Genomic DNA, 55,131 nt, shown 5'->3' with positions numbered 1-55,131 from the left:
GTCAGCGCCACGGTGGTGCTGGTGGCGGTATTGCTGGCGACGTTGCTGGCGGTGCCGGTGGGCTTGCTCGCGGCCTGGAAGCAAAACAGCGCGATGGACCTCGGCCTGGTGGCGACGGCGACGCTGTTGCTGTCGGTGCCGAGCTTCTGGTTGGGCCTGTTGCTGCTGTATGTGTTCGGCATTCAACTGGGCTGGTTGCCGGTGATTGGTTATGTCGGTTTCGGCACTGATCCGATGAAGGCGCTGACCTATGTGGTGCTGCCCATCGTCACCCTGACCCTGGTGGAGTTCGGCGCGATTGCCCGCATGGCCCGGGCCAGCACCATTGAAGTGCTGCGCCTGGAATACATCGCCCATGCCCGGGCCAAGGGACTGTCGGAGAGCGCGGTGCTGTGGAAACACGCCTTGCGCAACGCCTTCGCGCCGACCTGGACCCTGATCGGCCTGATCCTCGGCAACCTGCTCGGCGGCATTGCGGTGCTGGAAACCGTGTTCACCTTGCCCGGCATCGGCCGGCTGATGGTCGACGCGATCTTCTCCCGCGACTACCCGGTGTTGCAGGGTTGCCTGCTGCTGATCACCTGCATCTATGTGTTGGTCAACCTGTTGGTAGACCTGCTGTATCCGCTGTTCGATCCAAGGGTGAAGCTATGAACCTGAAGACGCCTGCCTTGCCCGGCGTAACGGCCATCGCGCCGCGCCGACGTCGGCGCTACCCACCGCTGAACGCCCTGATTGGCGGCGGCTTACTCGCAGCCTTGGTGTTGCTGGCGTTGCTGGGTGTGGTGTGGACACCTTACGACCCGCTCAAGCTCGACCTGCTGTCCCGTCTGCATGCGCCGAATGCCGTGCACTGGCTGGGCACCGATGAATTTGGCCGGGATGTGTTCAGCCGCTTGATCATCGGTGCACGCACCAGCCTGTGGATCAGCCTGCTGTCGGTGAGCGTGGCAGTGGTCTGCGGCACGTTGATCGGGATGCTCGCCGGTTACCTGCGCGGCTGGACCGACCGCATCCTGATGATGCTCAACGACGCATTGCTCGCGTTCCCCGGCATCCTTATGGCCCTGGGCATCATGGCGATTGTCGGGGCCAGCCAATACGGCATCGTGCTCGCCCTCGGTATTGCCTACACGCCGTCGGTGGTGCGGGTGGTGCGCGGCAGCGTGCTGTCGTTGCGTGAGCTGGAGTTTATCGAGGCGTCGCGGGTGATCGGCAACTCCGAGCTGTACACCATGTTCCGCCACATCACGCCCAACTGCCTGGCACCGTTGTGTGTGCTGGCCACCAGCATGTTCGGCTGGGCGCTGCTGTCGGAGAGCGCGTTGAGCTTCCTCGGCCTCGGCGTACCACCACCGGCCGCGACCTGGGGCAGCATGCTCTCGGCGAGCCGCACCTATATCTCCAACGCGCCGTGGCTGGGGATCTTCCCGGGCATCTTTATCAGCCTGACGTTGCTGGCGATCAATCTGTTCGGCGATGCCTTGCGCGATCGTCTCGACCCGCGCATGAGGAAATGAGCATGAGCGTTCCAGTGCCTTTACTGACTGTTGAAAACCTCCAGATTCGTGTCGGTGTGGACGGCCCGCTGGCTGTCGATGATTTCAGCTTTACCCTGGCCCCTGGTGAAATCGTCGCCCTGGTGGGCGAGTCCGGCAGCGGCAAGACCATGGCCGCCCGCGCCGCCATTGGCTTGCTGCCCGCGCCGATGCAAGTGTGCGGCGGGCGCATCACCTTCCAGGGCGAACCGCTGGACAGCAACAACGCCAAAGCCATGCGGGAAGTGCGTGGCGCGCGGATCGGCATGGTGTTCCAGGAGCCGATGGTCTCCCTCAACCCGGCGCTGACCATTGGCCGGCAGATGAGCGAGGCGCTCAAGCTGCATACCGCGCTGGATGCGGCGACGATCCGCGAGCGCTGCATCGCCATGCTGCAACGCATCGGCATCAAGGACGCGGAAAAGTGCCTGGCGTCCTACCCGCACCAGTTCTCCGGTGGCATGCGCCAACGCATCATGCTCGCCTCGGTGATGCTGCTGCGCCCGGCGCTGCTGATCGCCGATGAACCCACCACGGCGCTGGACTGCCTGGCCCAACTGGACGTGATCGAGCTGATGCTGGAGCTGACCCGCGAGCAAGGCACGGCGATTCTGTTTATCAGCCATGACCTGTCACTGGTGGCGCGCTATGCGCACAAAGTGGTGGTGATGCGCGCGGGCAAGGCGGTGGAGCAGGGGCGTATCGAAGATATCCTCTTCGCGCCCAAGGCCGAGTACACCCGCCAGTTGCTCGAAGCACTGCCCCGGCGTGGTGAGTTGGTGCCTTTGCCAACGGCGGACGCGGCGTTGTTGCAGGTGCGTGATGTGTGTATCGAACATCCAGGCCCCCGCAGTTTCTGGGGGCGCAGCGTGCCCAAGCGCGTGGTGCATTCGGTGAACCTGAGCATTGCGCCGGGTGAAACCCTGGCCTTGGTCGGTGGCAGCGGTTCGGGCAAGACCACCCTCGGGCGCGCCGTGGTCGGTTTGGTCAACCCGTGCGCCGGGGCGATCCTGTTCCAGGGCGTGGACATCCTCAAGGCCGCCAACCGCGTGCATCGCCTGCAATGCCAGATGATTTTCCAGGACCCGTATTCGTCCCTCGACCCGCGCATGACCGTCGGCCAGATCCTCGCCGAACCGCTGCGCCATGAGCCGGCATTGAACGCTGCACAAAAACGTCAGCGCGTCACCGACACCCTGGTGGACGTGGGCTTGCCCGAGCAGTTCCGCGAGCGCTTCGCCCACCAACTCTCGGGCGGTCAACGCCAACGCGTGGCGATTGGCCGGGCGCTAGTGCGGCGGCCCAAGCTGGTGATCGCCGACGAGCCGATTTCCGCGTTGGACATGACCATCCAGAAGCAGATCCTCGAACTGTTCGAGCGCCTGCAACGCCAATACGGCTTCGCCTGCCTGTTTATCTCCCACGACCTCTCGGCGGTGGAGCGCATCGCCCATCGGGTGGCGGTGATGAACCAGGGCGAGGTGGTCGAGATGGGCCCGCGCGACACCATCTTCGACAGCCCGCAACACCCGTACACCCGCCGCTTGCTGGCGGCGGCTAGCCCCTTGGAGAAACGTGCGGATGGCAGTTATCGCCTGCGCGCCAGTGTGATTTAGGTACTGCTGCACCCCAGGCCATGCGTTGTACCCCATACCTCGTCGGTCGCTGATTGACGAGGCGGGCGAAGCCATGGCCGAAGAAAACAAAAACAACCCCACTCAACCTGTCTGCCAGGAACCTGCACATGAATAACCGCATCACTAAAGTCGTCACCGGGGCCAGCGTCATGGGCGCCGGTTTCATGCCCTTGCTGGCCCACGCCGACTTCGTCGCCGACAGCAAGGCCGCGCTGGAATTGAAGAACTATTACTTCAACCGCGATTACCGCGAAGACAGCGGGCAGAACAAGCGTGCCGAATGGGCGCAGGGTTTTATCCTCAACGTCGAATCGGGGTTTACCGAAGGCACGGTGGGGTTTGGCCTGGACGCGGTCGGCATGCTCGGCGTGAAGCTCGATTCCAGCCCGGACAACTCCGGCACCGGCCTGCTTGCACGCTCCAGCGTGGCCGAACCGGGCTCGCCGAGCTATGCCCGCCGCGCCCACGACAACTACTCGAAACTGGGGATCACCGGCAAGGCGCGCCTGGCCAAAAGCGAGCTGCGCGTGGGCTACATGGTGCCCGACCTGCCGACCCTGCAACCCAACCTCAGCCGCCTGTTCCCGCAGAGCTTCAGCGGCACGGCCGTCACGTCCAAGGACATCGACAACCTGACCCTGAGCGCCGGCCAGCTGGACCAGGTCAAGCAGCGCGACTCCACGCACTACGAAGACATGGGCCTCACCAGCCAATACGGCGCCTACAAAAGCAGCGCGAAAAGCGATGAGTTCCGCTACGCCGGCGGCGAGTACAAGCTCACCCCGAATACCGCGCTGACCTATCACTACGCGCAACTGGAAAGCCTCTACCAGCAGCACTACCTGGGGGTGAAAAACAGCTTCAAGTGGGGCCCCGGCACCTTCAAGACCGACATTCGCTACTTCAACGCCAGCGAAGACGCCGCCGCCCTGGCCGGCAAGGTGGACAACCGTGCGTTGAGTACGCGCATCGGCTACAGCCTGTTCGGCCACAACCTCAGCGGCGGTTACCAGGCGCAGTACGGTTCGACACCGTTCACCTACGTGGACGGCACCAACACCTACCTGTTCACCGAGTACCAACTGGCCAACTTCTCCCAGACCGGCGAGCGCGTGTGGCATGCCCGCTACGACTATGACTTCGCCTCGCTGGGCCTGCCGGGCCTGTTGTTCTCCACGCGGTATGCCAAGGGCGACAACGCCAAGGTCATCGGCTTCAACGGCGAAGGGCGTGAGTGGGAGCGCGACTTGAGCCTGGGCTACGTGGTGCAGAGCGGCACGTTCAAGGATGTGTCGCTGCGTTGGCAGAACGCCAGCGCCACCAGCAACTTCGCCCGTGACACCAACGAAAACCGGCTGATCCTGGGTTACACCGTGGCGCTCTGGTAGCCGTCATGGCGTGCAACAGGGCCAGCCTGTTGCACGCCCAAGCAGTGCACATTAAGGGATAGATCAAATGACAAGTTTGCCGTTGCGCCGGGCACTGCCCAGCCAACAACGTGTATCGGCCCGTGGCGTCAGTGATTTCATCGCAGCGGTGAACGCTGCGGGACTGGAATTGCACAGTTTTATGCTCTACCGCGACGGTGCGGTGGTGGCCGAGGCGTTTTGGGCGCCGTATCGCGCCGAGCGCCTGCACGTCCAGCATTCGGCGACCAAAAGCTGGGTGGCCATGGCCGTCGGGTTGCTGGTGGATGACGGCGCGCTGTCGCTGGACGCCAAGGTGGTGGACTTTTTCCCTGGCGATTGCCCGGCCGTCATCAGCGCCAACCTGGCGGCCATGACCGTGCGTGATCTGCTGACCATGCGCACCGGGCACCGCCAGGGCATCTCCGGTGGCGCGTGGCGCGGGCGCAGTGACAGTTGGGTCAGGTTGTTCCTCAATGAACCGGTGGAAGACGCGCCGGGGCAGAGGTTTATCTACAGCAGCGCGTCGAGCTTCATGCTCTCGGCCATCGTCAGCGTGGTCAGTGGCCAGACGGCATTTGCGCTGTGCAATGCACGTATTTTCCAGCCTATGGGCATGGGGCCCATCGAATGGGACCTGGCCCCTGGCGGCTTCAACACCGGTGGCAACGGTTTGAGTTGCAGCACCGAAGACTTGCTCAAGTTCGGCGTGCTGCATTTGCAGCAAGGTCAATGGCAAGGGCAGCAGTTGTTGTCCGCAGAGTGGGTGGCCGAAGCCACCCGTGGGCACGTCGATGATGTGTGGATGGGCGCCTTCGATGGCAAGCGCTACCTGGGCCGCGATGAATCCAGCGACGCCGCGATCACGCGCCGCGAGGGCTACGGCTACCAGTGGTGGATGACCTTGCACGGCGGTTATTACGCCTCCGGTGTGTTCGGCCAGCAGTGCATCGTCTTGCCCCGGCACAACGCGGTGATCGCCTTTACTGCGGGCTTGCCCCTGGGCGAGCGGCGCTTGCACAGCCTGCTTTGGGAACACTTGTTGCCCGCGCTGGGCGTGCCCAGCGATGGCGCGGCGGACGCCGAATTGGCGCGACTGCTGGCCAACCAGCGGCGGCCGTCCCTGCCGGGAGCGTCGCGCTCGCCACGTCAGGCCGAGTTCAACGGCACGTTCGTGATGCAGGCCAATGAAGACCAGGTCAGCCAAGTGCGCCTGGCGTTCGGCCCTGACTATTGCGACTTCTTCCTCACCGACCCCCGTGGCACCCATTGCATCCGTGCCGGGCTGGTCGATGCCATCGAAAGCCAGACAGGCATGACCGGCCACTATCTGCATCACCAATACCAGCCGGAACTCACCCCCGTCGTGGCGCAGGCGCGCTGGAGTGAAGACGGCGTGCTGAACATGACCTGGCAGTTTGTCGAGACGGCGTTTTGTGACCAGGTCACTTGTCGGATCGAGGGCGGCACCTTGTCGGTGGACCGCCGCGTCAACGTTAACGCCGGCCCGTTGCAGCGCCCGACGCTCATCGGCCATCAGACCACCGTTTTGCAGGAGCACCTATGACCACTAATGCCAATCCCGCCTTTTGGGCGCCGTTCACCCCGATGCGTCAGTTCCAGCAGCAACCGATGATGTTCGCCAGTGCCGACGGCATGCACTACACCACCACCGATGGGCGCCGCGTGCTGGATGCGATGGCCGGGCTGTGGTGCGTGAATGCCGGGCATGGCCAGCCGAAGATCGTCGAAGCGATTCGCGAAGCGGCGGGGCGCCTGGACTTTGTCTCGTCCTTCAAGATGAGCCACCCGCAAGCGCTGGAGATGGCAGAGCGGTTGATCGAGATCAGCCCGGCCGGGATGGCGCAGGTGTTCTTCACCAACTCGGGTTCCGAGGCGGTGGACACCGCATTGAAGATCGCCCGGGCGTATCACCAGGCGCGCGGCGATTGCCGCCGGACCAAGCTGATCGGCCGGGCCAAGGGTTATCACGGCATGGGCTTCGGTGGGCTGTCGGTGTCCGGCATCGGCCGGCAGAAACGTGACTTTGGCCCGTTGCTGGGGGAGGTGTCGCACCTGCCGCTGCCATACGACGCGAGCATGCGTTTCAGCGCCGGCCAGCCTGAGCAGGGCGCGAGTTATGCCGATGCGCTGACGCAGTTGCTCGACATCCAGGACCCCAGCACTGTAGCCGCCGTGATCGTCGAGCCGGTGACCGGTTCCGGTGGCGTTTACCCGCCGCCCCAGGGCTACTTGCAGCGCTTGCGGGAGGTCTGCACGCGCCACGGTGTACTGTTGATTTTCGACGAAGTGATCACCGGCTTTGGCCGCGTCGGCGACAGCTTTGCCGCGCAAGCCTTTGGCGTCACCCCGGACTTGATCACCACCGCCAAAGGCCTGACCAACGGCGCCGTGCCCATGGGCGGCGTGCTGGTCAGCGCGGCGGTGTACGAAGCCTTCATGGCGGGCCCCGTCAATGTGATCGAACTGATGCACGGCTACACCTATTCGGCGCACCCGCTGGCCTGTGCGGCCGGCTTGGCGACCATCGAGGTGCATCGCGAGCTGGGCATCAATCAACACGTCAACGCCGTCAGCGGGATTTGGCAGGCGGCGGCGCTGGCGTTGCGCGGGGTGGGCCCGGTGCTGGACGTGCGCACCCTCGGCCTGCTCTGCGCCGTCGAACTGGAACCGCGCCCCGGTGCGGCTGGCGCACGTGGCAGCGAGGTCGCCCAATGGTGCTTCGATAACGGCGTGCTGGTGCGCGGCTCGGGCGACACCATCGTGATTTCGCCGCCGCTGGTGATCAGCCCGCAGGAGATCGCCCAGGTGTTCGACACCTTGGCGGGCGCCTTGAATCACGTGGCATGAAGGGAGTGCGTGGCATGTCGGATCTGTTTGAGTGCTACATCGACGGCGCCTGGGTCAAACCCCACGGCAGCAGCGTCGAAGCAGTGGTGAACCCGTCCACCGAGCAGGTGATCGGCCGCGTGATGCTCGGCGACGGCGAGGATGTGGACCGTGCCGTCAGTGCCGCCAGGCGGGCCTTTGCGGGGTTCGCCGCGACGTCGTTGCAGACGCGCATCGACCTGCTGCAAGGCATCATCGACGGGTACAAGCGCCACAGCGAGGCCTTGATCGAAGCGGTGCACCTGGAGATGGGCGCGCCGCTGTCCCTGGCACGCAGTGCCCATGTGCCGGCCGGCCTTGGTCATCTGGTGCAGGCGCTGGATGTGTTGCGCGACTACCGCTTCGAGCGGCGCCTGGGCAACACGCTGGTGGTACGTGAGCCGATCGGCGTGTGCGCGCTGATCACGCCGTGGAACTGGCCGCTCAACCAACTGACCTGCAAGCTGGCGCCTGCGCTGGCGGTGGGTTGCACGGTGGTGCTCAAGCCCAGTGAGCGGGCGCCGCTGTCTGCGCAGATCATCGCGCAAGTGCTGCACGAGGCCGGGGTGCCGAAGGGGGTGTTCAACCTGGTCCATGGCGACGGCCCCGGCGTGGGCGCGGCGCTGGCCAGTCATGCTGACGTGGACATGGTGTCCTTCACCGGCTCGACCCGCGCAGGCGTCGCGGTGGCCAAGGCGGCGGCGGACACGGTGAAGCGCGTGTCCCAGGAATTGGGCGGCAAGTCGGCGAATATCCTCCTTGACGATGCGTACCTGCCGAGTGCGGTACGCCACGCGGTGTTGGGGTGTATGCGCAACAGCGGCCAGTCGTGCAATGCACCGACGCGCCTGCTGGTGCCGCGTCAGCAGCAAGCGGCGGTGATCGAGATTGCCCAGGAAGTGCTGGCCCAGGTGTGTCATGACGACAGCAACCCGCTCACGGCCATTGGCCCGGTGGCAAACGTCATGCAGTTTGAACGGGTCCAGGCGATGATCGCCGCAGCCATCGCCGAGGGGGCACTGTTGGTCGCAGGAGGGGCGGGACGGCCCGAGGGCGTTGCACGCGGTTACTACGTAAAACCGACGGTATTTGCCGAGGTCACGCCGGACATGCCCGTGGCGCGAGAAGAAGTGTTCGGCCCGGTACTGGCGATCATGCCGTACGACAGCGAAGCCGAAGCGATTGCCATCGCCAATGACAGCCCCTATGGCTTGTCGGGCTACGTCACCTCCTTGAGTCTCGAACGCGCTCGCCAGGTGGCGCGGCAATTGCGCACGGGCATGGTCCATCTCAATGGTGCACGGGCCGATCAGGCGGCACCGTTTGGCGGTTACAAACAGTCTGGCAATGGCCGTGAATGGGGGGAGTTCGGGTTTGACGAGTACCTGGAGAGCAAGTCGCTGTTTGGGTATTAGCGGCAACCAGGGGGCGTATTCAACCGGCTAACTCCGCTCGTCGCGTTCCATCCAATCAGGCAGGCGACCGGATTGGATGGACTCATGTGCAGGCCGTGCAGATGACCTCTCCTCTCGATTCAAATTCAAGGGTAAGGATTGTTCAGCAGGGACGTTCTGTCGTACTGATCGTAGAGATCTGCATACATCTTTCCGAATACTTCGTTTTTGTAGTCCTGACGATCAAAGCCCAACTGACGAATTTCCTTCGCCCGATCTTTCAGTTGAGGGACTGGCGGTGTTTGATGCAAAGGCCCCATTAAATGCGCTTGAAACCAGTCCTCCAGGCCATCGCTATAGGTTTTCCTGCCGACGAACTTTGCACCGTCAGGGGAGAGCAGCGCATATCGTTCGCGCAATTGAAACAACGTCAGTGTGTTTGTTGATTTCTGGCAAGCGCCATTGAAGTCTATCCGTACGGACAGTTGATCTTTCACGTTCTCGAAATCCGTAATGATGTCGACGATGCTACTGCCTGGTTTCTCGCACCGGAAATGCAGCGATTCGCTGTCCAGGAACGGATGAAGGTGGGGGTTGATGTGCATGTCTGCTGACCCTTTAAGGCGCGAGTTGCAGATTAAGCAACTAGGAACAAGATTGTTAAGTGCCAGGGCCAGGTACGGATAAAGATGCTGTGGGTACCAATGATCCAGGTCCGGCCTTATCCCGCCTTTCTTCTCCTCCGTGACGAGCATGAGAGAGTAGTGGCAGTAGGGGCAGACCCTGTAGTTGCTGCTACGGCACAGCTTATAGGCTGACCAGTCGCGAAGCTTTCTCCTTCTAAATGCCTTGTAGTCGAAAAGTTCTACAAGAAAGTCATTGACTTTGATTCGCTCGTGTCGTGATATTTTTCGTTGCAGTTTCTGGTGATAGCTTATCGCGCTGTTTAAGCCATAAATGTTTTTGGCGGTCAGGTGGATTTTCAGGAATTCCAGAAAAAGTTTGATTCGTTGGTCGAGCGCAGACGGGCCAAGCGACGCCAGGCCGTCATCAATCAGGCCCTCGAGGTAAAGATTATGGCTCGCCCTTGCTGAGGCCCAGACATCTGAAATGTTAATCAGCATGTTGGCCTGCCTTATTCAGCAGATAGTCAATCTCACGCGTGATAACAGGGTCTTCAATGATGCCTTTTATGTAGCGGTCGCGCTCCGTGACGAGTCCCCGTGAGGCATGATCAAGTGTTTTGTTGATTTCCCTTATTGCAAACTCGCCCATGGAGCGAGCACCGAAGGAACGGTTAAGAATCAACTGCATGGGCGCGCCGAAAGAGGGCGGTGGTATGTCACTGTCAAACGTCTCTACGAACTCGCGTGGTATGTCTGTTGCCAGAAAAGGCGAGTGCGTCGCCAGGATGAGTTGCAGGCATTCGATGCCAAGCTCCCTTTTGCACTGACTCAAGAACGTGTTGATCTGGAAAACGTACTGGCGCTGCCATTCCAAATGAAGAAACGCATCGCCCTCATCGAGCAGTACCAGCAATTTGCGCTTGCCACGTTCAGCGAGTGTTTTTAAAGATTCGTAGATGGCAATGGTCTGCTGCATGATCGCCCACTGACCAGAGCTGATACTTGGGTAGTCCAGTCGGCAGATCTTAGCGAGTGGAAGCAGTTCGAGGTTTTCACGATCCTCAGGGGACGACAATATTCGGCTGTAGAGTTGAACGTGGTTGCTGCCGCCTGGTGTTTTTTCAAACCCCAGTTGGTAGATGTGATGGTAGGTGAACTCTGCGAGTTGCCGCATTTCTGCTTCTTTGGCATCCATGTGCAGCGAGGGCAGAAATCTAAGTTCTAAAAACCTTGCGATCATCCCGATGACCAGGCTGATGTTGATTTTACGCTTTTCCACATATTGAGTGACAACGGCTATGCAGGCAAACACCCTGACGTCTTCTGCGCTTTCGAGGATCTTATGTTGTATCAGTTCAGTCAGTGCTTGAAGCGCATCGGTGTAATGACCTTCGGCTTTGTCGTATTCAGACTGGCTGGCCTCAAATTCGGAGAGGCCCTCAAACGCTCGTTTGCGCGTATCCAGATTGTCGAAGTCGAATGCATTGACGGCATCTGCGGTTCTGAATTTCCGATTTTTGGCTAATGCTTCTGCGAGCAACCGAGCCGTCTTTCTATATTCGGCCCTCAACGTTGCGGTCAACTCTATACTCAGGCCGAACGCTTCCAGGATATTTGAGTAGCGATCCAGGTTGTTGTAATTTTCCACTGGCCGCTTTGAGGCATTGATGCAATTCGGCGTGCTACGCAGGTCGGGTCTGAGCTGAGCAGGCGTATAATACACAACACCCCATTCAGACAGTTGCTCCGGGGTTGCAAGGCGATCGCTATCCAGAATCAACTTGCAAGGCTCATCGAGGGAAAGCTGACGACGACCGGGACTAAAGACGCGCGCAATCTCTTGCAGTGTTTTAGTCTTGCCGGTGCCGTTTCGGCCAATGAGCAAAGAGATTGAATCAATATCGAATAGGTTTGTTGAGTTGTTACGCAGTGTCAATGTTTTGCGTGAGGATATAATGGTGTTGATCATGTGTTTGCCAAGTCCATTTGTCGCACTTAAAGACGAGAGTTGGTTTTTTCAACGTTTGATGTTGATCGTTTCGATTGCAAACAGGTACAGGGTGAACATCCGAATAAATTCGACATTGCCGAGCATTTTCAGGTTGAACGGGTCGGGAAACGTCGACACATACCAGAACGCCACGCACAGGCAGAACGCCAATACCACGCCCCCAAGGTAAGGTCCCCAACTGAAGTGATCGTGGTCGGCAAGACGGCTGTTCAGGTAGTTTACACAGAGCACCCAGGAGAGCACCAACACACTGGCAATCATCAAAAAGACCGGCAACAGCAGGCGGCAACGGAAAACGGATCTTTCAGTGGCCCGCCGCCTTCCATGAATGTCGAAAAGGCCAACGCCAGAAATACGTTCAGCAACGGGCGGGATTTGACCTTGCCGAGGGCATCCATAAGCTCCTTGAACACTGTGCTCTATCCTTTATCGTGCGAATTGCGGCCGGGCATGCTCACCGATCCGCGGTCAATCATCAACGCTTTCGAGAATGATTCTTGTGCTTTCGACGAAGCGCCGCAGCATGCTGCGATTTGCGTGTTGCCATCTGCTTGTTGAACGGTTCCAGGACGTTGTCCAGGTCGCGATACAGGTTCGATTGTGATCTGACGACCTCAGTGAAGAAGTAACGTATGAACGCAGAACTCTCGAAACGCCCCTGTTTCCACGCCGCCAGCATGAAGTTGCTGGTTAAAAAGAAGCTGAAGCCGGCGAACAAAATGGTCAACTGCAGGAACAACGCTTGATCCGTAGCCAATTCACCCGAAGCGTTTTTCACCAGCAACCCATACGCGGTCGCAGTCCCTCCCAGCACCACACAGAACATGAGCAATGGCGCTCGCTTGCGGATAGGCTTCCCGGCGAAACGGACTTGCGTGCTCTGGATCAGGGTGTACAGAGCGTTGATCAGGAAGGGAAAACCAACGAACGCAATGTCGATTGCCGAAAAAACATAGCTCGCTGAGTCCTGCCAGTAAATGCTGGCCAGCGCCACGGCGGTCAGCCCTGCGACGATCAGATCCTTTTGCAACGACTTGGAGAAATCAAGGTGCTGCCGACCATTTTTCCCAGCGCGTGAATGCATATAGTCAACCAGTTGTATATATGCCAATGGCCAGAAAGATGCTGTAAACCCGACGATGTACAGCGCCTTGAGTAATGCAAAAAACTCAAAGTTGTAGATCAGTGGGAGTGGGTTGACCCGCAATGCGAAGAAACCCCACAAGAAAGCCAGCAATAAAAGCGGGTAAAAGATGAGGCGATGCAAATAGAGCATGTGTGTACCCAGTGGTTGGATTGACCTTGAGCCTAATCAGCGGGCTGCCTTACCTTACGACTCAATCCCGGTGTCTTGCCCGTAATGCGCTTGAATGCACGACTGAAGGCGGCCTGCGACGTGTAGCCCAAACGCTGCGCTACCTCTTCGATCGGCAGCCTTTCGAGGGTCAGCCACTGGCTCGCCAGCCGCATGCGCAGTTCGGTGACATAGCGCAGCGGGGCCACGCCAATCGTCGCCTGGAAGCGGTCGGCAAAGACCGAGCGTGAGGTATTGCAGTGCGCTGCCAGCTGCGCGACGGTCCAGTCGCGGCCCGGTTGCTGATGGAGCGCAAGCAGTGCACCGGCCAGGCGTTGATCGCGCAAGGCGGCGACCAGGCCTGAGGCATTGCCGCAGGCGCACTCCACCCAGCCGCGAACCACCATGGCCGCCACCACGTCGGCCAAACGCGCGAGGATACCGGCGAAGCCGATACGTGCGGCGCTGACCTCGCGTTCCATGGTGGTCAGGATCGGTACCAGGCCGGGGTAACGCTGGCCGCCGGCATCAATCAGCATCAGGCCCGGCATCAGCCTGCCAAGGCCATGGATGCTGCCCAGTTCAAACTCCATGCAACCACTGAACACAATAGTGCTCGGCGAGGGGCTGGCATCGGCGCCGGTTGCCACGGCGCTGACGGTGTCGCCGAGTGGGGCGCCGTCCAGGCGGTTGATGTCCATCAAAGGCGCGTCTGGATGTGAAAGCAGCTGGTGCGCCGCGCCATGGGAGATGAACACGGCGTTGCCGGCAGACAGTGCGTAGGGGGTGCCATCGTCCATGCGCAGCACCGCATTGCCCACGGCGATGAAGTGGAACCAGGCGTGCCCGGGTTTCTCCGTGAAGCCCAGACCGAAGGTAGGGCCGGCCTGGATACGCCGGTATTCGACACCCCGCAGGCGCATGCCGCGCAATAGCTCGTTGATGAGGTCCGAGGAGAGAGCAAACTGATCAGCAGGCATCGTTCAGGTGTTTTGGTCAAAAAGTAGAGATTTTCGATCATAGATCATCCGGATCCCGGCGCCTAGACTTCGGTTCGTCATGAAGAGTGGGAGATCCGTACGATGACCGATTGTGTCTGTAATGCCATACCCGACCGCCATCCTGGCGTCGGCTTGGATGTAGAGCCTGCGACCCCTGCATGGATGGCCGTCTTTTCGTTGGCAATGGGGGTGTTCGGCTTACTGACCGCCGAGTACCTGCCGGCCAGTTTGTTGACGCTGATGGCGACTGACCTGGGCGTGTCCGAAGCGCTGGCTGGCCAGGCGGTCACGGTGACAGCCGTCGTCGCACTGTTCGCCGGCTTGTTGGTGCCAGGCCTGACCCGTGGCATCGACCGGCGCCTGGTGTTGCTGGGGTTTTCCACGTTGATGGTCGCTTCCAATCTGTTGGTCGCCGTTTCTTCCAGCTTCGCAGTGCTGTTGTTGATGCGCATCTTGCTGGGGATTGCCCTTGGCGGGTTCTGGAGCATGGCGGCGGCGGTCGCGATGCGGTTGGTGCCGAGTGCGTTATTGCCCCGGGCGCTGTCGATCATTTTCAGCGGCATTGCCATCGGCACCGTCGTTGCCGTGCCGCTGGGCAGCTATCTGGGCGGGCTGTATGGCTGGCGCAGCGCGTTTTTTGCCGCGGCGGCGGTCGGCATGGTGACCCTGGCTTTCCAGTCGTTCACGTTGCCGCGCCTTGCGCCGCGTCGGCCGGCGAGGCTGCGCACTGTTTTAGAGGTGTTGCAGCGGCCAGGCATCGCCATGGGCATGTTCGGGTGTGTGCTGGTGCACAGCGGGCACTTCGCGATGTTCACCTATGTCCGGCCATTCCTTGAAGGCACTACCGGTATCGGCTCGCAAGGGCTGTCACTGATGTTGCTGGGGTTCGGTGTAGCCAACTTCGTCGGCACGCTGTTGGCCGGGCGGTTGCTGGAGCGTCACCCACTGGCCACCCTGGTGGTGATGCCTGCTCTGGTCGGCGTTGCCGCCCTGGCGTTGGTGCTGTTGCCGGCGTCGTTGCCTGGGCAGGCGATACTCCTGGCGATCTGGGGCCTGGCCTTTGGCGGGGTGCCGGTGGCGTGGTCGAACTGGGTGGCCAGCGCAGTACCCGATCAGGCGGAAAGCGCCGGCGGCATGGTGGTGGCCTCTGTGCAGTCCGCCATCGCGACAGGCGCCGCCGCTGGCGGTGCCGTGTTCAGCTTCGGTGGCAGCGCGGGCGTATTCGTCGCGGCGGCCGTATTGATGTTGCTGGCCGCGCTGCTGATTGCGCTGCGAGTTCGCGTCCCTTCTGCCCCTGGCGTTCGCCAGACCAAGCCCGCGCTGCACCTTTGATCCGATTGAGCAAATCGCTTCGATCCCATCCGTCACCAGGAACTGACCCATGAACAATACGACGTCTCATCAAGGACGCCTCAAATCGCAGCGATTCAACATGACGGCTTTGTAAGGGGCCCGCGACAAGATCTTATAAGGCAGAATAAAGCCATGTATCCACGAACATTCAAGAGGCCTGATTGATGCCGTCGAACGCCTTTGCAGAAATAATTGCTCGGCTGAGCAGCGTAATTTCAAGCCAGCCCGCTGATATGGTGAAAATAGTGGACGAGGGCGTTTACGAATTAAGCCAAGTTGGCGAGCCCTCGGCGGCAAAATTCCTTCTTCCGCTTTTAGATGATGGCTGTTCTCATCAAGAATGCATGTTTTCCATTATCCACGCGGCGGAAGCTGCGCCGTTGGATGCGTACGTTGCGGATTTGCTTGCTGTCTATCCCGCGATCGCGGCAAGTAGTCCTGAGTGGGCATCCATTGTTTTGCTGCGAGTGCTGAATAGCGATCCCGCGCGCGAAATCATTGTCAGGGCGTTGCGCGAGTCAGACACGCCAGCCAAGGCCGCCGTGGCCTATATCGCAACTAAGATAAATGAAAGAAGTCCGGAATTTACGGGCAAGACGATGGGCGTCCTGCTGGCTGCCCGCGCGTAGTTTCTATATCGCTGCCGCCTCAGCACCGTGCAGGCGTAGATAGCCGGTGAACTCGGGTACATTTCCAGGGGCGAGGGGAGGCCAAGCCACTCACAAGTGTCTTCGTCGAGGTTCATTGTGGGCAAATCCGAATACTGTGTGCGCATACAGCGGTCGAGGTTTGAGCGTGGCGCGATTTGAAGCGACGAGCTGTAGCAGATTTGGGTTTGGTATTCGTTCGGCAGGACGCCGTGGGGAGGATGATTGCGGTGCAAGGTCTGAAATGGCGGAGCAGAAACATTAAGGGCCTGCATGAAGTTAATCACGCAAGCCCTTGATATATATGGTGCCCGAACCCGGAATCGAACCGGGACGCCCTTACGAGCGGGGGATTTTAAGTCCCATGCGTCTACCAGTTTCGCCATTCGGGCGGTAGCGCGGTGCAGCAGGGATGGGAATATATAGGCCCAGGCGCTTCGGTGCAAGTTCGAATAGCACCTTTATGGTGCTCATGCGTGCAGGAAAAAGCTCGATAGATCAGTGATCTACACGGGATTCCTGGTGAAGTTCAGAAGCGCTGCCTGGCAAATGGAAGCGGCGCCCGCGCGGGCAGGCGCCGTGCTGGCTTTACACGAATGGCTGCCCACTGAAGCCCCGTGGCAAGCGCTGCAAGCCGGGCAGGTCGGTGAGGCGTTGGGTCCACGCGCTGCGCCAGTCGCCGGCGGTGTGGGTTTTAGCGCGGCGGGCGCTACGGCGGGCCGCGTTGCGTTGGATGCGGCGCGCTTCTTTGTACGCGTCGGTGTTGCGGCAGGTACGGCACTTGACCCGGTTCAGCTCGGTGCTGGAGGGGAGGTTGGTGCCGTGGTGGCCGCAGGCAAGATGGCCGGCGACCTTGAAGTGAATGACCATGTAAGCGTCTCCTTCTTATAAGGGGCCGCGCCTCGAGACCACTCGGTGGGCGCGGGCAGGGCGGGGTTGTTACCCCGACGCCTTATGGTTAGGACCCCTGTGGCGCGACGGCGTTCGCTTTTGTTTGCAAGCCTGTTCAACCCCGGGCCCTGACGTTACGCTGGCACGCACCCAATCATGAAAAGGAAGGAATGATGAGCGTTGTAACCCCGCCACACGAGGGCGGTTGCCGCTGCAATCGCGTGCGTTTCAGTGTCAGCGTGGCCCCGGTGATCACCATGGCGTGTCACTGCACCGGCTGCCAGAAAATGTCCTCCAGCGCGTTTTCCCTCAGCGCCCTGGTCCCGGCCAATGGTTTCACCGTGACCGCTGGCTGCCCGGTGATCGGCGGCTTGCACGGGGTGGACCGCCACTATTTTTGCCCCCATTGCATGAGCTGGCTGTTTACCCGCCCCCATGGCATCGATGAGTTCGTCAATGTGCGCGCAACCTTGCTGGATAACGCCAGCGATTACGTGCCTTTCATGGAAACCTGGACCCGGGAAAAACTGGCCTGGGTCTCCACCCCAGCCGTAGAAAGCTTTGCGCAATTGCCGCAGCCGGAGGAGTTCCCGCGGTTGTTGCAGGCTTATGCCGAATTCAATGCGCGCTGAGTTCAGTCAATCAAGGCCAGCAGGTCGGTGTCGCCCACGTCCACACCGGCCTGGCTCAGCAGTGTGGTCACTTGGCCACGATGGTGGGTCTGGTGGTTGAAGAAGTGCAGCAACAGGCTGCCGAAGTCCTTGTCGGCCGCGACGCCACGCATGTTGTGGTACTGCAAGCGCTGGTCTAGTTCGGGCGCTTGCAGGGTGTTGGCCCAGTCGATGATCAGTTGATCCAACCAGGCGCGGTAGGCGGCGAGTGCGCGCAGGTCGGCGAAGGCGAGTTGCTTCAGATCGGCCGGCATGGCGACAGCGTCCAGCGGTGCCAGCGCCAAATAACCTGCCGGGTGCCGGGCGAAGCGCTTGAGCCACACCGTGTCGCCGAGGGCCAGGTGGTTCAACGTGCCGAGGATCGAGCCGAAAAAGGCGCGGCGATCTTCCAGCAATTGCGCGTCCGTGAGGTGGCTGGCGGCGTCATATACCTTTTGGTTCATCCACTGGTTGTAGCCGGCCATCAGCGTGATGTGTTCAATCCGGTTCACGGGGGGGGCTCTCTTGAAAGCGGGGTGGCGCCATCATAAGCCGCGCCCGCCCGGCGGTCATGGTGTTCCGGCAGGCACGGGCTATGGTTGTTAGACGCCAACAGTGCGCCCTCGGAGGGCTACACCATGAACACCAGCGATCTCCTGGAACAACTCCTGCGCGGCGGGCAACAGGGCGGCGGCGCCTCGGGCAGTGGCCTCGGCGGGCTGCTCGGCGGCTTGCTGAAAGGCACCAGCACCGGCAATGCCTCAGCGGGTGGTGGTTTAGGCGGATTGTTGGGCGGGCTCGGCGGCCTGTTGGGCGGTGGGGCGGCTGCACGTCCTGCGCAAGGGCGCTCTGGCGGGATGAATTACGCGGCACTGGCGTCGTTGGGCATGATGGCCTTCCAGGCGTATCAGGCCTGGCAGAGCCAGCAGGCCAGCCAGCCGCAAGCCGCCTTCCAGACGGCGGACCAGCTTGACGGCCCCGAGGCCGAAGCCCATAGCCATGCGGTATTGCGTGCCCTGATCGCCGCCGCCAAGGCCGACGGGCGTATCGATGAAAAAGAGCAGCAGATGATTTCCAACGAACTGCGCCAGCATACGGACGACCCGCAGTTGCAACAGTGGCTCGACGCCGAAGTCGCCAAGCCCCTGGATGCCACGGATTTCGCCGAGTTTGCCCGCGATCCGGCCGTGGCTGCCGAGGTGTACCTGGCCAGTGTGCTGCTGGTGGACGACCAGCAGGACGCCGAACGCAATTACCTCGACGACCTGGCGGCGCAGCTGCAACTCGATCCGCAGTTACAGCTGCACCTGGAGCAACAGGCCAAAGCCTAGAAGCGCACGGTGGCGCCGGTGCTCAGCCATTGATCGTGGTCACCGCTCAGGCTGCGCCCGACGATCAGGTCCACATCGACAAATTCGCCAAGGTGCAGGCGCGGCCCGGCCTGCCAGGCCTGGTCGCCGCCGCGCTGGCCATAGCGCTCACCGATCAGCGTGAGGGCGGGCGCCAGTTGATACTCGACGCCGCTGCCCCAGGTCAGGCGGTGGTTTTGTTCACCGTCGTCATAGGCATGGGCCCAACCGGCATTCAGGTTCAGGCGCAGCGCCTGCAAGGGCTGCCAGGTCAATGGCAGGTTCAGGTCCGCGCCGTCGAAGGCGTGCCGACGATCCAGCGCAACGTGCGCGCCGGCAGCCACGGCCATCTCCAACCCCAAGTCTTCCCGCGACAGCACCTGAGCCTTGAGTTGCGGGCTGATCTGGCTTTCGCCGCCCGCCCGCGACAGCGCCGCGCCCCATTGCACCGAGGGCAAGGCACTGAAGGTGCACGCCGGTGACAGCGTTTCGCTGTGGTTGCGGCCTTCGTGGCGGTTGGCGCTGAACCAGGCGTCCACGTTGCAGGTGCCCGGCGCATTGATTGCGCCATCGTCGACCACGTAGGCACCGCCGGCGGCATGGGCCTTGGACAGCAGCGCTATCAGCAACAGCACGGCCAGGGTCAAACCGATAAAAACCAGGTTGCGCCGCAATGCCCGGCGTTTGGCCGGCGGCAACAGCAACAAGGTGTGGCGTGCGCCGCGATAGTGACGCGCACGGTATTTGGCAAACCCATCCGGGCGTTGCGGCGTGTGTTGGTTGTGCATGATGCACCTCGCGTGAATTCAGCTTTCTACGGTCAGCACCGAAATGCCGCTGGCTTTGGCCTGGCAGACCAGTTCCGACGTGTCGTCACCACCCGGCAGGGCGATGACCACGTCGGGACGGCTGTCGGCCAGCATGAAATGGTTGCGCTGGCGTTCCGCCTGCTTGCCGTGGCGTTGCCAGTTGGGCGGGTAGCGCACCACGTCGATACCCAGTTCCCGCGCCCACTCCTCGACGTCGCTGCCGAGGAACTGGTTGCCGCCGTGGATCAATACCTGCACCGGGCGCAGGCGGTGGTAAGCGTCCAGCACTTGGCGGGACTTCTTGGTGTCGGCGTAATGACGACCTGCACAGATCAAGACGCGCATATTCGAATCCTTGTGATGCACGGTGACAGCCGGGCGACCGCCACCGTTTGAACGGCGGGGGGATCAGTACCACTGCTTGAAGCGGCGGATGTAGATCGTTTTCATCAGTTGCGCGACGCAGCAGTAGCTGAGCAGGGTGCCCACCAGCCAGGGGAAGTACGCCAGCGGCAGCGGTTGCAAGCCCACCAGGGTGCCCAGGGGCGAGAACGGCACATAGATGCCCAGCGCGATTACCACGCAAGTCATCATCAATACCGGCCACGCGGCGGTGCTCTGGAAGAAGGGGATCTTGCGGGTGCGCAACATGTGCACCACCAGGGTTTGCGAGAGCAGGCCCTCGATAAACCAGCCGGACTGGAACAGCGTCTGCATCTCTACGCTGTTGGCGCTGAACACGTACCACATCAGTGCAAAGGTGGTGATGTCGAAGATCGACGAGGTCGGCCCGATCCAGATCATGAAGCGGCCGATGTTTTTCGCGTCCCACTTGCGTGGCTTGGCCAGGTATTCCTTGTCCATCTTGTCCCACGGCAGGGCCAGCTGGGAGATGTCGTACATGAGGTTTTGCAGCAGCAGGTGAATCGCCAGCATCGGCATGAACGGGATAAACGCACTGGCCACCAGCACCGAGAACACGTTGCCGAAGTTGGAGCTGGCCGTCATGTTCAGGTACTTCATGATATTGCCGAAGGTTTCGCGGCCCTTGAGCACGCCTTCTTCCAGCACCATCAGGCTCTTTTCCAGGAGGATGATGTCGGCCGATTCCTTGGCGATGTCGGTGCCGCTGTCCACCGAGATACCCACGTCAGCGTCGCGCAGTGCCGGTGCATCGTTGATGCCGTCACCGAGGAAGCCCACGGTGTGGCCGTTGGCTTGCAGGGCCTTGAGCACCCGGGATTTTTGCAGCGGCGTCAGCTTGGCAAACACCGTGCGTTCTTCCACGCGGCGCAGCAGGGTGGCGTCGTCCATCGCTTCGATTTCCGCGCCGAGCAGCGGCTGGCCGGGCTCCAGGCCAACCTGGCGGCAGATCTTGCTGGTGACCACGGCGTTGTCGCCGGTCAGCACTTTGACCGCTACACCGATTTGTTGCAGCGCAGCAATCGCCGGGCCGGCGGTTTCCTTCGGTGGGTCGAGGAAGGTCAGGAAGCCCTGGATCACCAGGTTGCGTTCATCGGCGGTGGTGTATTGCTGGCGGGCCAGGGCCTTGGGAATGTTGCGCGTGGCCACCACCAGCACGCGGAAACCGTCTTCGTTGTAGACGTTGGCCAATGCCAGCAGCTCGTTGCGACGGCGCTCATCCAGTGGCACAGCGTCGCCGCCTTCCATGACGTGGGTGGAAATGCTCAGCATCTCTTCCACGGCGCCCTTGCACACCAGCAACTGATCATCGGCGGCATCCTTGACCACGATGGACAGGCGACGGCGCACAAAGTCGAAGGGCAATTCATCCACCTTGCTGTAGGCAAACGGCACCTGGAACTTCGGATTCTGCTCGGAGAACTGCACCACGGCCTGGTCCATCAGGTTTTTCATGCCGCTTTGGTGATGGCTGTTGAGCCACGCCAGGGACAGCACCGTGTCATCGCGTTGGCCAAAGGCGTTGACGTGATGTTCGAGGATGATCTTGTCCTGGGTCAGGGTGCCGGTCTTGTCGGTGCACAGCACGTCCATCGAACCGAAGTTCTGGATCGCATTGAGGCGCTTGACCACCACTTTGCGCTTGGCCATCGCCGTGGCGCCCTTGGCCAGGTTGGCGCTGACGATCATCGGCAGCATTTCCGGGGTGAGGCCGACGGCAACCGCCAGGGCGAACAGGAACGCATCGCCCCAGTCACCCTTGGAGAAACCGTTGAGCAGGAACACGATCGGCACCATCACCAGCATGAAGCGGATCAGCAGCCAACTGACGCTGTTGACCCCACGGTCGAACGCGGTTTGCACCCGCGAGCCGACAATCGCCTTGGCCAGCGAGCCGAAGTAGGTGCGTGGCCCGGTGGCGACCACCACGGCCTTGGCCCGGCCGCTGACGACGTTGGTGCCCATGAAGCAGATGTTCGGCAAGTCCAGCAGGTTGCCTTGATCGGCGGCCGGGGGCGCGGCGGACTTTTGCGTGACGTCGCCGAGGGTGTCGTACTTTTCCACCGGCAAGGCTTCACCGGTGAGCACCGCCTGGCTGATAAACAGGTCGCGGGATTCGATCAGGCGGATGTCCGCCGGGATCATGTCGCCGGCCGATAGCTGCACGATGTCGCCGGCCACCAGGTCGCGCATCGGCACTTCGCGCAGGGTTGGCTGGGCACCGACTTGTTCGCGGCGCAGCACGGTGGCGGTGGTGCGCACCATGGCTTTCAGGGCTTCGGCGGATTTCGCCGAGCGGTGTTCCTGCCAGAAGCGCAGCAGGCTGCTGAGCAGGACCATGGTCATGATGATGATGACCTTGGTCAGGTCGACTTCTTCACCGGCTTGCAGCGGCAGCCAATAGTCGGTGACAAAGCTGATGCCGGCCAAGGTCAGCAGCACGTAGATGAACGGGTTGTTCAGCGCTTGCAGGAACTGCACGATGGCGTGGGGCGGCTTGTCATGGGCGACTTCGTTGTAACCTTCGCGGTGCAGGCGTGCAGCGGCGTCCAGTTCGGTCAGGCCGTCCTGGGTGGCCCGCACGTTGGCCAGGGTGGCCGACAGGCCGTTGTGGGCTTCGCGGGCGGCGCGCATCGACAGCTTGGTGTCGGCGTCGGGGGTGGTTTTCTTGTGCAGTGGCGTGTTTTTTACGGCGCTCATGGTGTGTACTCCTGTCGCCAATTCTCGACAAAACATACCCGGTACTTACCTGCTGACAGGCGAGCGAAAGCATGCCGAGCCGCGGACTTCGCGATCGGTTCAAATAAAGTGTCTGGACAACTTTTGCGGCAGCGTTAGTTAAATAGCGCGCAGCGAATTACAACTGGGATAGTTCATAAAGAACTCCAGGGTGTTGATCAGTTAGTTGCTGTTTTCAGCAGGATTAAGCGGCGCGCGCGCTCAGGTAGAAACCGAGCAGCAGACCGGCTTGTGCCAGGCTGGAAACGGTCGGTCTCTGTGGGTCCTGCGGGTCGGCGTGATCCCAGTGCTGCAGCAGTTGGCCGCTGTCTGGGCAGATACGCCAGTGCGCCAGCGGGTGAGCCGGGCGCACTTGAGGGGAGGGTGTGGCAAAGGGCGAGCGGGTTGGGGAAAACCCTGCAGGCTCGCGGCACAGCTTGGCGCGCAGGGCTGCGGCTAGCGTGCGAACATCATGTAAAACAAAGGCTTGGAAGGTCATAACACACCTCGGGACCGGACGGGCGACCGGTGAGGCAGTTACGGTGGAGCATCGAGCTCTAGCGCAGCTTACCGGACCGGGAAGCGAGTCCTGTCATATTCTGGGTTGGGCGCCCGATGCCCGCAAAGGCGGTGCTCGGACAGCGACTAGATACTGTGTCCATTGGCTTCTTTTGTGAGGTTTAAAAAAGGCCCCAGTTGCGGGCACGGGCAATCTACTCAGGCAGTTACAAAATGTCAACGGATGATTAATTAAATTATCCGTTGTTCAGAGTTCATTCAGACAAGAGGCACTTGGAAGTTGCTCGATATATAACTTCAAATGCCCTGTGCCGCGAGAACGGCCAAATAGATCAATACCACGCCACAGGCGCCGTAACTGATGCGCTGCCAAGTGGGCGATGCGTTCTGGCGCAACAGGTTCACCAACCCGGCAATCAGAAAGCACGACAGCACCGATGCCAGCATGAACCCGGCAAAAAACATCAGCGTCTGCCCATGGCTGGGCGTGGCGCCGACGATGCCGGAAAGCGCGCTGCCCAGGGCGCCCCAGTAGACAATGTTTTTCGGGTTGGCCAGGGAAATCGTCGCGCCCACCGCCAATGCATTCTTCGCCGAGCTGGCCGGCGCGCTGTCGGCTTGCGGCAGATGCCACGCATCCATCAGGCTGCGTGCGCCGAGCCAGGCCAGGTACAGCGCGCAGGCAATGGTCAGCGGCACGCGCACGGCGTCATGCTGGATCAGCAACGCAATGCCGGTGAGGCCGATCACCGCCCAGACCGCGTCGCCCACCAGTGAGCCGATTTGCACCAGCAACGCCGGGGTGAAACCCTGGAGCAAGCCACGCCGCAGGGTCTCCGCCAGCACGGCGCCGGGGGACAGGCAAAACACAAAGCCAAATACCAGTGCGTAAAAGAAGATCGTCAGCATGCCCGCGTCCTTTCGAGAAAGGGCACGAGCATAGCCAGATTGGGCAGGGCAGTTCTAGTTTTTGCAGTTACAACAGCGCGATACGTTCAAGTTCAGCCTTCAACTCGGCCGCGCCAAGGCGCGCAAACGGCAGTGCGAAAAACGCCCGGCAGCGGCTTTCGATGGTTTCCAGTGTGGCGTGAAAGGCGGCGTCGAGCATTGCTTCATCGCCGTCAACCTCCGAAGGGTCTTCCAGGCCCCAATGCGCCTTCATCGCCGGCCCGAAATACACCGGGCAGGCTTCACCGGCGGCCTTGTCGCACACGGTGATCACCAGATCCGGCGGGCTGCCTGCAAACGCATCATTGCCTTTGCTGTACAGGCCTTCCGTGCTGATACCTGCGGTCGCCAGCGTCGACAGGCTGCGCGGCAAGACCTGGCCCTTGGGGAAGCTGCCAGAACTGATGGCGACGAAACCCGCCGGCGCCAAGTGGTTGAACACCGCTTCAGACAAAATGCTGCGGCAACTGTTGGCGGTGCACATGAACAGGACTTTCATTTCAGATACTCAAACGCAAAGCGAGGGCGGCGAGGGTGATCAACAGCACCGGCAAGGTCAGCACAATCCCGACCTTGAAGTAGTAGCCCCAAGTGATGGTGATGCCCTTGCGCGCCAGAATATGCAGCCACAGCAAGGTGGCCAGGCTGCCAATCGGGGTGATTTTCGGGCCGAGGTCGCTGCCGATCACGTTGGCGTAGATCATCGCGTCCTTGATCACACCCACCGCATGGCTGGACTCGATGGACAACGCGCCGATCAGCACCGTCGGCAGGTTGTTCATCGCCGAGGACAGCAAGGCCGTCAGCACGCCGGTGCCCATGGCCGCACCCCACACGCCGTAGGTGGCGAAGGTGTCGAGCCAGGTTGCGAGGTACGTGGTGAGGCCGGCGTTGCGCAAGCCGTACACCACCAGGTACATGCCCAGGGAGAAAATCACGATCTGCCACGGTGCTTCCTTCAGCACCTTGCGCGTGGAAATCTTGTGGCCCTTGGCGGCGATCACCAGCAGGAGCACGGCACACACGGCGGAAATCGCACTGATGGGAATGCCCAGTGGCTCCAGGGCGAAACAACCGACCAACAGGATACCCAGCACCCACCAGCCGGCGCGGAAGGTGGCGCGGTCGTGGATCGCACTGGCTGGATCGGCCAGGTCAGCGGGGTCGTAGACCTGCGGGATATCGCGGCGGAAAAACCACAGCAGTACCGCCAGCGTGGCCGCGACGCTGACGAGGTTCACCGGCACCATCACGGCCGCATATTCGTTGAAGCCAATCTTGAAGTAGTCCGCCGAAACGATGTTCACCAGGTTCGACACCACCAGCGGCAGGCTCGCGGTATCGGCGATAAACCCTGCGCCCATGACAAACGCCAGGGTCGCCGCCGGGGAAAAACGCAACGCCAGGAGCATCGACATCACGATGGGCGTGAGGATCAGCGCTGCGCCGTCGTTGGCAAACAGCGCCGAAACCAGCGCGCCCAGCAGCACCATATAGGCAAACAAGCGCCGCCCGCGCCCACGGCCCCAACGTGCGACATGCAGCGCCGCCCAGGCAAAGAAGCCGGCTTCGTCGAGCAACAGGCTGATGATGATCAGCGCGACAAAGGTGCCGGTGGCATTCCAGATGATGTGCCACACCACCGGAATATCCGCCAGGCTGATCACGCCGCTGGCCAGGGCGAGGATTGCGCCCATCGTCGCACTCCAGCCGACGCCGAGGCCCTTGGGCTGCCAGATGACCAGAATGATGGTGAACAGGAAAATGCCAATGGCGACAAGCATCAATAAAAGCTCCGAGGGCTCAGCAGCAGGCGCTGGCCCGTTGTGGTCGGTTGCCCATTGCATCCAGACGTTGGGTGTCGGCATGCAACCACGGCAGGTTGGCTTGCAAGGTGATATCCAGCACGTGCGTGACCCATTCGGGCAGTGCCGGGTTGATGCGGTAGTAGATCCACTGACCCTGGCGACGATCCAGCATCAGCCCGCAACTGCGCAGCTGTGCCAGGTGACGGGAGATTTTTGGCTGGCTGTCCTCCAAGGCATGGATCAGTTCGCACACGCAAAGTTCGCCTTCGCGCGCAACCAATAACGCCATGCGTGCCCGGGTGGCATCGGCCAGGCATTTGAACAGTTCGGGAGGGGAGATGAACTCGGACATGGGCAACGCCCTATACATATGGGAAGGCGAATATACGTATTTCCATATGTGTCGGTCAAACCGGTTTTCGCTTGATCTGGATCAAGCGCCTGGGAATCTATCGCAAGTGTTTGAAATTAAAATGAAACACGAATGTCCTAAAGTGCCTGCCATTGCAAACGAAGGAAGAACCCGCGTGACCCGTGCCACTCGCAACCTGCGCAAGACCCTCGATTCCGTCGCGGAAAATAACGAAACTGCGGCGTTCGACCTGATGCGCGCCGTGGAAAAACTCGGCGATGAAGTGCTGCGTCAGCGCTTGCTCAACACCATTCACCGGCTGAACCAGGACGCCTACGAGCTGCGCGAAGCGCGGGACTCGGTGGAGCAGGTGTCCGTCAGGCTCGCCTGAGCAAGATCGTTCAAGACAAGCGCCTTGTTGCGCTGGCATGCTTGGCGACTGTCCGTCGTTGAGCCGTGTCCATGCCTACTGCCTTACCTCATTACGCCTTCGCACGCGGTGCCATTGCCGTTATCCCGCTGTCCCTGGCCTGTGCGCCGTGGGGGCTGCTGGCCGGCTCCATGGCCATTGATGCGCAATTCACCCCGCTGCAAGCCCAGGGTTTATCCGCCATTGTGTTCGCCGGCGCCGCGCAGTTGGTGGCGATCGGCATGGTCAAGAGCGGCGCAAGCCTGATCTCCATTGTGCTGACCACCTTGCTGCTGACCTCCCAGCATTTGCTCTACGGCATGCACATGCGCCCGACCCTGTCGGCGCTGAACACGCGCTGGCGGATGAGCCTGGGGTTTCTGCTCACCGACGAATTCTTTGCCCTGGTCAGCCACTACGACCGCCAGACGTTCAATCGCTGGTACGCCCTCGGCGTCGGCTTGACGTTCTATATCGCCTGGAACCTGTTCACCCTTGCCGGCATCGTGCTGGGCAAGAGCATTCCCGGCCTGGACCAGTTGGGCCTGGAGTTTTCCATCGCCGCGACCTTTATTGCGCTGATCACCCCGGTGGTGCGTGATGTGCCGACCGTGGTCTGTGTGGCCGTGTCGTTGCTGTTCTCGGTGTGGCTGAGTTTCCTGCATTGGGAATCGGCGGTGGTGGTGTCGGGTGTGTTGGGGATGAGCGCCGGGTATGCGTGCAAACGGCTGGGAGTAGGGCAGCGATGATCTACCTGATGATTGTGACGATGGGCCTGGTGGTGTTTCTCAACCGCTACCTGTTTATCGAGCCGCGCTTGCCGGTACGCCTCAACCGGGGGGCGCGGGAGTTTCTCGGGTTTGCGGTGCCGGGGATGCTCACCGCGATTTGCGGGCCGATCATCTTCCTGGCCGATCACCAGCACCTCAACCTGAGCCCGACCAACCCCTATCTGCTCGCCGGTATCAGCGCGGTGGCGCTGATGTACTGGACGCGCAACGTGCTGCTGACGGTGCTGTTGAGCATGGCGTTGTTCTATCTGTTTCGCTGGCTGCTCTGACGCCCAGGCGAAAAAAAGCCCGCGGGAGGGCGGGCTGAAGGGAGACTTCTAAAAATGAGCGTGGCCACTATAGGTGGCGCATTCTCCCTTCACAGTGAAACTAAATTCATCCTGCCGTGTTGCATCAGCTCTTGGCGTTGAGCTTGCGCAGTTCTTCATACGTGGCCGACTGGACGAACCAGAAGCCGGAAATGATGCACCACGTCAACGTGCCGCCGATCAGGACCGCCAGGCCCGTCAGGAAACTTGCACCGAACATCGTGACCAAACCCATCAGCCAAACGAAGGCCAGGGCGATGTAGAGCACAGTGTTGTTGACGCTGATGACGAAATCTTTCATGACGCTTCCTTGTAGAGAATATCCCGTTGACCTCCTCAGTGAGATCAACGTTGGCATCATAATGCCATGTATCAGCAGGCGCCACCTTTGGCCCCTCGGTCGCCGGCAAGTGGTAGAGTCGCGTTTTTTTTGCGACGGAGCGATGGCATGCACAAGGTGGTAATGGGCGCATTGATACTGGCGGCACTGGCCGGTTGCGCAGGTTCGAAGATGAAAGACGCGCGCGCGGGCACGCCCTACAAGACCCTGGCTTCGGATAAGGCCACCCTGGTGGTCGCCGAATGCATCCAGTTCGGCTGGCAGGACGAAAGCGTATTCGGCGTGGATGCGGGCGGCTTCAAGGAACCCAACGGGCCAGGCGGTTTCACCGTGTACACCACCGGCGGCGATTACTTTGTCGATGTACAAAGTGCGGGCGCTGGCGCCACCGTGAAGTACTACGCCGTGGAAGACAACATGCCCGCCAAGCGCCGCCTGGCGGCACTCGCGACTTGCCTGTAATCCGTTGCCTTAGTGGTTTTAGGAAATGCCCGGCGGGACAGCCGCCGGACATTCGCTTATCATTCGTCCCGCTCGTTCGGCGTGATGGCTCTTTACCAGTACACGGACGTCGAGGCCGACACGTCGGACGAGCATCTTTTTTCCTCTAGCGCGGCATGTAGCCCAACTGCCAGCGCCGTGGAATCTTCAGCGACACCAGGCCCAGCAACGCCGCCAATCCACCGCTGACCATCAGCGCCTTCAGGCCCATCCGCTGCTCCAGCCATGCGCCGAGCACCGCCCCGACAAACATTCCGCCCCATGGAATCAGTTGCACACGCCAGCCATTGCGGCGCTCCCCCAGCATCCAACGCCCCAGGCCACGGCCAAAACGCGAGAGCGCGCCCGTCACGTACGTCAGGCCCACCGGCAAACCGTTGACCTCTTCCACTGCCGCATTGAGCATGCCCATCGCAATGATCGCCGCGAGCAAGGCGGGCAAGGCATCGTCCATGGGCAACATCGCGCCAGTGCAGAGCAGGGCGGCGATGCACAGCAGCAAGGGCAGGGCATGCCGGCGGCTGAGACGGCTGACCATCACACCCAACGCATTGCCGACGACAAAGGTGGCCACCAGCAACAGCAGCCGCCCGGTCAGGCCAAGATCACCGGCACTGATCGCCACCGCCAACCGCGTGGTGTTGCCACTCATGAACGAGACAAAATCGCCACTGGCCATAAAGCCAATGGCATCGGTCATGCCGGCCAGCACCGACAGGCACGCGACCAGCATCAAACCGACCCGGCCACGCCAGCGTTGGCGGTGAGCGTGTAGGGCATTGGCGTAAGGCTTGGGGGACGACGGCAGCATGGGGCCGGGCTCCTCGGCAAGATTATTCGGCCACTACCGTAGGACGCTTTGCGGGTGTGCGCAATGACCTGGATCTGGGCGGATGTCATCGCAGGCAAGCCAGCTCCCACCTTTGAACGATGTGACTGGGCAGTAAGTGCTCGGCTGGAGATCCTCCAGGCACAACCAATTCCCTGTGGAAGCTGTCGAGCTTTAGCGAGGCTGCGAAGGCGTCGGCATGGGTGGCAGAGGGGTTGACTGATCCACCGCTATCGCAGGCAAGCCAGCTCCCACAGTTGATCGGTGTTGTTGGGCTGTCATTGTTCGGCTGGAGATCCTCCAGGCACAGCCAATTCCCTGTGGGAGCTGTCGAGCTTTAGCGCGGCTGCGAAGGCGGCGGCATTGCTGGCAGAGGGGTTGACTGACCCACCGCCATCGCAGGCAAGCCAGCTCCCACAGTTGATCGGTGTTGTTGGGCTGTCATTGTTCGGCTGGAGATCCTCCAGGCACAGCCAATTCCCTGTGGGAGCTGTCGAGCTTTAGCGAGGCTGCGAAGGCGGCGGCATGGCTGGTAGAGGTGTTGCCTGGCTCCCACACAAGCCAGCTACCACGGTTAACGGTGTTGGTCAGGAAGGCTGCGCTTTTTCCGGTGGGCTCGCCGTGAGCTGCTCCAGGAATATCGCCAGCGCCACCTCTTCCGCCTTGAGCCCCTTGCGCACCCGCGGCTTTGGCAGTTTGGACAGTTCCCCCAGGCTGAAATGCTCCAATACAGCGGGGTGGATGTAACACTTGCGGCACACCGCCGGGGTATTGCCCAGTTGCTTGGCAACGTCCTTGACCGTTGCCACCACGTGCCGTTTGGCATCGGATTCGGGTTGCCACTCCAGTTCACGCAAGACGGCCAGCGCCAGGGCCGTACCGGCCCAGGTGCGGTAGTCCTTGGCGGTGAAGTCGGCGCCGGTGAGGCTGTGCAGGTAGGCGTTGACGTCATGGGAACTGACGGTGTGCCGCGCGCCATCCGCGTCGAGGTATTGGAAAAGATCTTGCCCCGGCAGCTCCAGGCAGCGCTTGACCACCGTCGCCAGCCGGCGGTCCCGCACGCTGACCTGGTGCTCCACGCCACTCTTGCCGCGAAACTGGAACTGGATCTCGCTGCCCTTGATGTCGACATGCCGGTTGCGCAGGGTGGTCAGCCCATAGGACTTGTTCTCACGCGCGTACTGGCTATTGCCGACGCGGATCAGCGTCGCGTCAAGCAGCATCACCACCGTGGCCAATACCTTTTCCCGGGTAAAACCTGGCTCGGCGATCTGTGCTTCGAGCTTCTTGCGCAGTTTTGGCAAGGCTTCGCCAAACGCCTGGAGACGCGAGTACTTGTCACTGTCGCGGACTTCACGCCAGCGCGGGTGATAGCGGTACTGCTTGCGCCCACGGGCATCGCGGCCGGTGGCTTGCAGATGGCCGCGCGGGTCGGCGCAGATCCACACGTCGGTGTAGGCCGGCGGCACGGCCAGGGCGTTCAGGCGCTGGATTTCAGCTGCGTCCTTGATCCGCACACCCTTGGCGTCGAAGTACTGGAATTTGCCGCGCAGGGTCTTGCGGCGAATGCCCGGCTGGGTGTCGTCAACGTAGTGCAGGTCGCGGGGCAGCGGGGCGTCGGGCATGGCGAAGGTTCCTTGGCAACAATCAGGCCGGTATGCCTGATTGACCGCAGCCCTGCGCCGTCGTGCCAAAAGTTTGCCTACGCCAGTACCGCCACCGCCTTGATCTGTGCCCACAGCGTCTGGCCGGGGCGCAGTTGCAGCTGATCACGGGAGAACCGGGTGATGCGTGCCAGCAGCGGTGTGCCGGCCGCATCCAGGCGCACGAGGACGTGGGCATTGTTGTCGGCCCCCAGCTCCTGGATGACTGTCACCGGCAAGCGATTGAGGATGCTGCTGTGCTCCTCCGCCTGCAGGCTGAGGCTCACGTCCCGCGCCTGCACCTTGATCCGCAACGCCTTGCCCAACGCCAGCGGCGCATGGGCCACACGCATGTGCAAGGCACTGGCGGGCAGTTGCAGGGTCAGCAATTGATAGTGTTCGTCATAGGCGCTGACGGTGCCATTGATCACCACGCCGGCGTCGTCACCGGAGGCCATCGGCAGGTCCAGCCGCGCCAGGGTTTCGCCGATGGGCCCGCTGGCCAGGACCTTGCCGTCATTGAGCAGGACGATGTGATCGGCCAGGCGCGCCACTTCGTCCTGGGCATGGCTGACGTACAGCACGGGAATGTCCAGTTCATCGTGCAGGCGTTCGAGGTACGGCAGGATCTCGCCCTTGCGCTTGCTGTCGAGGGCCGCCAGCGGTTCATCCATCAACAATAATTGCGGGCTGGTGAGCAATGCGCGGGCGATGCCGACGCGTTGGCGCTCACCGCCGGACAAGTGTTGCGGGTGGCGATCGAGCAAGTGGCCGATCCCCAGCAGTTCGGTGGCTTGGGCCATGTCCACGCGGCGCTGTTGCCGCGCAATACGCTTGAGGCCGAACTCCAGGTTGGCCCGCACCGACAGATGGGGGAACAGGCTCGCCTCTTGAAACACATAACCCAGGGCGCGCTTGTGCGGGGGCACGAACAGTCCTTTGGCGCTGTCTTGCCACACTTCATCGTTGATCTCCACAACGCCGTGTTCGGCGCGCTCCAGCCCGGCGATGCAACGCAAGCAGGTGGTTTTGCCGGAGCCGGAGTGGCCGTATAACGCGGTCACGCCGCGACCCGGTAATTGCAGGTCCACATCGAGGGCAAATCCCGAGTAGCTCAGTTGCAGGCGCACATCGATCATCGCGGTCAGCTCCAGCCCATTTTTGTTTTACGGCTGGAGTAGAGCGCCAGCAACACGAGGAACGCGAACACCACCATGGAACCCGCCAGCCAATGGGCCTGGGCATACTCCATGGCTTCGACGTGGTCGTAGATCTGCACCGAGACCACGCGGGTCTTGTCCGGGATATTGCCGCCGATCATCAACACCACGCCGAACTCACCGACGGTGTGGGCGAAACCGAGAATCGACGCGGTGATAAACCCCGGGCGGGCGAGGGGCAGGATCACCGTGAAAAACGTGTCCCAGGGATTGGCGCGCAAGGTCGCCGCCACTTCCAGGGGGCGCGTGCCGATGGCGGAGAAGGCGTTTTGCAACGGCTGCACCACAAACGGCATGGAATAGATCACCGAGCCAATCACCAGCCCGGCGAAGCTGAAGGTGAGGGTGCCCAGACCCAGCCATTGGGTGAACTGGCCGAAGTAGCCATTGGGGCCCATGGTCAACAGCAAGTAGAAACCGATCACCGTCGGTGGCAACACCAACGGCAAGGCAACGACCGCGCCAATGGGGCCGCGCCACCACGAACGGGTGCGCGACAGCCACAGGGCAATCGGAGTGCCGATGACCAGCAGGATCACGGTGGTCAGTGACGCCAGCTTGATGGTCAACCAGATAGCGGAAAAATCGGCACTCGATAGCGGCATTTAGAGCTCGTAACCGTAGGACTTGATAACGGCCGCGGCCTTTGGCCCTTTCAGGTATTCAACCAGGGCCTTGGCAGCGGCGCTGTCCTTGCCTTTGTTGAGGATCACCGCGTCCTGTTTGATCGGATCATGCATGGACGACGGAACAATCCACGCCGAACCGCTGGTGACTTTGCCGTCTTTATAGATCTGCGACAAGGCCACGAAGCCCAGCTCGGCGTTGCCGGTGGACACGAACTGATAGGCCTGGGTGATGTTCTGGCCTTCAACCAGCTTGTCCTTGACCTTGTCGGTCAAGCCTTCCCTTGCCAGCACTTGGGTGGCGGCCAGGCCGTAGGGCGCGGCTTTCGGGTTGGCGATGGACAGGTGTTTGAAGTCGTTCTTCTTCAACACTTCGCCCTTGGCGTCGACATAACCTTCTTTCGCCGACCACAGCGCCAGGGTGCCCACCGCGTAGGTGAAGCGCGAGCCTTTGACGGTGTCGCCTTCGCTTTCCAGTTTTTGCGGGGTGGTGTCATCGGCGGCAAGGAACACTTCGAACGGCGCGCCGTTCTTGATCTGCGTATAGAACTGGCCGGTGGCGCCGTAGGCGGCGACCAGTTTGTGACCGGTGTCTTTTTCGAAGTCGGCGGCAATCGCCTGGATCGGGGCGGTGAAGTTGGCCGCGACGGCGACTTGCACTTCATCGGCGTGGGCCGAACCGAAGGCAAGGGCGGCAACCAGCGCGGCCAGGCGTGAAACACGAATCTTCATAGAGCAGCTCCTGAGGGTGTACGGCTTGTTATAGGTAGAAGGCGTTACCGCTATTTACGGGAATATATAGCGGTTAGCCATTGCCGGTACAGTGCCAAGTTGCCCCAGGTGTCAGTTTTTCGTGAGTTTGGCCAGCGCCTGTTCGGCCAATTCCCGTGTCAGGTCATAGGTAGAGATGTCTTTGCCAAGGCGCAGTGCCTGGCCCGACCACAGGTTGCTGAAACCGGCTTCGTCCTTCGCCTTGAGCGGTATCAGCGCGCCGCCGGAAGTAGGAAATGCCGGCGCCGCCGGGTTGATCGCACCCAACTCACGCATGACCCGGTTGACAATGCCCCGTGCCGGGCGGCCGGTGAACAGGTTGGTCAACGCGGTTTCACTGGCCTGGGCATGACGCAAGGCGTGGTGATGGGACGGCGTGACATTCGCTTCCGGGGTGAACAGGTAGGCGGTGCCGATCTGCACCGCCGAGGCGCCCAAAGCGAACGCGGCGACAATCCCCCGTGCATCGCCAATGCCACCGGCCGCGATCACCGGCACGCTGACGGCGTCGACGATTTGCGGCAGCAGGGCGAACAGACCGATCTGGGTGTTGAGGTCGTCGGTAAGGAACAGGCCACGATGCCCACCGGCCTCAATGCCCATGGCGATGATTGCGTCACAGCCGTGTTGTTCCAGCCAGATCGCCTCTTCCACGGTGGTGGCCGAGGACAACACCTTGGCTCCGGTGGCTTTTACCCGATCCAGCAGGGATTTTTCCGGCAAGCCAAAGTGAAAGCTCACCACCTCGGGACGGAACTCTTCAACTACCTGGCAGGCGGCATCGTTGAACGGTTCGCGGTTGGAAACCGGTGTCGGCGCGTCGAAGTCGGCGCCCAGTTCGAGGTAGTAGGGTTTCAACAGCTCCTTCCAGTGCTGATCCCGTACGGCATCGGGCTCAGGCGGTTGGTGGCAGAAGAAGTTGACGTTGATCGGCCGCACGCTGGCCTGGCGAATCGTGCTGAGCGCTTCACGCAGTTGCTCGATGCTGAGCGCCGCCGCCGGCAGCGAACCCAGTGCGCCCGCGTTATTGGCGGCGATGACCATGGCCGTGGTCGTGCCGACCGCCATCGGGGCCTGGATGATGGGCGTGTCGATGCCCAGCAAATCAATCAGGCGGGTGTCTGGCCAGGTGCTCATGGGATGCGTCTCCAGCGTTAGTAAGATTTTTCGCTGTTTTAGCAGGGCCCTTGGCCGCCGGCCACTCTGTTTTATTCACTGGACGCGAGCGCTTTTTCGTGCGGGTCAGCTGTCACTTTCGCGTGCCAGCAAGCGCCGCTTGCGCTCCACACCCCAGCGGTAGCCCGACAGTTCGCCATTGCTGCGCACCACGCGGTGGCACGGGATGGCCACTGCCAGGCTGTTGGCGCCGCATGCCTGGGCCACTGCGCGAAACGACTTGGGTGCGCCGATGCGCTCGGCGATCTGCGCATAGCTGGCGGTGCTGCCCAGCGGTATATCGCGCAGGGCTTGCCACACTCGTTGCTGAAAGGCAGTGCCCCGCAGGTCCAGGGGCAAGTCCAGGCCGAGGGCGGGCGCCTCGATAAAGCCCACGACTTGCGCGACCGTTTGTTCGAAGCGGCGGTCTGCGCCCACCAGGTGGGCCTTGGGGAACTGATCCTGTAGATCGCGCACCAGTGTGTCCGGGTCATCCCCCAGCAGAATGGCGCACACACCACGGCGGCTTTGCGCCACCAGTATCGCGCCCAGCGAACACTGGCCAACCGCGAACAGGATCTCGCTGTTGGTGCCACCGGCCTTGTAGTCACTGGGTTTCATGCCGAGCAACTGATCGGCCGCCTCATAAAAGCGGCTGTTGGAGTTGAAACCTGCGTCATACAGCGCGTCGGTGACCGAATGCTGGCCCTTGAGCCCTTCACGCACTTTGCGCGTGCGCTCGGCGCTGGCGTAGCCCTTGGGCGTCAGCCCGGTGACGGCTTTGAACACCCGATGAAAGTGGAAAGGGCTGAGCCCTGCACGCAGGGCGAGTGCGTTGAGGCTGGGCGGGGTGTCGGCCTGTTCGATGTGGCGGCACGCCTCGGCGACCAGTTGCGCATGCTGGGCTGCCAGTTCGGTCTGGTCCCCGCGCGCGCGTTTGCTTGCGCGGTAACCGGCGGCCTCGGCGTGTGCCGGCGTGTCGAAGAACTGGATATTTTCCGGGCGCGGCAACCGCGAGGCGCTGCTGGGACGGCAATACACGCCGGTGGTTTTTACGCCGTAGACAAACAGCCCATCGGCCTTGGGGTCGCGGGCGACAATGGCGGCCCAGCGCGGATCTTCTTCGGTGTTCATGGGCGGCACTCTTGACGGGTCTTGCGCAGAGTAACCCTGTGGCATCGGCCTGGCACTCCGAAGCTTGCGGTCAAAATCAGCCGGCAGTGCGAAACGTCAGGTTGATGCGTTGCGGGCCCATCACCGGGTGCCGGCCTTCCTTGACGGGCATCACGCCGTGAAAGCGCAGGCGATCGACGCCGCCCCAGACCACGACGTCGCCATGGAACAGCGAAACTTTCTGTGTCCGGTCACTACGCGCGTGGCCACCAAACAGAAAAATCGCCGGCAAGCCGAGGGACACCGACACCACCGGTGCGCTGTAGCGGCGTTCGTTCTTGTCCTGATGCAGGGACATTTTGGCGCCGGGCACGTAGCGGTTGATCAGGCAGGCGTCGGGGGCGAACCCGATGAAGCCCGCGTCTGCCGCAGCCTGCACGGCCAACTCGCGCAATGCGTCGGGCATGGTCGGCCAGGGCAGTTGGCTGCGCGGGTCCAGCGGGGAGTAGCGGTAGCCGTGGGCGTCGGTGGTCCAGCCTAGCTCACCGCAACTGCTCAACGCCGCCGACATCGTAAAACCGCCTGGGGTGACCATCTGCCGAAAGGGTGATTGCGCCAGCACCTGGCGCAGCGATGGTAGAAGACGTTCGATCCAGGGCAGGGCATAACCCCTTAGCACGTAGGACTCATCGCCGATTTGTTCACGCCCTGCGGGTTGTTGCAGGGCGTCATCGGCGAACAGGTCGGCGGTGGGCATCGGTTTACAGGGCCTTGCTCACAGTGATGTCGGTGATTTCATCACTGGCATCATGGATTTTGGCCAGGGCTTGCTTGGCTTCTTCCACGCTGTTGCTGTGCAGTTGGGCGAACTCGAAGCGGCGTTCGCCGTTGAGTTTGTACTTGATCACGTATTTGGTGGTAGTCACTGCTTATTTCCTGTGGCGAGTCCGAATCAGCTCAGCTTGGTGCTGGTGCGACGAACGATACGAATCTTGTGGGACAGGGCGGGTTTGCGCGTCACGCTGATCGCGCGGCGGGTGACCACATCCAGGGTAATGTTCCAGAAGCCGGTGCTTGGCGCGGTGATCTTGGCGGGAAACTTGTCGAATGCGCCACCGTGGTAGGTGTGGCGGCCGCCATTTTTGAAGCTGCGAAAGTTCGCATCGCTCATCAGACGAATATTACAAGTCTGCGAGCATTCGATGACGACAATGTCCCCCTCGTTGAGGTGCTCGCGCTGGTGGATGAATTTCATGGGGTGTCTCCAGAAGGGCTTATTCTGAAAAATCAGAACGATACGTAGGTTAAGATGGAGTTTATCAGCCCCAGCGCTTTTATTATCGTGCCGTTGTCGATGACATCGACAATTTAAAACAGTTATTTACCGAGTTATCAGGGATAAATCCTACGTTGGCGGGAGAAATTTACCATCCCGGCTGTCGTAGGATCTTTATCGGAGGTTTTGTATGAAGTGGAGTGTGTTGGTTCTGGCCGTGGCGCTAGGTGGGTGTGCCTCGGTTGCCGATATCAAGCAGACCCCTCCCACGCTGGCCGTCATCTCTGGCAAGAAGCCGCAGGAATATGCTGCCTGTGTGGTACACAAGCTGTCGGCTACGCGTCGCCCGTCGCAAATCGAACCACATAAAGACGGTGTGCAGGTTATTGTCCCGCAGAAATTTTCCGCGGACCCCTCGGCCATTTTCGAGATCGAAGACCGCTCCAGCGGTAGCAGCATCAAGCTCTATGAGAGCATGTCCAATGTGCCGATCCGTCCGGGTGATGTGAAAAAGGCTGGGGAAGATTGCATTTCCGGCTGATGCCGTTGCGGAATATCAGATATGAAACGTGAACACGTCAAAGCGCGCCATGCCGAGGGCCAGATTTCGGCTACCCATGTGATCCAGAATCCCGCCGACCTCGGCGAATGGATCGTCTTTTTCAAGAAAAGCGGCGGTCGCAGCTTTTTCCTGGTGGACGACCAGGATGAGGTCGAATCCTTTGCCAGCCTTGATACGCTGACCGAGACCCTGCGCGGGCTGGGTATCAAGTTCGCTGAAGTGCACCTGTAACCCCAAGGGTTACTTGCAGACCACCACTACGCTGCGGCTTTTGTAATTGCCGACGTCCTTGCCCAGGGTCTTGTCGCCCTCGCTCAGGGCCGGCGTGCCCTCGGTGCCGACGATGCGATAGCCGGTGCCTGCACAGGACGCATCGGCTTTTTCGTAGCAACTGGCCCACGAGTTGGCCTCGCCAGAGCAGTCGACGGTCAGGCCTTGCTCGCCGTTTTTCAGATAGACATCAGAGGTGGTGGTGCACCCGGCAAGCGCCAGTACCGCAGTCAGTGCCAGAATTTTGTTCATGGGTAGGTCGTCGTAGAGGGTGTTGGAGGGCGCGCCGATACGCTCGTTGAGCGTCTGCGCAAGACTATAGCGAACTGCCACCAAGGTACAGGCAAACACAAAAAAGCCCCGTTGACCGGGGCTTTTGCGCAAGGCGCCGAGGCTTACTTGCCTTTGGGGCGCTTGCTCGACGCGTGGCCGGCTTCGTCCACAAACACTTCAGCGACCGCTGCCGCCTGGCTTTCGGTCGCAAAAGCCCCGGCAACGCTGTCGCCGTGGAAGTTGATCAGGTGCCAGCCGTCTGCACGCTTGGTGATCAGGTAGCCGTTTACGCCTTTTGGTTCTGACATCTATTGAGCATCTCGTGGTCAAGTTCAAGGGGGTAATGATAGCGCCAAATGTCGCGGCCCCGCGCAAGTTATTCCAATCCAATGTGCAACCGCGAAAAGCGTGCTAAAAAGGTTGCAGCCCTTTAAAACAGTGAGGGCTAGACTTTTTTGGCCCTGTCGGTGGCGACGCCCTCTGTAAGATAAGCGGAACTTACACCGACATTTTTTCTCTATGTTGACATCGCAACGCCAGCAGGACCCATTGTAAGGTGACTGCGGCCTGATTAGACTGCGCCGAATTCCGTACGCACAGCCCTTTGTAAGGACTTATATGATCAAGAAATGCTTGTTCCCAGCAGCCGGTTACGGCACTCGCTTCCTGCCAGCGACCAAAGCCATGCCTAAAGAGATGCTGCCGGTGGTGAACAAGCCACTGATTCAGTACGGCGTCGAAGAGGCTCTGGATGCCGGCCTGAACGAAATCTCCATCGTGACCGGCCGCGGCAAACGCGCCCTGGAAGACCACTTCGACATCAGCTACGAGCTGGAAAACCAGATCAAGGGCACCGACAAGGAAAAATACCTGGTTGGTATCCGCAAGCTGCTGGACGAGTGCTCGTTCTCCTACACCCGTCAGACCCAGATGAAAGGCCTTGGCCACGCGATCCTGACCGGTCGCCCGCTGATCGGTGACGAACCGTTCGCCGTGGTACTGGCGGACGACCTGTGCGTCAACCTGGAAGGCGACGGCGTGCTGACCCAGATGGTCAAGCTGTACCAGAAGTACCGTTGCACCATCGTTGCCGTGCAAGAGGTCGATCCTCAAGAAACCAACAAGTACGGCGTCATCGCCGGCGACGACATTGGTGATGGCCTGATCCGCGTGCGCGACATGGTTGAAAAACCAGCGCCGGAAGATGCCCCGTCGAACCTGGCGATCATCGGCCGTTACATCCTGACCCCGGATATCTTCAAGTTGATCGAAGAAACCGAGCCAGGCAAGGGCGGCGAAATCCAGATCACCGACGCCTTGCTCAAGCAAGCCAAAGACGGTTGCGTGATTGCCTACAAGTTCAAAGGCCGTCGTTTCGACTGCGGTGGCGCTGAAGGCTACATCGAAGCAACCAACTTCTGCTACGAGCACTTCTACAAGACTGGCAAGGCTTACTGATTCACGGTAGCCAGAGCGGTTTTAAGCGAAAGCCACCTTCGGGTGGCTTTTTCGTTTTTCAGTACCCTGTAAGTCGGTATGCTGATGTCCTGCCGAGGAGAGTGAAATGGCCTACGATTTTGACTTGTATGTAATTGGCGCCGGTTCCGGCGGTGTTCGCGCAGCGCGTTTTGCTGCAGGGTTTGGTGCCAAGGTGGCTGTGGCCGAAAGCCGCTACCTGGGCGGCACCTGCGTCAACGTTGGCTGCGTGCCGAAAAAACTGCTGGTGTATGGCGCGCACTTTGCCGAGGACTTCGAGCAGGCCAGCGGTTTTGGCTGGTCGCTGGGGGAAGCGAACTTTGATTGGGCGACCCTGATCGCCAACAAGGACCGTGAGATCAATCGCCTCAACGGTATTTATCGCAACCTCTTGGTCAACAGTGGTGTGACCCTGCACGAGGGGCACGCACGCTTGGTTGATGCCCATCAGGTGGAAATCAATGGCGAGCGCTTCAGCGCCAAACACATCCTCATCGCAACGGGCGGCTGGCCGCAGATCCCGGAGATTCCGGGGCGCGAACATGCTATTGGCTCCAACGAGGCGTTTTTCCTTGAAGAACTGCCCAAGCGCGTGCTGGTGGTGGGCGGTGGTTATATTGCCGTTGAGTTCGCAGGGATTTTCCATGGCCTGGGGGCGAAAACATCGTTGCTGTATCGCGGCGACCTGTTCCTGCGCGGCTTCGATGGCGCCGTGCGCACCCATCTCAAGGAAGAGCTGACCAAGCGTGGCCTGGACTTGCAGTTCAATGCCGATATCGAGCGCATCGACAAACAAGCCGATGGCAGCCTGAAAGCGACCTTGAAAGACGGCCGCGTGCTGGAGGCGGACTGTGTGTTCTACGCCACTGGCCGGCGTCCGATGCTGGATAACCTGGGCCTGGAAAACACGGGGGTCAAACTCGACAAGCGCGGTTTTGTCGAAGTGGACGACCTGTACCAGACCGCCGAATCGTCGATCCTCGCCATTGGTGATGTGATCGGTCGCGTACAGCTGACGCCGGTGGCCCTGGCCGAAGGCATGGCGGTGGCGCGCCGCCTGTTCAAACCTGAGCAATACCGCCCTGTGGATTACGCGATGATTCCGACAGCGGTGTTCAGCCTGCCGAATATCGGCACCGTGGGGCTGACAGAAGAAGAGGCGAAAGAGAAGGGGCACACGGTGCAGATCTTCGAAAGCCGCTTCCGGCCAATGAAGCTGACCCTGACCGAGTGCCAGGAAAAAACCCTGATGAAGCTGGTGGTGGATGCCGACACCGACAAGGTGTTGGGTTGCCACATGGTTGGCCCGGATGCCGGTGAAATCGTCCAGGGCCTGGCGATCGCGCTCAAGGCAGGCGCGACCAAGCGGCATTTCGATGAAACCATCGGCGTGCATCCTACGGCGGCGGAAGAATTCGTCACCATGCGCACGCCTGTGGCGGGCTGATCAGGCGTCTGGCGTTGCCTCTGCTGCCGTTGCAACGACGGCGGCCAGTTGCAATGCCTCGATGCTGGCCTGGGCCTTGATCAGGTCCAGTTCCAGCGTCTTGTTCACCTGCCGGTGTTCGGCCAGTGCCTCCTGGCGTGACTGGCACTCCAGCACGGCCACGCGCAAGCGCTCCTGAAGCAGGCTGCGTTCGCCGTCTATCTGATTCATCTGTTCGTTCAACTTGAGCTGCTGGGCCTGGTCCTTGCGGGCCTGCTCCTGCGCGGTCGCCAGCTCTTTGGTGGTGACCCGGTGCTCGATCAACAGCCGCTCATTATCGCGATGCAGCTGGGTGATTTCATCCTGGCGCACCATGGCGCTTTGCTGGGCCTGGCGTAGCTCCGCCTGCACCTGTTGCAGTTGGCCTTCATGGCGGCGCTGTTCCTGCTCGCGCTGCTCCTTGATGGCATTGCGGTAATGCTCAAGGGCATCGCGGGCGTGCAGGTGCTTGTCTTCCAGCGAACGGATCTGTTCGTCCTTGTCATTGATACGCAGCTCGTAATCGCTGCAGGCCTGGCTGAGGCCGGCGTTACGGGTTTGCTCGGTCTGCAGGCTGGTGCTGGCAGTTTGCAAGGCAGCGCTTTCTTCGGCCAGGGCGGCGGCCTGGATATCAAATTGCTGCTTGAGCTGGCCGTGGGCGGCTTCCAGGGTTTCTACCTGGGCGAGCAGGGCGCTTTTCTGTTGCTCGAATTGCGCCAGGGCTTGGTCGATGGGCTCCTGGGCTTTCTCTTTCAGGCGTTGCGCCAGTCGTGCGACCAGTTCGCCCAGCTCATCGTCGAGCGGTGCCTGGGTGATGGTGAGGCGCGACTCACTGTCGTCCAACTCCTTCAAATAGCGGTGAATCGTAGTCTTTGAGCCGGTATTGCCCATTTCGATGCGTACGGCATCAATGCTCGGGTTCTCGCCGCGAGCAAGGATCGCCAGGCGTGCCGTTTGAACGACTGCTTTGTTTATGCCGCCACGTGCCATGGGGTCTCCGTCGATTTAGTACTGTGGTATGTAGTATGTAGATACATACTCTAGCACGAATATAAATTCGTTTAAATTCATGATTTAACAGATGGGATATTGGCGTATTATCCCGTGTGATTGACGTTTTAACCGCGTGAACACCCGCAAGCAGTACGAATAGGCCTCCCATGAGCGATCTGGACCGTTATCTCAATGCCGCCACCCGCGACAACACGCGGCGCAGCTATCGCGCGGCCATCGAACACTTCGAAGTGAGTTGGGGTGGGTTTCTGCCGGCCACCAGCGACAGCGTGGCGCGCTACCTGGTGGCCCATGCAGGCGTGCTGGCGGTCAACACCTTGAAGCTGCGGCTCTCGGCGTTGGCGCAGTGGCACACCAGCCAAGGCTTTCCCGACCCGACGAAAGCGCCGGTGGTGCGCAAGGTGCTCAAAGGGATACGTGCCGTGCACCCGGCACAGGAAAAACAGGCCGAGCCATTGCAACTCAAGCACCTGGAGCAGGTGGTGGCTTCACTGGCGACTGAGGCGCAAGAAGCCACCCACGCCCACGACCAGGCGCGCTTGCTGCGGGCGAAGCGCGACACCGCGTTGATCTTGCTGGGCTTCTGGCGCGGCTTTCGCAGCGACGAGTTGTGCCGGCTGCAGATCGAGCATGTGCAAGCCACGCCCGGCGCCGGCATCAGCCTGTACCTGCCGCGCAGCAAAAGCGACCGCGACAACCTCGGCAAGACCTACCAGACCCCCGCGCTGCTGCGCCTGTGTCCGGTGCAGGCCTACAGTGAATGGCTCAGCGCCTCGGCGCTGGTGCGCGGCCCGGTGTTCCGTGGGGTTGATCGCTGGGGCAACCTGGGGGAGGAGGGGTTGCACCCCAACAGCGTGATCCCGCTGTTGCGCCAGGCGCTGGAGCGCGCCGGTATCGCCGCCGACCTCTACACCAGCCACTCGCTGCGTCGGGGCTTTGCGACCTGGGCCCACCGCAGCGGCTGGGATCTCAAGTCGCTGATGAGTTACGTCGGCTGGAGCGACATGAAATCCGCCATGCGCTATGTTGAAGCGACGCCTTTTCTCGGCATGACGTTGGCGACGCAACCGCTGCTTTAAGATTTCTTCTATTAATAGTGCTTGCTGATAGAGAAAGCCAATCGCGAGCATCAGGTTTGCCAATGAGCCATCGGCGCAGAGAGTGCGTAGGATTCACTTCATCAACTTCTTAACCCTGACGGAGAGTCAACGATGCCTATCATCAACAGCCAAGTAAAACCGTTCAAAGCTACCGCATACAAAAACGGCAACTTCGTAGATGTGTCCGACGCCGACCTGAAAGGCAAGTGGTCCGTGGTGTTCTTCTACCCAGCCGACTTCACCTTCGTTTGCCCAACCGAGCTGGAAGACCTGGCCGACAACTACGCCGAATTCCAGAAACTGGGCGTCGAGATCTACAGCGTTTCCACCGACACCCATTTTGCCCACGCAGCCTGGCACAACACTTCGCCAGCCATCGGCAAAATCCAGTACACCATGATCGGCGACCCAACCCTGACCATCTCCCGCAACTTCGACGTGCTGATCGAAGAAGCTGGCCTGGCAGACCGTGGCACCTTCGTGATCAACCCAGAAGGTCAGATCAAGATCGTTGAACTGAACGACGGCGGTGTTGGCCGTGACGCATCCGAGCTGCTGCGCAAAATCAAGGCCGCTCAGTACGTAGCTGCCCACCCAGGCGAAGTGTGCCCAGCCAAGTGGAAAGAAGGCGAGGCTACCCTGGCTCCGTCCCTGGACCTGGTTGGCAAGATCTAAGTCTGTGAAGCACCTCAGGGCGGACTACACCGCACCTTAAGTAAGCTGCATCCGCCCTCAAAAACGCCCGGGCGATATTCGCTCGGGCGTTTTTTTTACCGAATTAAAAGGAATCGCCCGTATGTTGGACGCCAATCTTAAAGCTCAGTTGAAGTCATACCTGGAACGGGTCACCCAGCCGATCGAGATCGTCGCCTCCCTCGACGACGGTGCGAAATCCCAGGAAATGCTTGCCCTGTTGCAGGACGTTGTCAGCCTCACCACGCTGATTACCCTGAAAACCGATGGCCATGATGCGCGCAAGCCATCGTTCTCCATCAACCGCCCGGGTGCCGAGATCAGCCTGCGTTTTGCCGGCATCCCGATGGGCCATGAATTCACTTCGCTGGTGCTGGCCCTGCTGCAAGTCGGTGGCCACCCGTCGAAGGCCAGTGTCGACGTGATTGAACAGATCCGCGCCCTGAAAGGCGAGTTCAGCTTCGAGACGTACTTCTCGCTGTCCTGCCAGAACTGCCCGGACGTGGTCCAGGCATTGAACCTGATGGCCGTGCTCAACCCGAACATCCGCCACGTCGCCATCGACGGCGCGTTGTTCCAGGCGGAAGTGGATGAACGCCAGATCATGGCGGTGCCCAGTGTCTACCTCAACGGTGTGAACTTCGGCCAGGGCCGCATGGGCCTGGAAGAAATCCTCGCCAAGCTCGACACCAGCGGCATCGAAAAAGCCGCCGAGAAAATCAGCGCCAAAGACGCGTTCGATGTGCTTGTCGTCGGTGGTGGCCCGGCCGGCTCGGCAGCCGCTATCTACGCCGCACGTAAAGGTATCCGTACCGGCGTCGCCGCAGAGCGTTTTGGCGGGCAAGTGCTGGACACCATGTCCATCGAGAACTTCATCTCGGTGCAGGAAACCGAAGGGCCGAAACTGGCCAGCGCCCTTGAGGCCCACGTGCGCCAATACGACGTGGACATCATGAACCTGCAGCGCGCCAGTGCGTTGATTCCGGCCAAGAACCCAGGCGAGCTGCATGAAATTCGCTTCGAAAGCGGTGCGACCCTCAAGTCCAAGACCGTGATCCTGGCCACCGGTGCGCGCTGGCGTGAAATGGGCGTGCCGGGCGAGCAGGAATACAAGGCCAAGGGCGTGTGCTTCTGCCCGCACTGCGACGGTCCGTTGTTCAAGGGCAAGCGTGTAGCGGTGATCGGCGGCGGTAACTCCGGCGTTGAAGCGGCCATCGACCTGGCCGGCATTGTCAGCCATGTCACCTTGCTGGAGTTTGACAGCAAGCTGCGTGCCGATGCGGTGTTGCAGCGCAAGCTGTTCAGCCTGCCGAACGTTGACGTGATCACCAGCGCGCTGACCAGCGAAGTCAAAGGTGATGGCCAGAAAGTCACCGGCCTGGCGTACAAGGATCGCGACAGCGGTGAGTTCAAGACTGTCGATCTGGAAGGCATCTTCGTGCAGATCGGCCTGTTGCCAAACACTGACTGGCTCAAAGGTACCGTCGAGCTGTCGCCTCGCGGCGAGATCATCGTCGATGCCCGTGGCGAGACTTCACTGCCCGGCGTATTCGCCGCCGGCGACGTCACCACGGTGCCGTACAAGCAGATCGTGATTGCAGTGGGCGAGGGCGCCAAGGCTTCCCTGAGTGCCTTTGATCACTTGATCCGCACCTCGTAAGTTGCCCCGCTGAAATGAAAAACCCCATGAGTGATCATGGGGTTTTTTTATTCCTGCTTGTTCCTACGCTCTGCGTGGGAATGCATCCAGTGACGCTCCGCGTCACGCCACCTACTTACATGGGCGCTGGCTGGATGATCTCGACCCAGTACGCATCCGGGTCCTTGATAAACGCCAGGCTCTTCATGCGGCCATCGCTCAGGCGTTTCTGGAAATCACAGCCCAGGGCTTCGAAACGCTCGCAAGCGGCAACGATGTCCGGCACGGAAATGCAGATATGGCCAAAACCACGCGGGTCGGTGTTGCCGTTGTGGTAGGCAAAGCTGGCGTCGTTTTCGGTGCCGTGGTTGTGGGTCAGTTCCAGGATGCCGGGGATCGACTTCATCCACTGCGTGCGCTCGGCCGCATCGGCCGGGATCTGGGACTTGTCCACCAGTGCCAGGAAGTACAGGCTGAATTCCGCTTCCGGGAAATCGCGCTTTTCAACCAGGGAGAAACCCAGCACGCGGGTGTAGAAGTCCAGCGACTTGGTGATGTCCTTGACCCGCAACATGGTGTGGTTGAACACGAAGTTCGAGGTGGCGGTGTCCGGTTGGGCGGTAACGCCCGGGAAAGTGTTCAGTTCGTGCAGGCTCATGGGCCCTCCAGAAAAAATGGGGCAAAGCGGTCCCTTGGCTTGCGGCAAGCATCCGTGCAGCCGGGTTATGATACGCAAGGCCTGGCCAGTGCGCCAAATGAAAAAGGTCACGCCGGCCTTGCGGCGCATGGGGGGCGGGGCTCAAACTTTGGCGCTGGAACCTTGGGTGTTTGTCGCAATGATCGAATTTCGTAAACCGTTGTTGAGCGCTGTGTGTGTGCTGCTGGCAAGTCCGTGGGTGCTGGCGGCCGACCCGCAAGTTCATTGGCCCAGTGGCTGGCAGGTCGAGGAAGTGGTGCCTGACGGCGAGTCACCGGCAAAGCCCGCCGTGGTATCACGCCAGCGCGCGATCAAGAACGATGAAAATGGCACGACCTTGATGGTCATGGAGTTGACCGCTACTCCGATTGAACCCGGGCACAAAGTTAATCTTCAAGGCGTATTGCTGGAGATGCGCAAATCCATCCAGAAAGAGTTTGCCCACGGCGGCTATCAAAGTGTGTGTAGCAAAATGCACCCAACCACATTGAGCGGTCTTGATGCGCTGGAAACTACTTGCGTGATTACCGAGAACGGGCGGCATGTGCTTTCGCAAACATTGGTGGGCGCAGTTGATATCGAAAAGGCCTATGTTTTTTCTTATGCCGGGCAGGCGCAAGCCTATGAGGCCAGCAAGGAAGAAGTCACTTCGGTGCGCGACAGCCTGAAACTTTGAGGGCGTTGCCGGGGGCGATTTTGAACAAAGTGAACTGTTAGTTAAGTTCGTTATCGAACCTGCAAAAAAAGCCCCGCATGTGCGGGGCTCTTTGTGGGTGCGGTCTGATCAGCCGCGCAGCCAGGAATCTACAGTGGCTGCGCCATACTGTTCTTTCCAGGCTTTAAGGCCGCGGTGGTTGCCGCCCTTGGTCTCGATCAGCTCACCGGTGTGCGGGTTGTGGTAAACCTTGACCACACGGGCGCGGCGCTGTTTGGGGGCAGCGGCAACAGCTGCACCGGCCTTGCCTGGGTTCGGATCAAGGATGGAGATGATGTCACGCAGGCTTTTGCCGTAGCTTTTCATCAGCCCTTGAAGCTTTTCTTCAAATTCGATTTCTTTCTTCAGGCCGGCATCATTCTTCAAGGTTTCCAGCTGAGCCAGCTGCTCTTGAAGGGCTTTTTCTGCTGCGCGAAATTCGGCGAGTCTGGACAAGTTCTGTACTCCAATTATGTAGTTGGCTGATATCAACTGCAGGCAAAGCTATAAGCCAAAGCTTTAAGGCGGCTCAAAAAAAGAGGCCTTTCTGCGTGTTTTGCACCGGCAGAAAAAATTGTAGTAGTTAATCCGCCGAGAGTAAATAACGTCTTTGTCTGAACAAGATTATTTCATGATGTTAGTCCGTGGCTATTCAATGGCTCGCCAGGGACGCAGTGAACTCATTGCAAGGTAACGGCCGGCCGAACAGATAGCCCTGTAGGAAATCCACGCCTTGTGCTGCCAGGTACTCGCACTGCTCCACTGTTTCCACGCCTTCTGCGACTATGCCCAGGTCGAGCTTGCCGGATAATTCGATGATGCTGTCCAGAATATGCCGCGAGAGTGCATCGACACCGATCATGGCGACAAAGCTTTGATCGATTTTCAAGTAATCGACATTGAAGTTGCGCAAGTAACCCAAGCTTGAATGGCCGGTGCCGAAGTCATCAATGGCGATCAACACCCCTAATTGGTGCAGGGCATCGAACAGCTGGCGGGTGATATCGGTCGGCGTGATCAATTCGCGTTCGGTCAACTCCAGCACCAACGTGACCTGGCCAGGCGCGAAGGCGGCGAGAAACTCACGGCAATCCTGCACCAGGTCCAAGTCCTGGCAATGGCGTGCGGTGATGTTCACGCCGATGTGGAACCCCGGGCGGAAGCGCGCGGCGTGGGGCGCCAGTTGCGCAGCGGTCTGGCGCAGCAACGAGCGGGTCATGGGGACGATCAGGCCGGAATGCTCGGCCAAAGGAATAAACAAGTCCGGGCGTACGAGGCCTTCCTTTGGATGTTGCCAGCGCATCAAGACTTCACAGCCGGCCCATTCGCGGGTGTCGCCCCGCACGACCGGCTGGAAATAGGGAATGAATTCGTTCGCGGCCAAGGCCCGTTGCAGTTCATGGGTCGGCGCCGAAGAGCGCTTTTGCAGCCAGTGCGCGAGCAGGCCGGCGAGTACGCCGAAGAACACCAGCAGGCTGAAGAAACCCGGGTATCGGGCCTCCATGTAACGCCATACTTCGCCTGCCGGCATACCGGCTTCCACGCTGTAATCGTAGCGCGTCGAGGCCAAGTGCTGATGGGCCACGGCAAACTTCGGCACGGTGGTGTCCTGTACCTTGCCACCAGCCCCCAGCCAGTGCGGGCCTACTTGCAAGACCAACTGCGCGTAGCGGCTGATCAGGCGCAGGGCGTTGGTCAGGTGGTAGCCGTCAATCGAGGCAAATGCCGCTTTATCACCCTCGACCAGCCGATAAACCAGCAATGCGGTATCGGGCGTGACCGGGTTGCCATTCATCAGCCACAGGCGGCCATCCACGTAGTCCTCCGGGTTGACCTTCGATTCGTAGGCATCACCAAACAGTGAGCTGCAATAGATGTTCTTCTGCCAGGACAAGGTGGTTGCGCGCACAAATGGCCGGCGCGTGACCTGTTCGCGCAGTGCCAGTTGCGCAGCACTGTCACACGGCTGGCCCGCCAGTGGCAGCAGGGCCTGGGCGGCGAGGGCCGTGTTGTCGAGCATCAGGTCGAATTGGCGTACGGCTTCCTGGGCGGTTTGCGCGGTGCTTTGTGTGAGGCTGCGTTCGGCTTGCCAGTACAAGATCACCACGCCCAGGGCGATTGGCAACACGGCACTGAGGGAGGTGATCAGGTAGCGGCTGGCGCGGTTTCGCGGGCCGTTGAGAGTCAGGGGCATGGGGGGCACGGCCTGTTGCAGTATGAAAAAACGCCGGAGGGCAAATCAGCTTGATTCGATGATAGTTGGCCGGGCTGGAATTAGCTTGCCCTACCTAGCCGTTCGGTCAGTAGGCGCCGTCAGAATAGTTACCTGACGCCTAACCCTACCTTTCACGACAAGCCGCGGCTGTGAACACGCTGCGCCACTTCGATAAACGCCAGGGTCGCCGGTGATGACTGACGCCGGTCCAGTACCGCCAGCCCGATGGGGCGAACGATTGCCGGGGCCAGAGGGCGGGACACGTAGCGTGGGTCCGCCAGTTCAGGCAACGACCCCTCGGCCACCAGACTCACACCGTCGCCCCGGCTCACCGCTTCAAGGGTACTCAACAACTGAGCACAGCGAAAACGCACTTTCGGCACCAGCCGTGCGTTGTTGAACACCCGAACCACCAGTTCGGCCGAGCCGGCTTCGGTCAGGATAAAAGGGTCGTCGCACAACGCGTCCAGGGCAATGGCCGGGCGAGATGCCAGCGGATGATCGGCAGGCAACAGCGCCACCAACTGATCCTCGAACAGCGCAAACGTGTCGAAACGCTCCTGCTCCAGCACCACAAACCCGACGTCGATGCGCCGCTCGTCCAGCCATTGCATCACCTGGCGATCCGGGCCCTCATCGATATGCACCTCGATCCCCGGATACGCCTGGCGAAAATGTGCCAGGACCGGTGGCAGCAACCGATTGGACGACGTGGGCCCGAAGGAGCCGATGCGCAACGTGCCGCGTTTCATCCCGCGGGCATCGGCGGCCTCCTGTTGCAGGGTGTTGGCCAGGCCGAGTATGGCCCGGGCGCGCAGCAGCAGTTGCTGGCCGATGTCACTGAGTTCTACCTGGGACTGGTGACGGCGGAACACTTCCACCCCCCATTCCTGTTCCAGCGCCTTGATGGCGTGGGAGACCGCCGATTGGCCGATCCCCAGGCGATGGGCCGCACTGGTAAAACCTTGCAGCTCGGCCACCAGGGAAAAGATTTCAAGTTGGGTCAGGGTCATGAGCAATTACTCATTTTACGATGATCGGGTATTAGTCGAAGAATACGCCAGTCCTTCCATCACCCGAGCATTTATTGATGAAATTGTCCGCAGACCACCGCACCTATTGGAAGCTCGCGGCCGTGACGATGATCTGGGGCGGCACTTTTGTCGCCGGTCGTTACCTGGCGGCGAGTGTCGATCCGCTGCTGGCGGCCAGCCTGCGCTTTGTCGCGGCCAGCCTGGCGTTGGTGTTGTTCATGGGTTTTGCGCGCATCCCCCTGGTGTGCCCGACCCCGGCGCAACTGTTGCGGCTGGCGTTGTTGGGCTTCTGCGGGATCTATGCCTACAACCTGTGTTTTTTCTATGGCTTGCAGTCCATCAATGCGTCGCGGGCGTCGCTGATTGTCGCGTTGAATCCCGCCGTGATCGGGCTGGCATCCTGGCTGCTGTTCAAGGAGCGTTTCAGCCGGGCCAAGTGGCTGGGCATTGCCCTGTGCCTGGGCGGCGCTGCGACTGTGATCGTCAGTCGCAACCCGCAATTGCTGCAAGGCAGTGCGCAGGCCTGGCGGGGTGATCTGTTGATTTTCGGCTGCGTGGTGGGGTGGGGCGTGTACTCGCTGTTTTCACGAGGGCTGAACCACAGCCTGGGGCCCCTGCAGACAGTGACGTGGTCGATTCTGCTGGGCACGGCCATGCTGGTGTTCACCACGCTGGCCACGGGGCGCTTGACCGTGGAAGGGCTCAGTGCGATTCATTCGCCCCAGGTGTTCAGCCTGCTGTACCTCGGTGTGCTGGGCTCGGCCCTGGCGTATATCGGTTACTACGATGGGCTGCGTCGTATCGGTGCCACCCGCGCCGGCGTGTTCATCGCACTGAACCCGCTGACCGCAGTGGTCTGCGGTGCGTTGTTGCTGGGTGAGCCGTTGACCTGGCCGATGCTCGGCGGCGGTGCGGTGATCCTGCTCGGTATCTACCTGTGCAATAAACCCCTTGCGCAGGCCAGGCCGATGGGGATTTGATAAGAGTACGGACAAATACGGTTACGCTGTGTAGAATCGATTTACGCATACAAGAATATGGACTTGCGCTCACGCAAGCCTCGGCCGTCAGAGACTGATGCAATCATGAAGCTACTGGGCTCCCCCCTCATCTTTGGTGACTTCCTCGCCCGCACTGTGCGAGGCCTTTCCTGTGCGCCGCCATCCGACCTCATCCTTGCTCGCAATTAACCCTGTGTTTATTACAAGAATGATGAGGTGCCACCATGGCAGATCTATACGAAAACCCAATGGGCCTGATGGGCTTTGAATTCATCGAGTTCGCCTCGCCGACGCCAGGTACCCTGGAGCCGATCTTCGAGATCATGGGTTTCACCAAGGTCGCGACCCACCGCTCCAAGAACGTCCACCTGTATCGCCAGGGCGAGATCAACCTGATCCTCAACAACGAGCCCAACAGCATCGCCTCCTACTTTGCCGCTGAACACGGCCCGTCAGTGTGTGGCATGGCGTTCCGCGTCAAGGACTCGCAACAGGCTTACAACCGCGCGCTCGAGCTGGGCGCCCAGCCGATCCATATCGAAACCGGGCCGATGGAACTGAACCTGCCCGCCATCAAGGGCATCGGCGGCGCGCCGCTGTACCTGATCGACCGTTTCGGCGAAGGCAGCTCGATCTATGACATCGACTTCGTGTTCATCGAAGGCGTGGACCGCAACCCGCAAGGCGCCGGCCTCAAGGTCATCGACCACCTGACCCACAACGTGTACCGCGGGCGCATGGCCTATTGGGCCAACTTCTACGAAAAACTGTTCAACTTCCGTGAAGCGCGCTACTTCGACATCAAGGGCGAATACACCGGCCTGACCTCCAAGGCCATGAGCGCGCCGGACGGCATGATCCGCATCCCGCTCAACGAAGAATCGTCCAAGGGCGCGGGCCAGATCGAAGAGTTCCTGATGCAGTTCAACGGGGAGGGCATCCAGCACGTGGCGTTCCTCACCGAAGACCTGGTCAAGACCTGGGACGCGCTGAAGAAGATCGGCATGCGCTTCATGACCGCGCCGCCAGACACCTACTACGAAATGCTCGAAGGCCGCCTGCCAGACCACGGCGAGCCGGTGGACCAGTTGCAGGCACGCGGCATCTTGCTGGACGGTTCGTCCATCGAAGGTGACAAGCGCCTGCTGTTGCAGATCTTCTCGGAAACCCTCATGGGCCCGGTGTTCTTCGAATTCATCCAGCGCAAGGGCGACGATGGGTTTGGCGAGGGCAACTTCAAGGCGTTGTTCGAGTCCATCGAGCGTGACCAGGTGCGTCGTGGTGTGTTGACGGCTGACTGACGGTTTTCAACGATGAAAAAGCCCGGTAGAGGACACCCTCTGCCGGGCTTTCTGCTTTCCGGGATGGAACGGTGGCGAGATTGTGGATCACAAAGATGGCAGGGCAGCAGGAATCAACCTGCCCCGCTGACAAGAGATCTTCGTTATGAACACAATCACCTCCGCACCAACCTCTTGGTTTGGCCCACAAGTGCACAGTGAGCCCATCCGCCCAAAGGGCACTATCGTGTTTACCGAGGGTTGGCAGGCCGCCAACAACGCGCGCAATACATTCATGGACACGATTCAATCGGAATTTCGGGATGGCACTTTGAGTGCCAAAGGGCGAGAACTGGCCGATGGGTCATTGACGCGCAACGCTCAAGGCACGCCTGGCATGCAGGTTTCGACTTTTGCGGTGGACGGTTTGCAGGCCAAAGACATCGCGGTGATCAAGCGCGTACCACCCAGCGCCGAAGGTACGAACTTCTTATTGTATGTACCCGAGGAACCAGGGCCATCCTTTCACGAATTCAACACGCGTGAAGAGATGACCGCCTGGGTCAAGGAACAAGCCGATGATCCCGAGAAGCAGGAAAAGTTTGCAGCCCATTTCGCGCAGCAGAGCAGACCCAGGGTCAAGGAGACCCTGGCTCAGTTTGCAGCTAACGATATCAACGCCGTGGTCGGAAGCTACGGATATGAAAAAGGCGACATTTTCACCCGCTTGAATAAAGACATCACCGTGCCGCCTGTGCCCGTCAGGGGGGTGCGCAATACATCTCTCAAGGCGTTCGACGAGCGGGGGCAGCCAACCTACAAAGGGTATTTGAAGGATGGGACAGAAGTGGTCTACAAGTACGACCCGTGCGGAAACCTGCTTGGAAGCAGCGGCAAAAACAGGTTTTATTTTGTACGAAACGGGCTGAACAACAGTGATGCTCCACTCGTGCCGATGACGCTGAAACAGTGGGTCCGCCGGATCCAAGGCCAATCTATGGACAATGTCGGGGCCAATAATCTGGCGGGGATGTTTCACGAGTTCATCAGGCAGCTACGAAACCCCGGGGAAGGGCTGGCAACCGCATTGATCGTGTTCGGCGTGCCTTCGGACATTGCCCACTCCATTGAAGAAATCGTCAAGAATCCGGCCAAAGGCACGTTACTGCAATTGAACCATGACAACCGACTGGGCAAGCTTTTTGGCGTAGGCAAGGAAGCGATGGACAAGTGGCTTGAAAAGGTGGGCGGTGAAATCCAAAGCCGGATCCCCCGGTACGGTACTGTCAGGGACAATCTGGACACATTCGCAGACATCCTGGAAAAACATGGCCCACCTGCCCCTGACACCGATACCAAAGTGACTGAGTAAACCTGTAAAAGGGGTACGGACGCCCCGTTTCAACTCCCATCAAGTCCTGCGCTGACGCACCAGATGCTTGAAACCCTCATACACCAACACCATCACCGCCAGCCAGATCGGGATATAGGTCAGCCATTCGCCAGCTTTGATCCCTTCACCCAACAACAGTGCCACCCCCAGCAACAGCACCGGTTCGACATAACTGAGCAAGCCGAACAAGCTGAACGCCAGCAAACGACTGGCAATGATGTAGCTCACCAGCGCCGACGCACTGATAACCCCCAGCGTTGGAATCAAGGCATACAGCTTGGGATGGATATCCAGCACGGCAAACCCCTGCTCGCCGCTTTGCACAAACCACCACGCCACCGGCAACATCAGCGCCATGTCCAGCCAGAGCCCGCCCAGGTGGTCGGTCTTGAGGTATTTGCGCACCACGAAATACACCGGGTAACCGATGATCACCACCAGCGTTGCCCAGGAAAAACCACCGGCCTGGTACAACTCGTTCAGCACCCCAAGGCCGGCAAAAAACACCGCCACCTGTTGCAGGCGTGACAGTCGCTCACCCCATACCAGGCGCCCGGTCAGCACCATCGTCAGCGGCAACAGGAAGTACCCCACCGACACATCCAGGCTGCGACCGTTTAGCGGTGCCCACATGAACAACCACAACTGCACCCCCAGCAAGGCTGAAGACACCAGCACGCCCGCAATCAGCTTCGGCGTGGCCGCCAGCACTTGCAGCAGTTCCCACACCCGTCGCCATTCGCCGCTGACAACCATGAACACCGTCATGCACGGCACGGTCAGCAGCATGCGCCAGCCAAAAATTTCCAGGCCGCTCAAGGGCGTGAGCAGTGATGTGAAGTAATACATCACGGCAAACAACACCGAGGCCAAAACCGATAACACCACACCTTTAGACACGCAGTCCTCGCGAAAACCGATTGATACAAGAGAGGAGGGGATTATGGAGCTTTTGGCGTGAGAGGGTTGCGCTGTTTTGGGGCGCTTTTCAGGAAAATTTCTCACGCCGCCCTGTTGCTGTGGCAAGGAGGTGATCGTGGCGAGGGAGCTTGCTCCCGCTGGAGTGCGCAGCGCTCCCAA

General features: G+C 60.5%; 61 protein-coding genes and 1 tRNA gene (1 of these 62 only partly in view). 26 read left to right on the top strand and 36 right to left on the bottom strand.

The features are described from left to right. From B348_RS0100725 to B348_RS0100695, 7 genes are all read left to right on the top strand, one after another. A protein-coding gene (locus tag B348_RS0100725) for an ABC transporter permease (RefSeq protein ID WP_017529519.1) crosses the window boundary here: on the top strand, positions 1-654 show its 3' portion. It extends 288 nt beyond the left edge of the window; only the last 654 of its 942 coding nucleotides appear in the window; its start codon lies off the left edge, out of view; the stop codon is at positions 652-654. Next, positions 651-1,520, top strand: a complete 870-nt coding sequence (locus B348_RS0100720) for an ABC transporter permease (protein WP_017734257.1) — start codon at positions 651-653, stop codon at positions 1,518-1,520. The genes B348_RS0100725 and B348_RS0100720 overlap by 4 nt, the downstream gene beginning before the upstream one ends. 2 nt (positions 1,521-1,522) lie before the next feature. Beyond that, entirely contained in the window at positions 1,523-3,154 is a 1,632-nt protein-coding gene (locus tag B348_RS0100715; RefSeq protein WP_017734256.1) for an ABC transporter ATP-binding protein, read from the top strand. Positions 3,155-3,282: 128 nt separating this feature from the next. After that, complete coding sequence (locus tag B348_RS0100710; protein WP_017734255.1) at positions 3,283-4,563, top strand: OprD family porin; 1,281 nt, start codon at positions 3,283-3,285, stop codon at positions 4,561-4,563. Positions 4,564-4,630: 67 nt separating this feature from the next. Next, complete coding sequence (locus B348_RS0100705; RefSeq protein WP_017734254.1) at positions 4,631-6,148, top strand: serine hydrolase; 1,518 nt, start codon at positions 4,631-4,633, stop codon at positions 6,146-6,148. Then, positions 6,145-7,452 (top strand): aminotransferase class III-fold pyridoxal phosphate-dependent enzyme, encoded by a 1,308-nt coding sequence (locus tag B348_RS0100700; RefSeq protein ID WP_017734253.1) that lies wholly within the window; start codon positions 6,145-6,147, stop codon positions 7,450-7,452. The genes B348_RS0100705 and B348_RS0100700 overlap by 4 nt, the downstream gene beginning before the upstream one ends. Positions 7,453-7,466: 14 nt before the next feature. Beyond that, complete coding sequence (locus tag B348_RS0100695; RefSeq protein ID WP_026136451.1) at positions 7,467-8,885, top strand: aldehyde dehydrogenase family protein; 1,419 nt, start codon at positions 7,467-7,469, stop codon at positions 8,883-8,885. 125 nt (positions 8,886-9,010) lie between these two features. On the opposite strand, the gene B348_RS0100690 is transcribed toward B348_RS0100695, so the two are convergent. From B348_RS0100690 to B348_RS0100665, 6 genes are all read right to left on the bottom strand, one after another. Then, positions 9,011-9,988 carry a hypothetical protein gene (locus B348_RS0100690; RefSeq protein ID WP_017734251.1) on the bottom strand — a complete coding sequence of 326 codons (978 nt, stop codon included), beginning with the start codon at positions 9,986-9,988 and terminating at the stop codon, positions 9,011-9,013. Further along, on the bottom strand, positions 9,978-11,459 hold the full coding sequence (locus B348_RS0100685) for an AAA family ATPase (protein WP_017734250.1): 1,482 nt from the start codon (positions 11,457-11,459) through the stop codon (positions 9,978-9,980). Before B348_RS0100685 ends, B348_RS0100690 begins: the two co-directional genes overlap by 11 nt. A 48-nt stretch (positions 11,460-11,507) precedes the next feature. Next, positions 11,508-11,762: a hypothetical protein gene (locus B348_RS0100680; protein WP_017734249.1), complete on the bottom strand. Its 255-nt coding sequence runs from the start codon at positions 11,760-11,762 to the stop codon at positions 11,508-11,510. Beyond that, positions 11,762-11,914 carry a hypothetical protein gene (locus B348_RS1000000131440; RefSeq protein ID WP_157356455.1) on the bottom strand — a complete coding sequence of 51 codons (153 nt, stop codon included), beginning with the start codon at positions 11,912-11,914 and terminating at the stop codon, positions 11,762-11,764. Before B348_RS1000000131440 ends, B348_RS0100680 begins: the two co-directional genes overlap by 1 nt. 62 nt (positions 11,915-11,976) lie before the next feature. Next, positions 11,977-12,777, bottom strand: coding sequence for a hypothetical protein (locus B348_RS0100670; RefSeq protein WP_017734247.1), 801 nt, complete (start codon positions 12,775-12,777; stop codon positions 11,977-11,979). 32 nt (positions 12,778-12,809) lie between these two features. Beyond that, complete coding sequence (locus B348_RS0100665; RefSeq protein ID WP_017734246.1) at positions 12,810-13,775, bottom strand: AraC family transcriptional regulator; 966 nt, start codon at positions 13,773-13,775, stop codon at positions 12,810-12,812. A gap of 102 nt (positions 13,776-13,877) precedes the next feature. Between B348_RS0100665 and B348_RS0100660 the strand changes: the two genes are divergently transcribed. After that, positions 13,878-15,128: an MFS transporter gene (locus B348_RS0100660; protein ID WP_026136450.1), complete on the top strand. Its 1,251-nt coding sequence runs from the start codon at positions 13,878-13,880 to the stop codon at positions 15,126-15,128. Positions 15,129-15,313: 185 nt separating this feature from the next. Beyond that, positions 15,314-15,778, top strand: coding sequence for an Imm30 family immunity protein (locus B348_RS0100655; protein WP_017734244.1), 465 nt, complete (start codon positions 15,314-15,316; stop codon positions 15,776-15,778). 323 nt (positions 15,779-16,101) lie between these two features. On the opposite strand, the gene B348_RS0100650 is transcribed toward B348_RS0100655, so the two are convergent. Then, positions 16,102-16,188, bottom strand: a tRNA-Leu gene (locus B348_RS0100650). 196 nt (positions 16,189-16,384) lie between these two features. Further along, on the bottom strand, positions 16,385-16,666 hold the full coding sequence (locus B348_RS0100645; RefSeq protein ID WP_017734243.1) for a hypothetical protein: 282 nt from the start codon (positions 16,664-16,666) through the stop codon (positions 16,385-16,387). A gap of 194 nt (positions 16,667-16,860) precedes the next feature. Here B348_RS0100645 and B348_RS0100640 point away from each other — a divergent pair, with 194 nt between their 5' ends. Continuing rightward, positions 16,861-17,319 (top strand): GFA family protein, encoded by a 459-nt coding sequence (locus B348_RS0100640; protein ID WP_017734242.1) that lies wholly within the window; start codon positions 16,861-16,863, stop codon positions 17,317-17,319. Positions 17,320-17,321: 2 nt separating this feature from the next. Here the strand turns inward: B348_RS0100640 and B348_RS0100635 are convergent, their stop codons facing one another. After that, positions 17,322-17,849 carry a DinB family protein gene (locus tag B348_RS0100635; RefSeq protein WP_017734241.1) on the bottom strand — a complete coding sequence of 176 codons (528 nt, stop codon included), beginning with the start codon at positions 17,847-17,849 and terminating at the stop codon, positions 17,322-17,324. A gap of 126 nt (positions 17,850-17,975) precedes the next feature. Here B348_RS0100635 and B348_RS0100630 point away from each other — a divergent pair, with 126 nt between their 5' ends. Further along, a complete protein-coding gene (locus tag B348_RS0100630) occupies positions 17,976-18,668 on the top strand; it encodes a tellurite resistance TerB family protein (protein ID WP_017734240.1) in 693 nt (230 codons plus the stop codon). Here B348_RS0100630 and B348_RS0100625 read toward each other — a convergent pair. From B348_RS0100625 to B348_RS0100595, 8 genes are all read right to left on the bottom strand, one after another. Further along, entirely contained in the window at positions 18,665-19,474 is an 810-nt protein-coding gene (locus B348_RS0100625; protein ID WP_017734239.1) for a hypothetical protein, read from the bottom strand. The genes B348_RS0100630 and B348_RS0100625 overlap by 4 nt on opposite strands. Before the next feature lie 18 nt (positions 19,475-19,492). Next, the gene (locus B348_RS0100620; protein WP_017734238.1) at positions 19,493-19,840 is read right to left on the bottom strand and encodes a DUF2493 domain-containing protein; all 348 of its coding nucleotides are present in this window, start codon (positions 19,838-19,840) and stop codon (positions 19,493-19,495) included. A 63-nt stretch (positions 19,841-19,903) separates the two neighbouring features. Continuing rightward, the gene (mgtA, locus tag B348_RS0100615; protein WP_017734237.1) at positions 19,904-22,618 is read right to left on the bottom strand and encodes a magnesium-translocating P-type ATPase; all 2,715 of its coding nucleotides are present in this window, start codon (positions 22,616-22,618) and stop codon (positions 19,904-19,906) included. Between the two features lie 223 nt (positions 22,619-22,841). Further along, positions 22,842-23,135: a hypothetical protein gene (locus B348_RS1000000130560; protein ID WP_081609184.1), complete on the bottom strand. Its 294-nt coding sequence runs from the start codon at positions 23,133-23,135 to the stop codon at positions 22,842-22,844. A gap of 317 nt (positions 23,136-23,452) precedes the next feature. Further along, on the bottom strand, positions 23,453-24,064 hold the full coding sequence (locus B348_RS0100610; RefSeq protein WP_017734236.1) for a LysE family transporter: 612 nt from the start codon (positions 24,062-24,064) through the stop codon (positions 23,453-23,455). 67 nt (positions 24,065-24,131) lie between these two features. After that, entirely contained in the window at positions 24,132-24,602 is a 471-nt protein-coding gene (locus tag B348_RS0100605) for an arsenate reductase ArsC (RefSeq protein ID WP_017734235.1), read from the bottom strand. 1 nt (position 24,603) lies between these two features. Next, positions 24,604-25,887 (bottom strand): arsenic transporter, encoded by a 1,284-nt coding sequence (locus B348_RS0100600; protein WP_017734234.1) that lies wholly within the window; start codon positions 25,885-25,887, stop codon positions 24,604-24,606. A 19-nt stretch (positions 25,888-25,906) separates the two neighbouring features. Next, entirely contained in the window at positions 25,907-26,263 is a 357-nt protein-coding gene (locus B348_RS0100595; RefSeq protein ID WP_017734233.1) for a metalloregulator ArsR/SmtB family transcription factor, read from the bottom strand. Between the two features lie 175 nt (positions 26,264-26,438). Here B348_RS0100595 and B348_RS0100590 point away from each other — a divergent pair, with 175 nt between their 5' ends. The 3 genes from B348_RS0100590 to B348_RS0100580 all read left to right on the top strand — a co-directional run bounded on the left by B348_RS0100590 (position 26,439) and on the right by B348_RS0100580 (position 27,732). Continuing rightward, entirely contained in the window at positions 26,439-26,654 is a 216-nt protein-coding gene (locus B348_RS0100590; RefSeq protein ID WP_005788169.1) for a hypothetical protein, read from the top strand. Positions 26,655-26,725: 71 nt separating this feature from the next. After that, positions 26,726-27,421 (top strand): AzlC family ABC transporter permease, encoded by a 696-nt coding sequence (locus B348_RS0100585; RefSeq protein WP_017734232.1) that lies wholly within the window; start codon positions 26,726-26,728, stop codon positions 27,419-27,421. Beyond that, positions 27,418-27,732, top strand: coding sequence for an AzlD domain-containing protein (locus tag B348_RS0100580; protein WP_017734231.1), 315 nt, complete (start codon positions 27,418-27,420; stop codon positions 27,730-27,732). The genes B348_RS0100585 and B348_RS0100580 overlap by 4 nt, the downstream gene beginning before the upstream one ends. A 124-nt stretch (positions 27,733-27,856) precedes the next feature. Here B348_RS0100580 and B348_RS0100575 read toward each other — a convergent pair whose 3' ends face one another. Then, entirely contained in the window at positions 27,857-28,072 is a 216-nt protein-coding gene (locus tag B348_RS0100575; protein ID WP_017734230.1) for a hypothetical protein, read from the bottom strand. A gap of 147 nt (positions 28,073-28,219) precedes the next feature. Between B348_RS0100575 and B348_RS0100570 the strand changes: the two genes are divergently transcribed. After that, a complete protein-coding gene (locus B348_RS0100570; protein WP_017734229.1) occupies positions 28,220-28,573 on the top strand; it encodes a hypothetical protein in 354 nt (117 codons plus the stop codon). Between the two features lie 145 nt (positions 28,574-28,718). Here B348_RS0100570 and B348_RS0100565 read toward each other — a convergent pair whose 3' ends face one another. From B348_RS0100565 to B348_RS0100520, 10 genes are all read right to left on the bottom strand, one after another. Beyond that, entirely contained in the window at positions 28,719-29,423 is a 705-nt protein-coding gene (locus B348_RS0100565) for a YoaK family protein (protein ID WP_017734228.1), read from the bottom strand. 605 nt (positions 29,424-30,028) lie between these two features. Then, entirely contained in the window at positions 30,029-31,066 is a 1,038-nt protein-coding gene (locus tag B348_RS0100560) for a DNA topoisomerase IB (protein WP_017734227.1), read from the bottom strand. 77 nt (positions 31,067-31,143) lie between these two features. After that, the gene (modC, locus tag B348_RS0100555; RefSeq protein WP_017734226.1) at positions 31,144-32,223 is read right to left on the bottom strand and encodes a molybdenum ABC transporter ATP-binding protein; all 1,080 of its coding nucleotides are present in this window, start codon (positions 32,221-32,223) and stop codon (positions 31,144-31,146) included. 5 nt (positions 32,224-32,228) lie between these two features. Further along, positions 32,229-32,909 carry a molybdate ABC transporter permease subunit gene (gene modB, locus B348_RS0100550; protein WP_017734225.1) on the bottom strand — a complete coding sequence of 227 codons (681 nt, stop codon included), beginning with the start codon at positions 32,907-32,909 and terminating at the stop codon, positions 32,229-32,231. After that, positions 32,910-33,662 carry a molybdate ABC transporter substrate-binding protein gene (gene modA, locus B348_RS0100545; protein WP_017734224.1) on the bottom strand — a complete coding sequence of 251 codons (753 nt, stop codon included), beginning with the start codon at positions 33,660-33,662 and terminating at the stop codon, positions 32,910-32,912. A 111-nt stretch (positions 33,663-33,773) separates the two neighbouring features. After that, the gene (locus B348_RS0100540; RefSeq protein WP_017734223.1) at positions 33,774-34,838 is read right to left on the bottom strand and encodes a nitronate monooxygenase family protein; all 1,065 of its coding nucleotides are present in this window, start codon (positions 34,836-34,838) and stop codon (positions 33,774-33,776) included. A gap of 105 nt (positions 34,839-34,943) precedes the next feature. Beyond that, positions 34,944-35,990, bottom strand: coding sequence for a bifunctional DNA-binding transcriptional regulator/O6-methylguanine-DNA methyltransferase Ada (ada, locus tag B348_RS0100535; protein ID WP_017734222.1), 1,047 nt, complete (start codon positions 35,988-35,990; stop codon positions 34,944-34,946). Positions 35,991-36,066: 76 nt separating this feature from the next. Beyond that, positions 36,067-36,726 (bottom strand): DNA oxidative demethylase AlkB, encoded by a 660-nt coding sequence (gene alkB, locus B348_RS0100530; protein WP_017734221.1) that lies wholly within the window; start codon positions 36,724-36,726, stop codon positions 36,067-36,069. 4 nt (positions 36,727-36,730) lie between these two features. After that, positions 36,731-36,895: a hypothetical protein gene (locus B348_RS1000000131690; protein WP_017734220.1), complete on the bottom strand. Its 165-nt coding sequence runs from the start codon at positions 36,893-36,895 to the stop codon at positions 36,731-36,733. 26 nt (positions 36,896-36,921) lie between these two features. Continuing rightward, on the bottom strand, positions 36,922-37,224 hold the full coding sequence (locus tag B348_RS0100520; RefSeq protein WP_003173824.1) for a DUF1883 domain-containing protein: 303 nt from the start codon (positions 37,222-37,224) through the stop codon (positions 36,922-36,924). A 211-nt stretch (positions 37,225-37,435) separates the two neighbouring features. On the opposite strand from B348_RS0100520, the gene B348_RS0100515 reads away from it, so the two are divergent. Both B348_RS0100515 and B348_RS0100510 read left to right on the top strand, forming a co-directional pair. Further along, positions 37,436-37,786: a hypothetical protein gene (locus B348_RS0100515; protein ID WP_017734219.1), complete on the top strand. Its 351-nt coding sequence runs from the start codon at positions 37,436-37,438 to the stop codon at positions 37,784-37,786. 21 nt (positions 37,787-37,807) lie between these two features. Next, positions 37,808-38,038, top strand: a complete 231-nt coding sequence (locus tag B348_RS0100510) for a hypothetical protein (protein WP_017734218.1) — start codon at positions 37,808-37,810, stop codon at positions 38,036-38,038. A gap of 9 nt (positions 38,039-38,047) precedes the next feature. Here the strand turns inward: B348_RS0100510 and B348_RS0100505 are convergent, their stop codons facing one another. Beyond that, positions 38,048-38,329 carry a hypothetical protein gene (locus B348_RS0100505; protein WP_026136449.1) on the bottom strand — a complete coding sequence of 94 codons (282 nt, stop codon included), beginning with the start codon at positions 38,327-38,329 and terminating at the stop codon, positions 38,048-38,050. Between the two features lie 143 nt (positions 38,330-38,472). Beyond that, positions 38,473-38,658, bottom strand: coding sequence for a hypothetical protein (locus B348_RS0100500; RefSeq protein ID WP_017734216.1), 186 nt, complete (start codon positions 38,656-38,658; stop codon positions 38,473-38,475). A gap of 310 nt (positions 38,659-38,968) precedes the next feature. On the opposite strand from B348_RS0100500, the gene galU reads away from it, so the two are divergent. Together galU and gorA are read left to right on the top strand one after the other, a co-directional pair. Then, positions 38,969-39,808 carry a UTP--glucose-1-phosphate uridylyltransferase GalU gene (galU, locus tag B348_RS0100495; RefSeq protein WP_003212579.1) on the top strand — a complete coding sequence of 280 codons (840 nt, stop codon included), beginning with the start codon at positions 38,969-38,971 and terminating at the stop codon, positions 39,806-39,808. 106 nt (positions 39,809-39,914) lie between these two features. Then, positions 39,915-41,273 (top strand): glutathione-disulfide reductase, encoded by a 1,359-nt coding sequence (gene gorA, locus B348_RS0100490; RefSeq protein WP_017734215.1) that lies wholly within the window; start codon positions 39,915-39,917, stop codon positions 41,271-41,273. Here the strand turns inward: gorA and B348_RS0100485 are convergent, their stop codons facing one another. Further along, positions 41,274-42,281, bottom strand: coding sequence for a DNA-binding protein (locus B348_RS0100485; protein ID WP_017734214.1), 1,008 nt, complete (start codon positions 42,279-42,281; stop codon positions 41,274-41,276). It lies immediately after the preceding gene. 170 nt (positions 42,282-42,451) lie between these two features. On the opposite strand from B348_RS0100485, the gene B348_RS0100480 reads away from it, so the two are divergent. The 3 genes from B348_RS0100480 (at position 42,452) to ahpF (ending at position 45,758) form a co-directional block, all read left to right on the top strand. Then, a complete protein-coding gene (locus tag B348_RS0100480) occupies positions 42,452-43,384 on the top strand; it encodes a site-specific integrase (RefSeq protein ID WP_017734213.1) in 933 nt (310 codons plus the stop codon). 132 nt (positions 43,385-43,516) lie between these two features. After that, positions 43,517-44,080, top strand: coding sequence for an alkyl hydroperoxide reductase subunit C (ahpC, locus tag B348_RS0100475; protein ID WP_010210361.1), 564 nt, complete (start codon positions 43,517-43,519; stop codon positions 44,078-44,080). A gap of 121 nt (positions 44,081-44,201) precedes the next feature. Next, a complete protein-coding gene (gene ahpF, locus B348_RS0100470) occupies positions 44,202-45,758 on the top strand; it encodes an alkyl hydroperoxide reductase subunit F (RefSeq protein ID WP_017734212.1) in 1,557 nt (518 codons plus the stop codon). 115 nt (positions 45,759-45,873) lie between these two features. On the opposite strand, the gene gloA is transcribed toward ahpF, so the two are convergent. Then, a complete protein-coding gene (gene gloA, locus B348_RS0100465; protein WP_017734211.1) occupies positions 45,874-46,395 on the bottom strand; it encodes a lactoylglutathione lyase in 522 nt (173 codons plus the stop codon). A gap of 178 nt (positions 46,396-46,573) precedes the next feature. On the opposite strand from gloA, the gene B348_RS0100460 reads away from it, so the two are divergent. After that, entirely contained in the window at positions 46,574-47,110 is a 537-nt protein-coding gene (locus B348_RS0100460; protein ID WP_026136448.1) for a DUF4946 domain-containing protein, read from the top strand. 108 nt (positions 47,111-47,218) lie between these two features. Here B348_RS0100460 and B348_RS0100455 read toward each other — a convergent pair whose 3' ends face one another. From B348_RS0100455 to B348_RS0100445, 3 genes are all read right to left on the bottom strand, one after another. Beyond that, positions 47,219-47,584: a histone-like nucleoid-structuring protein, MvaT/MvaU family gene (locus B348_RS0100455; protein WP_017734209.1), complete on the bottom strand. Its 366-nt coding sequence runs from the start codon at positions 47,582-47,584 to the stop codon at positions 47,219-47,221. 196 nt (positions 47,585-47,780) lie between these two features. Next, entirely contained in the window at positions 47,781-49,322 is a 1,542-nt protein-coding gene (locus B348_RS0100450; protein ID WP_017734208.1) for an EAL domain-containing protein, read from the bottom strand. A 152-nt stretch (positions 49,323-49,474) separates the two neighbouring features. Further along, positions 49,475-50,356, bottom strand: a complete 882-nt coding sequence (locus B348_RS0100445; RefSeq protein WP_017734207.1) for a LysR family transcriptional regulator — start codon at positions 50,354-50,356, stop codon at positions 49,475-49,477. Positions 50,357-50,433: 77 nt separating this feature from the next. Here B348_RS0100445 and B348_RS0100440 point away from each other — a divergent pair, with 77 nt between their 5' ends. The 3 genes from B348_RS0100440 to B348_RS0100430 all read left to right on the top strand — a co-directional run bounded on the left by B348_RS0100440 (position 50,434) and on the right by B348_RS0100430 (position 54,030). Next, complete coding sequence (locus tag B348_RS0100440; protein WP_017734206.1) at positions 50,434-51,357, top strand: DMT family transporter; 924 nt, start codon at positions 50,434-50,436, stop codon at positions 51,355-51,357. Positions 51,358-51,602: 245 nt separating this feature from the next. Beyond that, the gene (gene hppD / locus B348_RS0100435) at positions 51,603-52,679 is read left to right on the top strand and encodes a 4-hydroxyphenylpyruvate dioxygenase (protein WP_026136447.1); all 1,077 of its coding nucleotides are present in this window, start codon (positions 51,603-51,605) and stop codon (positions 52,677-52,679) included. A 145-nt stretch (positions 52,680-52,824) separates the two neighbouring features. After that, positions 52,825-54,030, top strand: coding sequence for a dermonecrotic toxin domain-containing protein (locus B348_RS0100430; protein ID WP_017734204.1), 1,206 nt, complete (start codon positions 52,825-52,827; stop codon positions 54,028-54,030). A gap of 39 nt (positions 54,031-54,069) precedes the next feature. On the opposite strand, the gene rarD is transcribed toward B348_RS0100430, so the two are convergent. Continuing rightward, the gene (gene rarD, locus B348_RS0100425) at positions 54,070-54,951 is read right to left on the bottom strand and encodes an EamA family transporter RarD (protein ID WP_026136446.1); all 882 of its coding nucleotides are present in this window, start codon (positions 54,949-54,951) and stop codon (positions 54,070-54,072) included. Between the last annotated feature and the right edge of the window lie 180 nt (positions 54,952-55,131).

Source organism: Pseudomonas sp. CBZ-4 (assembly GCF_000346755.1).
Lineage (GTDB): Bacteria > Pseudomonadota > Gammaproteobacteria > Pseudomonadales > Pseudomonadaceae > Aquipseudomonas.
The sequence above is the reverse complement of the archived record's forward strand: the minus strand, read 5'-3'. Positions and strand labels throughout refer to the sequence as shown.

Bases quoted from the DNA above. Each gene is read 5' to 3' on its own strand.
- B348_RS0100720 (WP_017734257.1), top strand. From the start codon at position 651: ATGAACCTGAAGACGCCTGCCTTGCCCGGCGTAACGGCCATCGCGCCG.
- B348_RS0100715 (WP_017734256.1), top strand. From the start codon at position 1,523: ATGAGCGTTCCAGTGCCTTTACTGACTGTTGAAAACCTCCAGATTCGT.
- B348_RS0100710 (WP_017734255.1), top strand. From the start codon at position 3,283: ATGAATAACCGCATCACTAAAGTCGTCACCGGGGCCAGCGTCATGGGC.
- B348_RS0100705 (WP_017734254.1), top strand. From the start codon at position 4,631: ATGACAAGTTTGCCGTTGCGCCGGGCACTGCCCAGCCAACAACGTGTA.
- B348_RS0100700 (WP_017734253.1), top strand. From the start codon at position 6,145: ATGACCACTAATGCCAATCCCGCCTTTTGGGCGCCGTTCACCCCGATG.
- B348_RS0100695 (WP_026136451.1), top strand. From the start codon at position 7,467: ATGTCGGATCTGTTTGAGTGCTACATCGACGGCGCCTGGGTCAAACCC.
- B348_RS0100690 (WP_017734251.1), bottom strand. From the start codon at position 9,988: ATGCTGATTAACATTTCAGATGTCTGGGCCTCAGCAAGGGCGAGCCAT.
- B348_RS0100685 (WP_017734250.1), bottom strand. From the start codon at position 11,459: ATGATCAACACCATTATATCCTCACGCAAAACATTGACACTGCGTAAC.
- B348_RS0100680 (WP_017734249.1), bottom strand. From the start codon at position 11,762: ATGATTGCCAGTGTGTTGGTGCTCTCCTGGGTGCTCTGTGTAAACTAC.
- B348_RS0100670 (WP_017734247.1), bottom strand. From the start codon at position 12,777: ATGCTCTATTTGCATCGCCTCATCTTTTACCCGCTTTTATTGCTGGCT.
- B348_RS0100665 (WP_017734246.1), bottom strand. From the start codon at position 13,775: ATGCCTGCTGATCAGTTTGCTCTCTCCTCGGACCTCATCAACGAGCTA.
- B348_RS0100660 (WP_026136450.1), top strand. From the start codon at position 13,878: ATGACCGATTGTGTCTGTAATGCCATACCCGACCGCCATCCTGGCGTC.
- B348_RS0100655 (WP_017734244.1), top strand. From the start codon at position 15,314: ATGCCGTCGAACGCCTTTGCAGAAATAATTGCTCGGCTGAGCAGCGTA.
- B348_RS0100645 (WP_017734243.1), bottom strand. From the start codon at position 16,666: ATGGTCATTCACTTCAAGGTCGCCGGCCATCTTGCCTGCGGCCACCAC.
- B348_RS0100640 (WP_017734242.1), top strand. From the start codon at position 16,861: ATGAGCGTTGTAACCCCGCCACACGAGGGCGGTTGCCGCTGCAATCGC.
- B348_RS0100630 (WP_017734240.1), top strand. From the start codon at position 17,976: ATGAACACCAGCGATCTCCTGGAACAACTCCTGCGCGGCGGGCAACAG.
- B348_RS0100625 (WP_017734239.1), bottom strand. From the start codon at position 19,474: ATGCACAACCAACACACGCCGCAACGCCCGGATGGGTTTGCCAAATAC.
- B348_RS0100620 (WP_017734238.1), bottom strand. From the start codon at position 19,840: ATGCGCGTCTTGATCTGTGCAGGTCGTCATTACGCCGACACCAAGAAG.
- mgtA (WP_017734237.1), bottom strand. From the start codon at position 22,618: ATGAGCGCCGTAAAAAACACGCCACTGCACAAGAAAACCACCCCCGAC.
- B348_RS1000000130560 (WP_081609184.1), bottom strand. From the start codon at position 23,135: ATGACCTTCCAAGCCTTTGTTTTACATGATGTTCGCACGCTAGCCGCA.
- B348_RS0100610 (WP_017734236.1), bottom strand. From the start codon at position 24,064: ATGCTGACGATCTTCTTTTACGCACTGGTATTTGGCTTTGTGTTTTGC.
- B348_RS0100605 (WP_017734235.1), bottom strand. From the start codon at position 24,602: ATGAAAGTCCTGTTCATGTGCACCGCCAACAGTTGCCGCAGCATTTTG.
- B348_RS0100600 (WP_017734234.1), bottom strand. From the start codon at position 25,887: ATGCTTGTCGCCATTGGCATTTTCCTGTTCACCATCATTCTGGTCATC.
- B348_RS0100595 (WP_017734233.1), bottom strand. From the start codon at position 26,263: ATGTCCGAGTTCATCTCCCCTCCCGAACTGTTCAAATGCCTGGCCGAT.
- B348_RS0100585 (WP_017734232.1), top strand. From the start codon at position 26,726: ATGCCTACTGCCTTACCTCATTACGCCTTCGCACGCGGTGCCATTGCC.
- B348_RS0100580 (WP_017734231.1), top strand. From the start codon at position 27,418: ATGATCTACCTGATGATTGTGACGATGGGCCTGGTGGTGTTTCTCAAC.
- B348_RS0100575 (WP_017734230.1), bottom strand. From the start codon at position 28,072: ATGAAAGATTTCGTCATCAGCGTCAACAACACTGTGCTCTACATCGCC.
- B348_RS0100570 (WP_017734229.1), top strand. From the start codon at position 28,220: ATGCACAAGGTGGTAATGGGCGCATTGATACTGGCGGCACTGGCCGGT.
- B348_RS0100565 (WP_017734228.1), bottom strand. From the start codon at position 29,423: ATGCTGCCGTCGTCCCCCAAGCCTTACGCCAATGCCCTACACGCTCAC.
- B348_RS0100560 (WP_017734227.1), bottom strand. From the start codon at position 31,066: ATGCCCGACGCCCCGCTGCCCCGCGACCTGCACTACGTTGACGACACC.
- modC (WP_017734226.1), bottom strand. From the start codon at position 32,223: ATGATCGATGTGCGCCTGCAACTGAGCTACTCGGGATTTGCCCTCGAT.
- modB (WP_017734225.1), bottom strand. From the start codon at position 32,909: ATGCCGCTATCGAGTGCCGATTTTTCCGCTATCTGGTTGACCATCAAG.
- modA (WP_017734224.1), bottom strand. From the start codon at position 33,662: ATGAAGATTCGTGTTTCACGCCTGGCCGCGCTGGTTGCCGCCCTTGCC.
- B348_RS0100540 (WP_017734223.1), bottom strand. From the start codon at position 34,838: ATGAGCACCTGGCCAGACACCCGCCTGATTGATTTGCTGGGCATCGAC.
- ada (WP_017734222.1), bottom strand. From the start codon at position 35,990: ATGAACACCGAAGAAGATCCGCGCTGGGCCGCCATTGTCGCCCGCGAC.
- alkB (WP_017734221.1), bottom strand. From the start codon at position 36,726: ATGCCCACCGCCGACCTGTTCGCCGATGACGCCCTGCAACAACCCGCA.
- B348_RS0100520 (WP_003173824.1), bottom strand. From the start codon at position 37,224: ATGAAATTCATCCACCAGCGCGAGCACCTCAACGAGGGGGACATTGTC.
- B348_RS0100515 (WP_017734219.1), top strand. From the start codon at position 37,436: ATGAAGTGGAGTGTGTTGGTTCTGGCCGTGGCGCTAGGTGGGTGTGCC.
- B348_RS0100510 (WP_017734218.1), top strand. From the start codon at position 37,808: ATGAAACGTGAACACGTCAAAGCGCGCCATGCCGAGGGCCAGATTTCG.
- B348_RS0100505 (WP_026136449.1), bottom strand. From the start codon at position 38,329: ATGAACAAAATTCTGGCACTGACTGCGGTACTGGCGCTTGCCGGGTGC.
- B348_RS0100500 (WP_017734216.1), bottom strand. From the start codon at position 38,658: ATGTCAGAACCAAAAGGCGTAAACGGCTACCTGATCACCAAGCGTGCA.
- galU (WP_003212579.1), top strand. From the start codon at position 38,969: ATGATCAAGAAATGCTTGTTCCCAGCAGCCGGTTACGGCACTCGCTTC.
- gorA (WP_017734215.1), top strand. From the start codon at position 39,915: ATGGCCTACGATTTTGACTTGTATGTAATTGGCGCCGGTTCCGGCGGT.
- B348_RS0100485 (WP_017734214.1), bottom strand. From the start codon at position 42,281: ATGGCACGTGGCGGCATAAACAAAGCAGTCGTTCAAACGGCACGCCTG.
- B348_RS0100480 (WP_017734213.1), top strand. From the start codon at position 42,452: ATGAGCGATCTGGACCGTTATCTCAATGCCGCCACCCGCGACAACACG.
- ahpC (WP_010210361.1), top strand. From the start codon at position 43,517: ATGCCTATCATCAACAGCCAAGTAAAACCGTTCAAAGCTACCGCATAC.
- ahpF (WP_017734212.1), top strand. From the start codon at position 44,202: ATGTTGGACGCCAATCTTAAAGCTCAGTTGAAGTCATACCTGGAACGG.
- gloA (WP_017734211.1), bottom strand. From the start codon at position 46,395: ATGAGCCTGCACGAACTGAACACTTTCCCGGGCGTTACCGCCCAACCG.
- B348_RS0100460 (WP_026136448.1), top strand. From the start codon at position 46,574: ATGATCGAATTTCGTAAACCGTTGTTGAGCGCTGTGTGTGTGCTGCTG.
- B348_RS0100450 (WP_017734208.1), bottom strand. From the start codon at position 49,322: ATGCCCCTGACTCTCAACGGCCCGCGAAACCGCGCCAGCCGCTACCTG.
- B348_RS0100445 (WP_017734207.1), bottom strand. From the start codon at position 50,356: ATGACCCTGACCCAACTTGAAATCTTTTCCCTGGTGGCCGAGCTGCAA.
- B348_RS0100440 (WP_017734206.1), top strand. From the start codon at position 50,434: ATGAAATTGTCCGCAGACCACCGCACCTATTGGAAGCTCGCGGCCGTG.
- hppD (WP_026136447.1), top strand. From the start codon at position 51,603: ATGGCAGATCTATACGAAAACCCAATGGGCCTGATGGGCTTTGAATTC.
- B348_RS0100430 (WP_017734204.1), top strand. From the start codon at position 52,825: ATGAACACAATCACCTCCGCACCAACCTCTTGGTTTGGCCCACAAGTG.